Origin of the sequence: Ruegeria sp. HKCCD4315, from assembly GCF_013112245.1 — a bacterium.
Lineage (GTDB): Bacteria > Pseudomonadota > Alphaproteobacteria > Rhodobacterales > Rhodobacteraceae > Ruegeria.
The window spans coordinates 1184903-1241622 of the sequence record NZ_WVRN01000001.1 but is presented as its reverse complement, the minus strand read 5'-3'; the positions used below and the strand labels follow the sequence as shown (position 1 = coordinate 1241622).

General features: G+C 56.8%; 57 protein-coding genes (2 of these 57 running past the window's edge). 34 read left to right on the top strand and 23 right to left on the bottom strand.

Annotated elements, in window-relative coordinates:
- On the bottom strand, positions 1 to 3217 hold the 5' portion of the coding sequence (locus GS646_RS06205; protein ID WP_371732052.1) for a DUF3971 domain-containing protein. It extends 161 nt beyond the left edge of the window; the window shows 3217 of its 3378 coding nt (coding positions 1-3217); the start codon lies at positions 3215 to 3217; its stop codon lies off the left edge, out of view.
- Between the two features lie 68 nt (positions 3218 to 3285).
- On the opposite strand from GS646_RS06205, the gene GS646_RS06200 reads away from it, so the two are divergent.
- The 7 genes from GS646_RS06200 (at position 3286) to GS646_RS06170 (ending at position 9323) form a co-directional block, all read left to right on the top strand.
- The gene (locus tag GS646_RS06200; RefSeq protein ID WP_171185790.1) at positions 3286 to 3747 is read left to right on the top strand and encodes a peroxiredoxin; all 462 of its coding nucleotides are present in this window, start codon (positions 3286 to 3288) and stop codon (positions 3745 to 3747) included.
- A gap of 18 nt (positions 3748 to 3765) precedes the next feature.
- Positions 3766 to 4656 carry a ferritin-like domain-containing protein gene (locus GS646_RS06195; RefSeq protein ID WP_171185792.1) on the top strand — a complete coding sequence of 297 codons (891 nt, stop codon included), beginning with the start codon at positions 3766 to 3768 and terminating at the stop codon, positions 4654 to 4656.
- A gap of 174 nt (positions 4657 to 4830) precedes the next feature.
- A complete protein-coding gene (locus tag GS646_RS06190) occupies positions 4831 to 6162 on the top strand; it encodes a DUF5930 domain-containing protein (protein WP_171185793.1) in 1332 nt (443 codons plus the stop codon).
- On the top strand, positions 6152 to 6652 hold the full coding sequence (locus GS646_RS06185) for a polymer-forming cytoskeletal protein (RefSeq protein WP_171090660.1): 501 nt from the start codon (positions 6152 to 6154) through the stop codon (positions 6650 to 6652). Before GS646_RS06190 ends, GS646_RS06185 begins: the two co-directional genes overlap by 11 nt.
- A 119-nt stretch (positions 6653 to 6771) precedes the next feature.
- Positions 6772 to 7581, top strand: coding sequence for a zinc-dependent peptidase (locus GS646_RS06180; RefSeq protein ID WP_171185795.1), 810 nt, complete (start codon positions 6772 to 6774; stop codon positions 7579 to 7581).
- A gap of 112 nt (positions 7582 to 7693) precedes the next feature.
- Positions 7694 to 8383: an aquaporin Z gene (aqpZ, locus tag GS646_RS06175; RefSeq protein WP_171185797.1), complete on the top strand. Its 690-nt coding sequence runs from the start codon at positions 7694 to 7696 to the stop codon at positions 8381 to 8383.
- A gap of 97 nt (positions 8384 to 8480) precedes the next feature.
- Positions 8481 to 9323 (top strand): alpha/beta fold hydrolase, encoded by an 843-nt coding sequence (locus GS646_RS06170; protein WP_171185799.1) that lies wholly within the window; start codon positions 8481 to 8483, stop codon positions 9321 to 9323.
- A gap of 46 nt (positions 9324 to 9369) precedes the next feature.
- Here GS646_RS06170 and GS646_RS06165 read toward each other — a convergent pair whose 3' ends face one another.
- The gene (locus tag GS646_RS06165) at positions 9370 to 9927 is read right to left on the bottom strand and encodes a peptidylprolyl isomerase (protein WP_171185802.1); all 558 of its coding nucleotides are present in this window, start codon (positions 9925 to 9927) and stop codon (positions 9370 to 9372) included.
- The gene (locus GS646_RS06160; protein WP_171090671.1) at positions 9920 to 10426 is read right to left on the bottom strand and encodes a peptidylprolyl isomerase; all 507 of its coding nucleotides are present in this window, start codon (positions 10424 to 10426) and stop codon (positions 9920 to 9922) included. The genes GS646_RS06165 and GS646_RS06160 overlap by 8 nt, the downstream gene beginning before the upstream one ends.
- A gap of 133 nt (positions 10427 to 10559) precedes the next feature.
- Between GS646_RS06160 and pgk the strand changes: the two genes are divergently transcribed.
- The 6 genes from pgk (at position 10560) to GS646_RS06130 (ending at position 16476) form a co-directional block, all read left to right on the top strand.
- Entirely contained in the window at positions 10560 to 11750 is a 1191-nt protein-coding gene (pgk, locus tag GS646_RS06155; RefSeq protein ID WP_171647647.1) for a phosphoglycerate kinase, read from the top strand.
- A 163-nt stretch (positions 11751 to 11913) separates the two neighbouring features.
- On the top strand, positions 11914 to 12213 hold the full coding sequence (locus tag GS646_RS06150) for a septum formation initiator family protein (protein WP_171185806.1): 300 nt from the start codon (positions 11914 to 11916) through the stop codon (positions 12211 to 12213).
- A gap of 176 nt (positions 12214 to 12389) precedes the next feature.
- On the top strand, positions 12390 to 13379 hold the full coding sequence (pdhA, locus tag GS646_RS06145; RefSeq protein ID WP_171090677.1) for a pyruvate dehydrogenase (acetyl-transferring) E1 component subunit alpha: 990 nt from the start codon (positions 12390 to 12392) through the stop codon (positions 13377 to 13379).
- 15 nt (positions 13380 to 13394) lie between these two features.
- Complete coding sequence (locus GS646_RS06140) at positions 13395 to 14765, top strand: pyruvate dehydrogenase complex E1 component subunit beta (RefSeq protein ID WP_171090679.1); 1371 nt, start codon at positions 13395 to 13397, stop codon at positions 14763 to 14765.
- Positions 14766 to 14779: 14 nt separating this feature from the next.
- The gene (locus GS646_RS06135; RefSeq protein WP_171185808.1) at positions 14780 to 16078 is read left to right on the top strand and encodes a pyruvate dehydrogenase complex dihydrolipoamide acetyltransferase; all 1299 of its coding nucleotides are present in this window, start codon (positions 14780 to 14782) and stop codon (positions 16076 to 16078) included.
- A gap of 155 nt (positions 16079 to 16233) precedes the next feature.
- Entirely contained in the window at positions 16234 to 16476 is a 243-nt protein-coding gene (locus GS646_RS06130; RefSeq protein ID WP_171185810.1) for a hypothetical protein, read from the top strand.
- A gap of 7 nt (positions 16477 to 16483) precedes the next feature.
- Here GS646_RS06130 and cysE read toward each other — a convergent pair whose 3' ends face one another.
- Entirely contained in the window at positions 16484 to 17293 is an 810-nt protein-coding gene (gene cysE / locus GS646_RS06125; RefSeq protein WP_171185811.1) for a serine O-acetyltransferase, read from the bottom strand.
- Between the two features lie 84 nt (positions 17294 to 17377).
- On the opposite strand from cysE, the gene GS646_RS06120 reads away from it, so the two are divergent.
- The gene (locus tag GS646_RS06120) at positions 17378 to 17716 is read left to right on the top strand and encodes a TraR/DksA C4-type zinc finger protein (RefSeq protein ID WP_171185813.1); all 339 of its coding nucleotides are present in this window, start codon (positions 17378 to 17380) and stop codon (positions 17714 to 17716) included.
- 276 nt (positions 17717 to 17992) lie between these two features.
- Here the strand turns inward: GS646_RS06120 and GS646_RS06115 are convergent, their stop codons facing one another.
- Positions 17993 to 20509 (bottom strand): glycoside hydrolase TIM-barrel-like domain-containing protein, encoded by a 2517-nt coding sequence (locus GS646_RS06115; RefSeq protein ID WP_253746590.1) that lies wholly within the window; start codon positions 20507 to 20509, stop codon positions 17993 to 17995.
- 799 nt (positions 20510 to 21308) lie between these two features.
- Here GS646_RS06115 and GS646_RS06110 point away from each other — a divergent pair.
- Positions 21309 to 22574 carry a DEAD/DEAH box helicase gene (locus tag GS646_RS06110; RefSeq protein ID WP_171185815.1) on the top strand — a complete coding sequence of 422 codons (1266 nt, stop codon included), beginning with the start codon at positions 21309 to 21311 and terminating at the stop codon, positions 22572 to 22574.
- 85 nt (positions 22575 to 22659) lie between these two features.
- Here GS646_RS06110 and mltG read toward each other — a convergent pair whose 3' ends face one another.
- The 7 genes from mltG to fabD all read right to left on the bottom strand — a co-directional run bounded on the left by mltG (position 22660) and on the right by fabD (position 28981).
- On the bottom strand, positions 22660 to 23817 hold the full coding sequence (gene mltG, locus GS646_RS06105) for an endolytic transglycosylase MltG (protein ID WP_171185817.1): 1158 nt from the start codon (positions 23815 to 23817) through the stop codon (positions 22660 to 22662).
- Complete coding sequence (gene fabF, locus GS646_RS06100; RefSeq protein WP_171185820.1) at positions 23818 to 25083, bottom strand: beta-ketoacyl-ACP synthase II; 1266 nt, start codon at positions 25081 to 25083, stop codon at positions 23818 to 23820.
- A 194-nt stretch (positions 25084 to 25277) separates the two neighbouring features.
- The gene (locus GS646_RS06095; protein ID WP_171185822.1) at positions 25278 to 26021 is read right to left on the bottom strand and encodes a HisA/HisF-related TIM barrel protein; all 744 of its coding nucleotides are present in this window, start codon (positions 26019 to 26021) and stop codon (positions 25278 to 25280) included.
- A 123-nt stretch (positions 26022 to 26144) separates the two neighbouring features.
- A complete protein-coding gene (locus tag GS646_RS06090) occupies positions 26145 to 26684 on the bottom strand; it encodes a GNAT family N-acetyltransferase (protein WP_171185824.1) in 540 nt (179 codons plus the stop codon).
- A gap of 137 nt (positions 26685 to 26821) precedes the next feature.
- A complete protein-coding gene (locus tag GS646_RS06085) occupies positions 26822 to 27055 on the bottom strand; it encodes an acyl carrier protein (RefSeq protein ID WP_050602116.1) in 234 nt (77 codons plus the stop codon).
- Positions 27056 to 27263: 208 nt separating this feature from the next.
- A complete protein-coding gene (fabG, locus tag GS646_RS06080; RefSeq protein ID WP_171185826.1) occupies positions 27264 to 28001 on the bottom strand; it encodes a 3-oxoacyl-[acyl-carrier-protein] reductase in 738 nt (245 codons plus the stop codon).
- Between the two features lie 41 nt (positions 28002 to 28042).
- A complete protein-coding gene (gene fabD, locus GS646_RS06075; protein ID WP_171185828.1) occupies positions 28043 to 28981 on the bottom strand; it encodes an ACP S-malonyltransferase in 939 nt (312 codons plus the stop codon).
- A 174-nt stretch (positions 28982 to 29155) separates the two neighbouring features.
- Between fabD and GS646_RS06070 the strand changes: the two genes are divergently transcribed.
- Complete coding sequence (locus GS646_RS06070) at positions 29156 to 30376, top strand: cytochrome b/b6 domain-containing protein (protein WP_171185830.1); 1221 nt, start codon at positions 29156 to 29158, stop codon at positions 30374 to 30376.
- 61 nt (positions 30377 to 30437) lie between these two features.
- Here GS646_RS06070 and GS646_RS06065 read toward each other — a convergent pair whose 3' ends face one another.
- Both GS646_RS06065 and GS646_RS06060 read right to left on the bottom strand, forming a co-directional pair.
- Complete coding sequence (locus GS646_RS06065; RefSeq protein WP_171185833.1) at positions 30438 to 31010, bottom strand: YceI family protein; 573 nt, start codon at positions 31008 to 31010, stop codon at positions 30438 to 30440.
- 127 nt (positions 31011 to 31137) lie between these two features.
- The gene (locus GS646_RS06060) at positions 31138 to 31656 is read right to left on the bottom strand and encodes a hypothetical protein (protein WP_171185835.1); all 519 of its coding nucleotides are present in this window, start codon (positions 31654 to 31656) and stop codon (positions 31138 to 31140) included.
- A 283-nt stretch (positions 31657 to 31939) separates the two neighbouring features.
- On the opposite strand from GS646_RS06060, the gene rpsF reads away from it, so the two are divergent.
- The 6 genes from rpsF (at position 31940) to GS646_RS06030 (ending at position 35723) form a co-directional block, all read left to right on the top strand.
- Positions 31940 to 32293: a 30S ribosomal protein S6 gene (gene rpsF, locus GS646_RS06055; protein ID WP_171090718.1), complete on the top strand. Its 354-nt coding sequence runs from the start codon at positions 31940 to 31942 to the stop codon at positions 32291 to 32293.
- Between the two features lie 28 nt (positions 32294 to 32321).
- Positions 32322 to 32549: a 30S ribosomal protein S18 gene (gene rpsR / locus GS646_RS06050; protein WP_005608650.1), complete on the top strand. Its 228-nt coding sequence runs from the start codon at positions 32322 to 32324 to the stop codon at positions 32547 to 32549.
- Positions 32550 to 32561: 12 nt separating this feature from the next.
- Positions 32562 to 33182: a 50S ribosomal protein L9 gene (gene rplI, locus GS646_RS06045; RefSeq protein ID WP_171185836.1), complete on the top strand. Its 621-nt coding sequence runs from the start codon at positions 32562 to 32564 to the stop codon at positions 33180 to 33182.
- Positions 33183 to 33333: 151 nt separating this feature from the next.
- Positions 33334 to 33822: a lytic transglycosylase domain-containing protein gene (locus GS646_RS06040; RefSeq protein WP_171185838.1), complete on the top strand. Its 489-nt coding sequence runs from the start codon at positions 33334 to 33336 to the stop codon at positions 33820 to 33822.
- Positions 33823 to 34059: 237 nt separating this feature from the next.
- On the top strand, positions 34060 to 34761 hold the full coding sequence (locus tag GS646_RS06035; protein WP_171185840.1) for an autoinducer binding domain-containing protein: 702 nt from the start codon (positions 34060 to 34062) through the stop codon (positions 34759 to 34761).
- A 107-nt stretch (positions 34762 to 34868) separates the two neighbouring features.
- Positions 34869 to 35723: an acyl-homoserine-lactone synthase gene (locus GS646_RS06030; protein WP_171185842.1), complete on the top strand. Its 855-nt coding sequence runs from the start codon at positions 34869 to 34871 to the stop codon at positions 35721 to 35723.
- A 101-nt stretch (positions 35724 to 35824) separates the two neighbouring features.
- On the opposite strand, the gene tig is transcribed toward GS646_RS06030, so the two are convergent.
- The 3 genes from tig to GS646_RS06015 form a co-directional block, all read right to left on the bottom strand.
- Complete coding sequence (tig, locus tag GS646_RS06025; protein WP_171091203.1) at positions 35825 to 37156, bottom strand: trigger factor; 1332 nt, start codon at positions 37154 to 37156, stop codon at positions 35825 to 35827.
- A gap of 186 nt (positions 37157 to 37342) precedes the next feature.
- Entirely contained in the window at positions 37343 to 38467 is a 1125-nt protein-coding gene (locus tag GS646_RS06020; RefSeq protein WP_171185844.1) for a porin, read from the bottom strand.
- A 308-nt stretch (positions 38468 to 38775) separates the two neighbouring features.
- Entirely contained in the window at positions 38776 to 40380 is a 1605-nt protein-coding gene (locus GS646_RS06015; protein ID WP_171185846.1) for an NAD(P)H-hydrate dehydratase, read from the bottom strand.
- 169 nt (positions 40381 to 40549) lie between these two features.
- Between GS646_RS06015 and GS646_RS06010 the strand changes: the two genes are divergently transcribed.
- The 5 genes from GS646_RS06010 (at position 40550) to GS646_RS05990 (ending at position 45079) form a co-directional block, all read left to right on the top strand.
- Positions 40550 to 40888 carry a P-II family nitrogen regulator gene (locus GS646_RS06010; protein WP_050602105.1) on the top strand — a complete coding sequence of 113 codons (339 nt, stop codon included), beginning with the start codon at positions 40550 to 40552 and terminating at the stop codon, positions 40886 to 40888.
- A 43-nt stretch (positions 40889 to 40931) separates the two neighbouring features.
- On the top strand, positions 40932 to 42338 hold the full coding sequence (gene glnA / locus GS646_RS06005) for a type I glutamate--ammonia ligase (protein ID WP_171185848.1): 1407 nt from the start codon (positions 40932 to 40934) through the stop codon (positions 42336 to 42338).
- Between the two features lie 127 nt (positions 42339 to 42465).
- Positions 42466 to 43113, top strand: coding sequence for an MSMEG_1061 family FMN-dependent PPOX-type flavoprotein (locus GS646_RS06000; RefSeq protein ID WP_171185850.1), 648 nt, complete (start codon positions 42466 to 42468; stop codon positions 43111 to 43113).
- Between the two features lie 66 nt (positions 43114 to 43179).
- The gene (locus GS646_RS05995) at positions 43180 to 43968 is read left to right on the top strand and encodes a lytic transglycosylase domain-containing protein (protein ID WP_171185852.1); all 789 of its coding nucleotides are present in this window, start codon (positions 43180 to 43182) and stop codon (positions 43966 to 43968) included.
- 199 nt (positions 43969 to 44167) lie between these two features.
- Positions 44168 to 45079: a hypothetical protein gene (locus GS646_RS05990; protein ID WP_371732045.1), complete on the top strand. Its 912-nt coding sequence runs from the start codon at positions 44168 to 44170 to the stop codon at positions 45077 to 45079.
- 35 nt (positions 45080 to 45114) lie between these two features.
- Here the strand turns inward: GS646_RS05990 and GS646_RS05985 are convergent, their stop codons facing one another.
- On the bottom strand, positions 45115 to 45858 hold the full coding sequence (locus tag GS646_RS05985) for a DUF3445 domain-containing protein (protein WP_171647649.1): 744 nt from the start codon (positions 45856 to 45858) through the stop codon (positions 45115 to 45117).
- Between the two features lie 122 nt (positions 45859 to 45980).
- Here GS646_RS05985 and dddP point away from each other — a divergent pair, with 122 nt between their 5' ends.
- Positions 45981 to 47324: a dimethylsulfonioproprionate lyase DddP gene (gene dddP, locus GS646_RS05980; RefSeq protein ID WP_171185858.1), complete on the top strand. Its 1344-nt coding sequence runs from the start codon at positions 45981 to 45983 to the stop codon at positions 47322 to 47324.
- Between the two features lie 10 nt (positions 47325 to 47334).
- Here dddP and GS646_RS05975 read toward each other — a convergent pair whose 3' ends face one another.
- Complete coding sequence (locus tag GS646_RS05975; protein ID WP_171185860.1) at positions 47335 to 47529, bottom strand: hypothetical protein; 195 nt, start codon at positions 47527 to 47529, stop codon at positions 47335 to 47337.
- Between the two features lie 281 nt (positions 47530 to 47810).
- Between GS646_RS05975 and GS646_RS05970 the strand changes: the two genes are divergently transcribed.
- Positions 47811 to 49025: a bifunctional alpha/beta hydrolase/OsmC family protein gene (locus GS646_RS05970; RefSeq protein WP_171185862.1), complete on the top strand. Its 1215-nt coding sequence runs from the start codon at positions 47811 to 47813 to the stop codon at positions 49023 to 49025.
- A gap of 32 nt (positions 49026 to 49057) precedes the next feature.
- On the opposite strand, the gene GS646_RS05965 is transcribed toward GS646_RS05970, so the two are convergent.
- The 3 genes from GS646_RS05965 to GS646_RS05955 all read right to left on the bottom strand — a co-directional run bounded on the left by GS646_RS05965 (position 49058) and on the right by GS646_RS05955 (position 50459).
- On the bottom strand, positions 49058 to 49387 hold the full coding sequence (locus GS646_RS05965) for a hypothetical protein (RefSeq protein ID WP_171185864.1): 330 nt from the start codon (positions 49385 to 49387) through the stop codon (positions 49058 to 49060).
- A 12-nt stretch (positions 49388 to 49399) separates the two neighbouring features.
- Positions 49400 to 49960 (bottom strand): hypothetical protein, encoded by a 561-nt coding sequence (locus GS646_RS05960; protein ID WP_253746596.1) that lies wholly within the window; start codon positions 49958 to 49960, stop codon positions 49400 to 49402.
- Between the two features lie 166 nt (positions 49961 to 50126).
- Positions 50127 to 50459, bottom strand: coding sequence for a hypothetical protein (locus GS646_RS05955; RefSeq protein ID WP_171185866.1), 333 nt, complete (start codon positions 50457 to 50459; stop codon positions 50127 to 50129).
- 88 nt (positions 50460 to 50547) lie between these two features.
- Between GS646_RS05955 and purB the strand changes: the two genes are divergently transcribed.
- The 4 genes from purB (at position 50548) to GS646_RS05935 (ending at position 54993) form a co-directional block, all read left to right on the top strand.
- Positions 50548 to 51852 (top strand): adenylosuccinate lyase, encoded by a 1305-nt coding sequence (gene purB / locus GS646_RS05950; RefSeq protein ID WP_171090749.1) that lies wholly within the window; start codon positions 50548 to 50550, stop codon positions 51850 to 51852.
- A gap of 378 nt (positions 51853 to 52230) precedes the next feature.
- Positions 52231 to 52779 (top strand): hypothetical protein, encoded by a 549-nt coding sequence (locus tag GS646_RS05945; protein ID WP_171090751.1) that lies wholly within the window; start codon positions 52231 to 52233, stop codon positions 52777 to 52779.
- A gap of 69 nt (positions 52780 to 52848) precedes the next feature.
- Positions 52849 to 53943, top strand: coding sequence for a flagellar motor switch protein FliG (locus GS646_RS05940; protein ID WP_171185867.1), 1095 nt, complete (start codon positions 52849 to 52851; stop codon positions 53941 to 53943).
- A 126-nt stretch (positions 53944 to 54069) separates the two neighbouring features.
- Positions 54070 to 54993, top strand: a complete 924-nt coding sequence (locus GS646_RS05935) for a lysophospholipid acyltransferase family protein (RefSeq protein ID WP_171185869.1) — start codon at positions 54070 to 54072, stop codon at positions 54991 to 54993.
- Here the strand turns inward: GS646_RS05935 and GS646_RS05930 are convergent, their stop codons facing one another.
- A complete protein-coding gene (locus tag GS646_RS05930) occupies positions 54994 to 55695 on the bottom strand; it encodes a thioredoxin family protein (RefSeq protein ID WP_171185871.1) in 702 nt (233 codons plus the stop codon).
- A gap of 225 nt (positions 55696 to 55920) precedes the next feature.
- Here GS646_RS05930 and acnA point away from each other — a divergent pair, with 225 nt between their 5' ends.
- On the top strand, positions 55921 to 56720 hold the beginning of the coding sequence (gene acnA, locus GS646_RS05925) for an aconitate hydratase AcnA (RefSeq protein WP_171185873.1). Its footprint extends 1891 nt past the window's final position; only the first 800 of its 2691 coding nucleotides appear in the window; the start codon lies at positions 55921 to 55923; its stop codon lies off the right edge, out of view.

Here is a 56720-nt window from a genome sequence, read left to right as displayed (position 1 = left end):
ACGCGAGCGGTCCTTTGAGGGTATAGTTAAAACCAAACACCCCCTCTCCCTTGCGGGTAAAGACGCTGCCGACGGCATTCAGCAAATAGATCGGCGAAATGGCCCCGCGCAGGTTTAGCATCTCGTTCACTGTGTCGATGGTGCCATCGAAGGACAGGCCCATGGATGGTCCGACTGCACTGCCGCTGAGCACTTTGATCTCGGTGGGCGTGACCCTCATGCGGCTGTCTATGGCCGAGAAAAAGATGCCCTGTCCAGCCATCTCGTCCAGCAGGCCAACAAGGCTGATCGCGTTCAGCAATGCCGCCATGGCAGGAGCATCGGTGATGCGTGTGTTCACAATCCTCAGAATAACGTCGTAGTTGCCGGGCGCTGTGACCGGCTCGAGGTTCAGGTTCATATCTCCGCCACGTGCTTGGGTCAGCACCCCGGCAGAACGCAGCACGGCCCCCGCGTCTTTCGATGTCAGCGTCACAGCGCTGCGGTTTCCACGTGGGGTCACCTGCCCTGAAACCGCTGCCCCACCATTGACCTGCGCCGTAAATCCCCCGTTCACCCCCCCGGTTGTTTGAAATGAGCCCCGAAAACCCGTCAGCGCCACAGCTTCGGTGATTTGCAGGCGGTCCAGTGCAACATCCAGCTTGGGACCAGCCCCGCCACCACCGCTGCTTTCGCCAAACGTCGCTTTTCCCATATCCAGCACACCGCCCAGCACGCGTATGTCCGGGACGGTATCACCACGTCCGATCATCTCGGCGGGAACCGCCAACCAATTACCAATATCGAATGAGCTGAATTGGATGCGATCAAAATCGCCGTTGTCCCGAAACGTGATGGAGGCGCTGGTCCGCAGGCCAGCGCCCTCAATGCGCAGGCTGTCCACTTTCAGCTGTTTACCCAAGGTTGCTTCGGCGGTCAGAGATCCCGAAGCGGACGTCGCTTTGCGCCAACCAAGTTCCGGGATCGCAAGCGCAACGCCCTGCAAGTCCGACGAAACGGACAGCTTCGGTGGCTCGTCCGCGCCAAGCCCCAAGGAGATGTCCGCAATCCCGGACCCGGTCAACATCCCCGGCGGAAGCCCTGCGCCGATTTCATCCATTAGGCGTGGCGACAATTCGATCTGGCCTGTCAATGTACTGCGCTGTGCGGTTTTTCCATCAATCGGCTGCTGCCAAAGCGCCTCAAGCGGGACATCTCCGAATTGTCCCTGCCCTTTGATCTGAACACCGGACTGGTTTCCGGACAGATCCAGCAAAGCGGCGCTGACAGTAAATCCGGGTACCAGACGATCGCTCAACAGGTTGGCCAGATGGCCGTCGAAGTGAAACTCGGTGTCCTGAAACTTGAGCCCCTTTTTCAGCGGCAACGATAACGTACCAGCCAAAGATGCCGTTCCGTCGGCAAGGTCGACAGGCAGCCCGGCCTTAGTCAACAATTCAAGAGGCGGACGATCCAACAGCGACAAGGCCGCCGTCACACTGCCTTTGGCTTGGATACGCGCGATTGCAGGGGCTGATTTCTTGATATCCGTATCAGGTATGATGAACGACGTGCCCGAAGCATCCACGGCACCACCTTCATCGGCAATCACCACCCCCTGCTGTGCGGTAACGGTAAAGCGCTGATTGAGCAGACTTGCCTGACCCTGCGCGTTTTCGATTGGCGGCAGCGTTTTAACGAACTGGATTTTGGCCTTCTCGAATCCGAAATCCAAATACAGATCGGGTTTCGATCCAGGTTCAAGCCGAAGGGCAAAGTCCATATCCGACAGAACCCCTTCGTACAGATTATCGGTGACCCACTCACGCGGCTTGGGCGCCAAGCGCTCAGGCCAGTAACTGAGCACCTTGTCCGAGGTCATCTGATCCAGATGGGCATCCAGCTTGACCGCCCAACCGTCAGGACGACCGCTCAGCACCCCAAACGCGCGTATGATGTGCCCCGGGTCTTCGATGGTAACCTGCCCTAGCTGCAACTCGAACGGGTCCAAGACCATTTTGAAATCCACGCTGGCGCGCGACAGTTGGATTGGTTCGGGAAACAGATTGGCGGGGTTCACGTTGATGCCGGACAAACGCATCTGCGCGGTCAGGCTGTCCAGAACGCCCTCTTCCACGCCCTGCAGAAATGCCGTGCCGTCCGCCTGTACTTTACCCCAGGCAGAAACCACCGAAACCTCGTTGAAGTTCAGCGCCTGGGATTTCGGATCATAAGTGAAATAGGTGCGGGCAGATTCAAACGGCACCGGACGTGTTTCGGGATTGGGTTGCACGGCCCCCGCACCAAGGTTGAGAGTTGCAAAACCTGTCCCGATAGCACCGCTTTCGTCGATACTGCCCCGCAAAGCCCCCGAGATTGGGGCCCTCAGAACCTGCAACCACGCAAGCACGGGGCTTTGGCCGGCGATGTCTTCTGCGGGCAGGTCCGAGACCGAGATGCCAAACTGCGCAGCTGGACTGCCAAGCGTACTGGAATAGTTGGCCTCGATCGCGCTGACGTAGTCCCGCCCGGCCAGAACCGAGAACCCGGTGGCCAGTCGCACCTCATTATCGCTGCGGTTTGCCTGAATATGCCCGCCATCCAGCACCCAGGACCGCCCCTGCCGCAAATCCAGGTAATCCAGCGTGATTGCATCAAGTTCGACCGAAGTCAGTGCAGACAGTGCCGGAGACAGGAACACCTGATCAGACGCCTCGATCAACTCCGCCAGATTCGGTGCCTCTTGCACCGGTGCGCTGCCTGATCCGACGGTCAGGATCAAAGCCCCATCCGTGTCGCGGGTCAGCGCGATCTGCGCACCGCTCAGGATAATGCGTTTCGGGCGGACATGCCCACGCAGCAAAGGCCGCATAGCAAGGCTGGCGCGCATATCCGAGACCTGTGCAATCTGTTGGCCCGCCGCGTCGCTGATGGACACATCGGTCAGGCGCAGCCGGGGCCGCCAGCCCTCATGGATGATAAAACTGACGTCACCAAACCGGATTTGCAGCCCGCCCAGAGCCTGTTCCAACCGCGTCTCGACCCTGTCCCTGAGCCAGGCGGGCGCGTGCATCCTTTGGCCCACAATCATGAAACCGGTGAACATCGCCAGCAGCACCAGCATGATCGCCCCGCGCATGGCCCAAATCCCGGCAGCGCGACGACGCGACCGGCGGCGTACCGGTTTGTTCGGTGCCTCCCCTTCGTCGTCCTCGCGTTGCTTCAATTTGCTATTCACGCCTTCCAACCCGCACGTGTCGCCCTATGATATCAGGCAGCCTTTAAAAACCTTTAGCGGAGTTTCCAATGCCCGATATTTCTGACATGGCCCCCGACTTCACTTTGCCGCGCGACGGCGGTGGCGAGGTGACGCTTTCGGCGTTGCGCGGTGGCACCGTGGTTTTGTTCTTCTATCCCCGTGATGATACGCCGGGCTGCACGAAGGAATCCATCGGTTTTTCAGAACAGCTTCAGGCCTTTGCGGATGCGGGTGCTCACGTTTTCGGCATCTCACGCGACAGCGTCGCAAAGCATGAGAAGTTCGTGGCCAAGCATGGGCTGACCACGCCGCTTCTGTCGGATGAAAACTCGACCGTTTGCGAGGACTATGGCGTCTGGGTGGAAAAGAACATGTATGGGCGCAAGTCGATGGGCATCGAACGTTCGACCTTTGTAATTGATGCTGAAGGTCGCATTGCCAAGGTCTGGCGCAAAGTCAAAGTGCCCGGTCATGTGGACGAGGTGCTTGAGGCGGTGAAGGCGCTGTAAGCCCCCCCTCGACCTGTCATGCCATCCGGTTTAAGACCCGCCTCGACACGACCGAGGCGGAGCGACCCCGTGACCAAGACACTGACACAGATGGCGACAGAGGTTCTGACAACAGCGGACGGGCGGGCCAAGACCGCCCTGTCCAAAGCGCACGCCGCCGCTTGGTTTGCTGCTCGCAAGGGCGAAACTGACCCAATCGAGATTGGCACGGCAACACCCCCCTTGAACCCCGCCCGCCCAGACAAGCCCGAGCTTTTGTCGCCCCGCGAAGTGCCAAAGCGGAAACCCGGGACCGAGGCCGGGCGTATCGCGCTGTTGCACGCCGTGGCCCATATCGAATTGAACGCCGTCGATCTGCACTGGGACATCATTGCCAGGTTCGGTCACGTTTCCATGCCCATCGGGTTCTACGACGACTGGGTGAAATGCGCCGAAGAAGAATCGCGCCATTTCGAGATGGTTTGCGATTGCCTGGAAAGCATGGGCAGCCATTACGGCGCCCTGCCCGCCCATGCAGGCATGTGGCGCGCTGCCGAGGACACTGCCGAAGATCTGATGGGGCGGCTGGCCGTTGTTCCCATGGTGCTTGAGGCACGCGGTCTGGATGTCACCCCCGGCATGATCGAGATCTTTCGCAAGGCCACGTTGGACCAAGCCATTGCGGCTCTTGAGGTGATCTATGCCGAAGAAGTCGGCCATGTTGCTTATGGCTCGAAATGGTTTCATTTCCTGTGCGGTCGCGAAAATGCCGACCCAAAGGATGTGTTTCACGCGCTGGTCCGACGCTATTTTCACGGCGTATTGAAACCACCCTTTAACGAGGAAAAGCGCGCTGAAGCTGGCTTGCCACCCGATTTCTATTGGCCCCTGACCGAGGATCTGCCTGCGCCCGGAGAAGTCACAAACTGACACTTCTTCGTTATTTTCGGCAAGTTCTCGCCGATCTCAGGGGGATTTTTGCGCCGTTTGACGCAGATTGGTCAACAAACTTGCCCGTTCACGACGAGCCGTTTATGCAATCGGCCCAAGGGACGGCTATTGCACCACGACCGGTCCCGATCTTGGGGATGAGAGGTAAGACGCGTGCGAACACGTCTGACAATAAAGTTACATTCGCTGCTGGAGCGGCATTTCCCGGAACGCCGGGTTTTTCTGAAATCTGACAAGGACACACGCTTTATCCGGCTTAGCTCGGAAACGCAGGTGATTGCGGTGGCTGGCGTTGCTGTCATGGTCGGCTGGACAGCGGTCGCGACGGCCATTCTGCTGATGGACAGCATCGGGTCTGGCAACTTCAGAGAACAAGCCAAACGCGATCAGGCGACCTATCAGGAACGCCTGAACATCCTGTCCGCAGAACGGGACGCCCGCGCGCAAGAGGCCCTTGCGGCCCAAGACCGATTTAATGCAGCGCTTGAGCAGATTTCCGCTATGCAGTCCGAGCTGCTGGCGTCGGAAAACCGCCGCCGCGAGCTTGAGACCGGCATCGAGGTCATCCAAACCACCCTGCGCAGCACCATGAAGCAACGGGAAGAGGCACGGACTGAGCTGGCGACCCTGAAGCAGGAAACCAGTGACACCGACATGTATATGACGGCCTCTACCGCCCCGGTGCAGATGGCCTTCATGACGGATGCGTTGGCACGCACTGCCGAAGAACGCGACCAGATCGCTTCGGACGCGCAAGATGCATTGGTTCAGAGGGACGAACTGGAACTGGAAATTCGTCTGATGCAAGAGCGCAGCGACGCGATCTTCCGCCAGTTGGAAGACGCCATGGTGATCTCGGTCGAACCGCTGGACAAGATGTTCCGCCAGGCGGGGATGCCCACCGATCGTATCATCGAAGAGGTCCGGCGCGGATATAGCGGTATGGGCGGTCCGCTGACCCCTTTATCCCTTAGCACGCGTGGCGAGGAGGACGAGCTGTCTGCCGACGAGGCCCGCGCGAACATTTTGCTTCAACAGATGGATCAGTTGAACCTGTACCGGATTGCTGCGGAAAAGGCCCCCTTCGCCAGCCCGGTCAACAGTGCAGTGCGTTTCACCAGCGGATTTGGCACACGCCGCGACCCCAAAACCGGAGGTCGTCGGATGCATAACGGTGCGGATTTCGCTGGTGCGCACGGCACTGATATCTTCGCGACAGCAGACGGTGTGGTCACCCACGCAGGTTGGCAGTCGGGTTTCGGACGGCTTGTGAAAATCAAGCACGCGTTTGGAATTGAGACACTTTACGCTCATAACACCAAGATCAACGTCAAGGTTGGTCAAAGGGTCTCGCGCGGGGATCATATTGCTGATATGGGTAGCACCGGACGGTCCACCGGCACGCATTTGCACTATGAGGTGCGCGTGAACGGAAAGCCCGTGAACCCAATGACTTACATCAAGGCTGCGAGAAATGTTTTCTAAAAGCAAAATCAACGAGCCCGCATCCAAGGCACCTGAGGCGGCCAAACCTGCCGCTCCGGCGACCCCAGCGGCCCCTGCTCCAACCGAGTCGAAACCTGCCACTGCGCCCAAGCCAAAGCCGCCTGCGTCGGTTCTGTCCTCGGATCTGCACATCACCGGCAACATCAAGACCTCCGGTGACATTCAGGTGGAAGGCACTGTCGAAGGCGACATCCGTGCTCATCTTCTGACCATTGGTGAATCTGCAACCATCAAAGGTGAAGTCACCGCCGATGACGTCGTGATCAACGGCCGCATCGTTGGCCGGGTACGTGGCCTGAAGGTGCGCCTGACCTCGACCGCGCGTGTCGAAGGCGACATCATCCACAAGACCATCGCCATCGAAAGCGGTGCGCATTTCGAAGGTTCGGTGCAGCGTCAGGACGATCCGCTGAACCCTGGCCGCAGCGCCAAGGGGGGGTCGAACCCGGCGGCTGACGTCAAACAATAATTCGACCTTTCAGGTCAGACCCGAGACGCCGCAGAAACACCTGCGGCGTCTTTTTTTATAACAACTGCTTGCCTGTGAAACTGGTTTTGATCCCGCTGACATCGCGTTAGGGTCGGACCATGTTGGTTTTTTTGTTACTTGTCGCCCTGATCGCTGGTGGTGTGGCGTATTACTTTTGGTCAAAGCAACAGGCCCGCCGGGCCCTGCTGGCCGCGCCGCTGAGCGATCAGCAACGACGGCTTATCGACGCTCAGGTCCCGATCCTGCAGAAAGTGCCGCAAGACCTGCGCGCAAAGCTGGAAGGCAAAATCAACCTGTTTCTCGATCAGGTCGAGTTTATAGGTTGCGACGGTCTGGATGTCACAGAAGACATGCAGATGTCCATCGCCGCGCAAGCCTGTCTGTTGGTTGTGAATACTGAGCTTTGGTATGACAACCTCACCACCATCCTAATCTATCCCAGTGCTTTCAAATCCAGACAGAGCCGACACAGCGGTTATGTCGTCACCGAAAAAGAAATCGTGCGAACTGGCGAAAGCTGGAATCGCGGCCCGGTGATCCTGTCCTGGGCGCACAGCCAACGTGGTGCGATGAACGATCATGACGGACAAAACGTTGTCTTTCACGAATTCGCACATCAGATCGACGATCTGACAGGGTCGGCCAATGGTGTGCCCGTTCTCAGCGCCAACCAGAGCTTTTCGGAGTGGGAGGCCGCGTTTCTGACGGCTTATGACGCCCATGTACAGGCCGTTGAAATGGGACGCCCAACCGTAATTGACCCCTACGGCGCGGAAGGGCACGAAGAGTTTTTCGCCGTTTCAGTTGAAGTGTTCTTTGAGCGACCAAAGGCACTCCGCAACTCTGACCCAGAGGTCTACAAACAGCTGTCGAAACTTTTTCACCTGGATCCTGCACAATGGCATTAGTCGGTTGTCGCCTGGGGTGAGAGGGCATCCGGGAAATTCCCCGTTCGCCTCAATTTAACAAAAGTTAATTTTTGAATTACAGTTAACCTCATCGCATTGTGGAGGAAATTTCATGTCGTCAAAATTACTTGCCGAGTTCTTCGGTACCTTTTGGCTGGTTCTCGGAGGCTGCGGCAGTGCCGTTTTGGCCGCAGGAGTTGCAGATGTCGGCATCGGATGGCTTGGCGTGTCCTTCGCCTTCGGCCTGACGGTTCTGACAATGGCCTACACGGTTGGTCCGATATCTGGCGGTCACTTCAACCCGGCGGTCAGCTTGGGGCTGATGATTGGCGGAAGGTTTCCAGCCAAAGATCTGCTGCCCTATTGGGTCGCTCAGGTTGTCGGAGCGATTGCAGCCGCCATTGTGTTGTACCTGATCGTTAGCGGAGCACCCGGTTTCGAAGGGGTCGGAGGGTTCGCATCAAACGGATACGGAGACGCGTCCCCGCAAGGCTATTCGATGATGTCCGTTCTGGTGATCGAAATTGTGATGACGGCCTTTTTCATCTTCATCATTCTGGGCGCAACTTCAGATAAGGCACCGGCTGGTTTCGCACCGATTGCCATTGGCCTGGCACTGACACTGATCCATCTGGTGTCAATTCCGGTCAGCAACACATCGGTCAATCCCGCCCGGTCCACCGGAGTCGCCCTGTTCGCAGACGGCCCCGCGCTGGCACAGCTTTGGATGTTCTGGGTGGCACCCCTGATCGGCGGCGCGGTCGGTGCGTTGATCTGGAAAGTGACTTCATCTGAAGACTAACGTGAACTGACTCGGTTTTTTCCCTGTCAGTAAAAAACAAGCGTATCCTTCCGTAACGCCCGGCTGAACCAAGGCTCGGGATCAACGGGAGGATATTATGAAGATTACAGCGACTACATTTGTACTGGGATGCCTGGCCACCGCCAGTTGGGCTGCCGACCCGCGGCTGAGCATCCCAGCAGCCCCAGAGATGCCCCCAGCCAACACGTCCGGAACTGCTGAAATCAATGGGATCAATATGTACTACGCCACCTATGGAGACGGAGAGGGCACACCGATCTTAATGATCCATGGTGGCTTGGCGCATGGTGACATCTGGGCAGCGCAGGTTGCGGATCTTGCCGCAGATCACACCGTGATCGTTGCCGACACTCGCGGGCACGGGCGATCAACCAATGATGGCAGCACATATTCCTACGGATTGCTGTCGCAGGATTACCTGGCTTTGTTGGATCATCTGGAGATCGATCAAGTGCATCTGGTTGGCTGGTCCGACGGGGCCAACATCGGCTATTCGATTTCGAGCACCAACCCGGAACGGTTGGCCAGTCATTTTGCTCATGCGGGTAATGTGACGCTGGATGGCATCGATCCGTCAGTAGAAACCAACGAAGTGTTTGGCGCCTATGTCGGCATGATGGCCGAAGATTATGCAGCAATGTCCCCCACGCCAGATGGATTCGAAGCGTTCCTGGGCGGGGTTGCTGCTATGTGGAGCACCGAAAAACCCGGTGGTTTGGAGGCGCTGTCGTCGATCACTGTCCCGACACTGGTCGTTCAAAGCGCGCATGACGAAGCTATCCTAATGGCACATTCGCAGGCAATTTCCGAGGCTATTCCGGGGGCAGACTTGCTTGTTCTGAAAGATGTCAGTCACTTTGCTTCGTTTCAGAAGCCGGATGCCTATACGCAAGCTATCCGCGACTTTATCGATCAATAAACCATAGAAAAACCCGGCGCTTTGGGCCGCGCCGGGCTTTCACTGCTTATTCAGTGACGGTGACTTTTTTCATCACGTCGGGCTGGCCCGTGACCGCTCCGGTCTGGGAATGCCCGCGTTTGATCGCATCCACCACGTTCATGCCATCGGTCACCTGACCGACCACAGTGTACTGCCCGTCCAGGAACGGGCCGGGTTCGAACATGATGAAAAACTGCGAATTGGCCGAATCCGGATCGTTCGAACGCGCCATGCCGACCACGCCCCGGTCAAAGGTGACCTCGGAGAATTCGGCCGGCAAATCAGGACGGTCGGATCCGCCGCGTCCAGCGTAACGCATGTCAAACCCGTCCGCACCGGAATTGCCGTATTGCACGTCGCCGGTTTGTGCCATGAAGCCGTCAATCACGCGGTGAAACACGACGCCATCATACTGACCGTCGGTGGCCAGCGCAGTGATCTGTTCCACATGCTTGGGAGCGACGTCCTCGAACAAGTCGATCGAGATGGTGCCATTGGCCCCTTCCCCTTCGACCTCAATCTGCAGACCGCTGGCCAGTGCCGGGCTGGTCACCAGTGCAAAAACCGCAGCCAGCTTATACATCGGCGGCCACTTTGACGCTGATCATGCGATCCGGGTTCGCTGGCGGCTCGCCCCGAACGATGGCATCCACATGCTCCATGCCATCGATCACGCGGCCATAAACGGTGTATTGACCGTTCAGGAAGTGGTTGTCCTTGAAGTTGATGAAGAACTGAGAGTTGGCCGAATCCGGGTTTTGCGACCGTGCCGCGCCCAGCGTGCCGCGATCATGGGGCAGTTTGGAGAACTCGGCAGGAACGTTCGGCAGTGACGACCCACCGGTGCCCGCCATGCGCAGGTTGAAGCCGTCTTCCATATCGCCGTGCTGAACGTCGCCGGTTTGCGCCATGAAACCGTCGATCACACGGTGAAAGGCTACGTTGTCATATTCTCCGCCACGGGCCAGTTCCTTCATCCGCGCGCTGTGCTGGGGGGCCACGTCGGGCAACAGCTCGATGACGACGTTACCGCCTTTCAGCTCGATGATGATTGTGTTTTCGGGATCTTTGATCTCGGCCATGTGGCCCTCCTGTCGTTTGTCTTGCGCAAATACCTATGCGCCAAGCGCGTGAATGCCAAGTGACGCATTGACCTGAGGGCAAAATGCAGGAAAAGAACCGCCTAAATCGGTTGCCACTGGGAAGGATTGCACGATGGGCTGGAAAACACTGGACGATATGGATCTGAACGGCAAACGCGTGCTGGTGCGCGTGGACATCAATGTCCCTGTCGTTGACGGTGTTGTGACCGACGCCACCCGTATCCAGCGGATCGCACCGACAGTGCGCGATATTCTGGCCGCCGGTGGTAAGCCGATCCTACTGGCCCATTTCGGTCGCCCGGGTGGCGAGCGACGCGAAAACTTGTCACTCAAGCAACTGGTGCCGACACTGGAAAGCACCTTTGGCGCCCCTGTCCTGTTTGCAGCCGATTGCGTGGGCACCGAGGCTGAACTGGCCGCCGATGCGTTGCAACCGGGTCAGGTATTGCTGCTGGAAAACACGCGCTTTCACGCAGCCGAGACCAAGAACGACGCTGATCTGGCCGCAGGCATGGCCAAGCTGGGGGACGTTTATTGCAACGATGCGTTTTCAGCCGCGCACCGCGCCCACAGTTCGACCGAGGCTTTGGCGCGCCTTCTGCCCGCATGTGCAGGTCGCCTGATGCAAGCCGAATTGCAAGCGCTGCAAGGCGCACTGGGTGCCCCTAAACGGCCCGTAACTGCTGTCGTAGGCGGTGCAAAAGTATCCACCAAACTGGAGTTGTTGGGCAATCTGATCGACAAGGTGGACTATCTTGTCATTGGCGGTGGCATGGCCAATACCTTTCTGGTCTCAAAAGGTCTGAACGTCGGCAAATCGCTGGCTGAGCGGAACATGAAGGATACCGCTGCCGAAATCCTGACCAAAGCCGAAAGCTCAGGCTGCATCATTGTTCTGCCCACGGATATTGTGGTTGCAGACAAATTCGAAGCCCATGCTCCGCATCAGGTCCTGCCCGCAAATCAATGCCCCGAAGACAGCATGATCCTGGATGCAGGTCCTGAAAGCGTCGCCGCGATCACCGAGATCTTTGCAAAAAGCAAAACGCTGATCTGGAACGGCCCGCTTGGCGCGTTCGAATTGGAACCCTTTGATGCAGCGACCAATGCGGCCGCATTGAAAGCGGCGGCTTTGACCCGTTCGGGCCAGTTGGTCTCAGTTGCCGGTGGCGGCGATACCGTTGCCGCATTGAACGCATCGGGCGCGGCGCATGATTTCTCGTACATCTCCACTGCGGGCGGCGCGTTCTTGGAATGGATGGAGGGTAAGACTCTGCCCGGTGTAGCCGCATTGGAACAGTAGTCCTGTCGCGGCGCGCTTTCGCTTACCTTGCGAGACATTCTGACTCATCCCCTGATTTTTGGGAATCAGGGGATTCACAAGCCGAATCACCTGTGACATAGTGCTGAAAGAGGTTCGAAAAGGACCCGTTATTGAGGCAAGTTTTCATACGGCGGTAAACAGAGTGTCCCGTTCCCATCGGCCCGGTTTGGGCGCAGTTGCTTTCTTCTCGGTGGCTTTCATGCTGGGTGTCTATTTCACCTTTGCCGCCGTACAAGGAGATTATGGCCTGTTCCGGCGGGTCGAGATTGCAGCGGAACGGGACGCTCTGTCGCGCGATTTGGCGAAGCTGAATACCGAGATCGCCGAGATGGAGAACCTGACGCTACGGTTATCTGACACTTATCTTGACCTGGACCTTCTGGACCAGCAGGCACGCTCGGTTCTGGGTATGATCCGCGCGGACGAGATCGTCATTCGCTAAGCGGACTTGGTTTTTTCGTCGAGCAGCCCTTCTCTACCAACAATTCATTTTGCTTTGATAAGCGCAGCTTAGCGTAAACCGACGCTGCGTCACATTAACACTCGCCAGATCGCCCGAAATGCTTTAGAAGATAGTTTAACGCTAAACTATCTGTCCGAAAGGGGGAGATCGCCACAATGGCTGCGCGAAAAACCACAAAGAAACCAAATGTTTCTGCGGAAGAGCTCAAAACCTACTACCGCGAGATGCTGCTGATCCGCCGATTCGAGGAAAAGGCCGGTCAACTTTACGGTATGGGTCTGATTGGCGGCTTCTGCCACCTTTACATCGGACAGGAAGCGGTTGTTGTCGGCCTCGAAGCCGCCGCACAGGAAGGTGACAAACGCATCACCTCGTATCGCGATCACGGCCATATGCTGGCCTGCGGTATGGATCCGGGCGGCGTTATGGCCGAACTGACCGGGCGCGAAGGCGGCCTTTCCAAAGGCAAGGGCGGCTCGATGCACATGTTCTCGAAAGAGAAGCATTTCTATGGCGGTCACGGCATCGTTGGTGCACAGGTTCCGCTGGGCGCAGGTCTGGCCTTTGCTGACAAATATAAAGAGAACGGTGGCGTGACATTCACCTATTTCGGTGATGGCGCGGCCAACCAAGGTCAGGTCTATGAGACGTTCAACATGGCTGCTCTCTGGGATCTGCCAGTGGTCTTTGTGATCGAAAACAACCAATACGCTATGGGTACAGCGCAGGCGCGATCAACATCGTCGCCAGACATCTACGTGCGCGGCGAGGCGTTTGGCATTCCCGGCGAGATCGTCAACGGTATGGATGTGTTGGCGGTTAAGGCCGCAGGTGAGAAAGCCGTGGCCCACTGCCGTGCGGGCAAAGGCCCTTACATCCTTGAGGTTAAAACCTACCGGTATCGCGGCCACTCGATGTCTGACCCGGCCAAGTACCGCACCCGCGAAGAAGTTCAGAAGGTCCGCGAACAAAGCGATCCGATCGAACATGTGCGCGAGCTGCTGCTGACCGGCAAACACGCAACCGAGGATGATCTGAAGGCGATCGATAAAGAAATCAAAGAGGTCGTCAATCAAGCCGCCGAATTCTCGAAAGAAAGCCCCGAGCCTTCCGTCGAAGAGCTCTGGACTGACATTTACGCCTGAGAGGACGAATAAGACATGGCAACCGAAATTCTCATGCCCGCCCTTTCGCCCACAATGGAAGAGGGCACCCTGGCCAAATGGCTGGTCAAGGAAGGCGACACTGTAAGCTCTGGCGATATCATGGCCGAGATCGAAACCGACAAGGCGACGATGGAATTTGAAGCCGTTGATGAAGGCATCATTGGCAAGATCCTGATCGCTGAAGGTACCGAAGGGGTCAAGGTGAACACCCCTATCGCGGTTCTGGTGGAAGAAGGCGAAGACGCCTCTGCCCTGCCAGCGGCTGCCCCCGCAGCCGCAGCGGTGACCGAGGCCGCCCCTGCGGCGGTTGAGGCCCCCGCTTCTGCCGCTGCCCCCGCTGCTCCGGTCGTTGACCTGTCGCCCGATTGGCCCGCAGATGCAGAGATGAAGTCCGAAACCGTCCGTGAAGCGCTGCGTGACGCGATGGCCGAGGAAATGCGTGGTGACGAAGACGTCTACCTGATGGGTGAAGAAGTCGCCGAATATCAGGGCGCGTATAAAATCAGCCAAGGTCTGCTGGACGAGTTTGGACCCAAGCGCGTGATCGATACGCCGATCACCGAACACGGTTTTGCAGGCATCGCCGTTGGTTCAGCCTTTGGAGGTCTGAAACCGATTGTCGAGTTCATGACCTTCAACTTCGCCATGCAGGCGATTGACCAGATCATCAACTCTGCTGCCAAGACGCTTTACATGTCAGGCGGTCAGATGGGCTGCCCCATCGTGTTCCGCGGTCCTAACGGTGCCGCCGCCCGAGTGGCTGCGCAGCACTCTCAGGACTATGCAGCGTGGTACATGCAGATACCCGGCCTGAAGGTGGTGATGCCCTACTCGGCAGCCGATGCTAAAGGTCTGCTGAAATCGGCGATCCGCGACCCCAACCCGGTTGTCTTCCTGGAAAACGAAATCCTCTACGGGCGTTCTTTCGACGTGCCGCAGGTGGATGACCTGACCATCCCGCTGGGCAAGGCGCGTATTTGGCGTGAAGGTTCGGATGTGACCATCGTTAGCTTCGGCATTGGCATGCAATACGCACTCGAAGCCGCCGACAAACTGGCGGAAGAAGGCATCAGTGCCGAAGTTATCGACCTGCGCACAATCCGCCCGATGGACACTGGCGCAATCATCAACTCGGTGATGAAGACGAACCGTCTGGTGACTGTGGAAGAAGGTTGGCCGCAAGGCTCGGTCGGCAGCTACATCAGCTCGGTCGTGATGCAGGAAGCGTTCGACTATCTCGACGCCCCGGTCATCAACTGCACCGGCAAAGATGTACCGATGCCCTACGCCGCGAACCTCGAAAAGCTGGCCCTGATCACCACCGATGAGGTGATCGCCGCCGTCAAACAAGTGACCTACCGGTAAGGAGCGACAGACAGATGCCCACCGAAATTCTGATGCCCGCCCTTTCACCCACCATGGAGGAAGGCACGCTTGCCAAATGGCTGGTCAAGGAAGGCGACACTGTTTCCTCTGGCGACCTGCTGGCCGAGATCGAAACCGACAAGGCCACGATGGAGTTCGAAGCCGTTGATGAAGGCACCATCGGTAAGATCCTGATCGCCGAGGGAACCGAAGGCGTTAAGGTCAACACCGCCATTGCTGTTCTGCTGGAAGACGGCGAAAGCGCAGATGACATTGGTGCGACGCCTGCCGCCGCGCCTGCGGCTGCGCCCGCAGCAGAAACTGCAGCGCCAGCGGCGTCCGAGACGCCAGCCTCTGCCCCTGCCCCGGCTGCTCCGGTCAAGGCTGATGGCGGTCGTGTTTTCGCCTCACCACTGGCCCGTCGCATTGCGGCGCAAAAAGGTCTTGATCTATCGCAGATCGCCGGCTCTGGCCCGCATGGTCGCATCGTCAAGGCGGATGTGGAAAGCGCCACAGCCGCACCGGCTGCAGCTGCTCCAGCGCCTGCTACCGCTGCTCCATCTGCGCCTGCGGCACCAACCGGGCCGTCGGCAGACATGGTCGCTCGGATGTATGAAGGGCGCGAGTACGAGGAAATCCAGCTGGACGGTATGCGCAAAACCATCGCCGCGCGCCTGTCCGAAGCCAAACAGACCATCCCGCATTTCTATCTGCGTCGTGACATCAAGCTGGACGCGTTGCTCAAGTTCCGCAGCCAGTTGAACAAGCAGTTGGAAGGCCGTGGCGTCAAGCTGAGCGTCAACGATTTCATCATCAAAGCTGTCGCAAACGCACTGCAACAGGTTCCGGCCTGTAACGCAGTCTGGGCGGGTGACCGCGTGCTGCAACTGAAGCCTTCGGACGTCGCCGTTGCTGTTGCGATTGAGGGCGGCCTGTTCACCCCGGTTCTGCAAGATGCTGACACGAAGTCCTTGTCCGCCCTGTCGACCGAGATGAAAGACCTTGCAGCCCGCGCCCGCGAACGCAAGCTGGCACCGCATGAGTATCAGGGCGGCACCTTTGCCGTCTCAAATCTGGGTATGTTTGGCATCGACAACTTCGATGCAATCGTAAACCCGCCACATGCCGGAATTCTGGCTGTAGGGACCGGTGTGAAAAAGCCTGTTGTCGGAGATGATGGCGAGCTGACCGTGGCAACCGTTATGTCTGTCACAATGTCCGTGGATCACCGCGTCATCGACGGAGCGCTGGGGGCAGAACTGCTCAAGGCCATTGTCGACAATCTGGAAAATCCGATGGTCATGCTGGCCTGAGGCACTGAAACATACCCTCGCCCAAGCTCGTGTTGGGCGGGGGTCATCTGATCATTTGGCGCTGAATTGAACCCGTGTGATTGGCGTATCAATTGCCTAAAGCGCATTGACCTCCCACCTTCTTCTACAAGATTAAGTCAGAAGGAGGGTGCTCTGTGGTCCGCAAGAACCTTGTAAAAAGCCTGGTAGTTTTGGTCCTTTTGGCTGGGACGACACCAAGCGAGGTCTCTGCGAAACCGAACAGTTATCCGGGCGAGCACTCGAAATTCAAAAACAACGACCCTGAGGCGATTGCCGAACAGAAAGCTGAACAAAAACGGCGCAAAGAACTGCGTCAGCAGAGACGAGAGGAACGCAAGCGCAAGCGGCTGGAGAAACGCACCAACCGCTTGAAGTGATTTTTACCTACTGGTCTTTGCCCAGCATGTGGTCCATCGAGATCGCAGGCTGATCGCATCCCGCCTCGCCCACGATCTTCGCTGGAATACCGGCAACTGTTTTGCAAGCCGGTACAGGTTGCAGAACCACTGAACCCGCAGCGATACGGCTGCAATGGCCAACTTCGATATTGCCCAGAACTTTCGCTCCGGCCCCAATCAGAACCCCGTTGCCGATCTTGGGGTGGCGCTGTTCCTCTTCCTTGCCGGTTCCGCCCAGCGTTACCGAATGCAACATTGAAACGTTATCGCCGACAACCGCTGTTTCTCCAATAACGATGGAATGGGCATGGTCAATCATGATGCCCTTACCGATCTTTGCAGCCGGGTGAATATCGATCCCGAAAATCTCGGACGAGCGCATCTGGAAAAAATAGGCCAGATCATAGCGACCCTTTGTCCACAGCCAATGCGCAACCCGATAGGCCTGCATCGCCTGATACCCTTTGAAGTAAAGGATCGGCTGCAACAGGCGGTGACATGCGGGGTCACGCTCGTAAACGGCCATCAGATCGGCCCGCGCCGCTTCGATCAGATGTGGATCATCGGCATATGCTTCGTCGACAATCTCTCGCAAGACCATCATCGACATCTCGTTCGAGCACAGCTTGGCCGAAATCCGATAGGAAAGCGCGCGTTCAAGGCTGCGGTGATGCAGGATACAGGCGTGCACAAGACCACCCATGAGTGGTTCTTTTTCTACGGCCGCGTGGGCCTCGGATGTGATGCGGGTCCAAACCGGATCAACCGGTGTTACGTGACTGCGCTTTTCAAACATGGCTTTTCATCCTTTGCTGCGCCTAGAATGCCATTTAGTGGTAAAAAGACCAAACGCAAACCCGTGATCTGCAATGCAACAAAAATGAATGAGTTCGAAAGCTCATATTTTGAAACAAAAATTCGCGAGCGACTGGCCGAGTTGGAACAGCTTTCAGCGTCAGGTCAAAAGGCGCAGGCTGTCGTTGAACTGGATCAACAAGCGGTTGGCCGACTGAGTCGCATGGATGCCTTGCAAAACCAGGCCATGGCAAAGGCGCAACAAACCAATCGCGATATTGAAAAAAGCCGTCTTCAAGCCGCCTTGGTACGCATTGAAGAGGAGGAATACGGGTATTGCGAGGATTGCGGCGACCGAATTCCGGATGCACGGCTGACGCTGGACTTGGCCGCCATCAGATGTGTCAACTGCGCTGCCGGGTGACTAAAAATTTGGAAAGATGGTGCAAAACCGTCTCAAAACATTGGCAATATTGCAAGTCGTCGAACCCCGGCTCATGCGCCAGGGTTCTGTTTCGAGCAACGGCCATCAGCGAGCCGTTGCCGTAAACGGGATGAAGTCGCCCCGTGCGTTCAAGATGCCTGTCAGCCAGTTCTGCTTCATGAATCATCCGAACGCATAGACGGGTCCGGTCTGCCTGAGGCGCTGCCAATAAAGCACGCGCTGCGGCACTGACATCTCCATGCAGAACCGGCCGCATCAGGCTGCCTGCCCCACCAAAAGACGGGTTGACGGACCGGGGCCGTAGACGGCTGACACCTGCGCCACTTCGACCTCATACGCGCCGGTCAAACCGTCCGCCCCCTTTATTGTTGCGGAATAGGTCCAGCGTGGTTCCGCGATCAGATCTTCGCGCAGCAATGTTCCATCTGCACGGATGCGCACCAGATAGGATTCGGTTTCTTCGCCCAGAGGTATCTCCAGCCCCGACCAATCATCCGCGTCCAGACGCGCGCGTCTGATCCATGAAAATGCATCGCCGGACAGACCGGATTGAACTTTCAGGTGCACCGGTGCGTAAGGACGCAATCCGTTACCATCGAAAGACGCTATCAGATGTTGGAAAGACGGATCATCGTAACTGCGATCCACAGGCCCGATGCGGTAGTGTTTGGCCATCCGACGCTCATTGCGCAACAAACTTGTCTGCTGGATCTGAGAATTCAGAAGAACAAAAACTGAGCCATCCGGCCAGACATCCGGCATCAACGCGTCAGTGCCCAACTGCCCCCTGAGACGCCCGGACGAGGCGTAGAGTCCGGGCGCTTCGAGAACCGCATCGGAAAACTGAAAAACCTCCCAGTTGCCCGGCGACCCATCGCCGATAGCGGCCAGATTCAAGCCATTCAGAACGGAACCACGGGGGCGGGATTCCAACTGACCCGTCACCAACTTGATCCGCAACGCCGGACCCTCGTCCCACACACCTGCGCTGGCACGATACAGCGGGGTTTCGGTGACACCAACAATCGCTTGGCCCTGGATTATGTCGCCCAGCGCGTAAGCTTCGTCACTTGACGAGGTATAGACCGCAGCCGCGCCGGGCCACGGATCGCCCGTGACAGCCAGATAAGGGGCATGCGGAATTTCTGCGCCAGTGAACAACGGCAGGTCCAGAAAAACCGGCAGCAAAGGGGTCGGCGCAGCATAGGGTTTCACTGTCGGAGCATCTTCGCGCAGGTCCGAAGCCTTGTAGACACCTTGTTCGACCCGAACCGCCTCGGCCAGTTGCAGGTCCGATGTTTCCAGTCGGTCAATGCGGTAAATCGGGCTGTTTTCGACCTCTGATAATCGCACCAGATCCCCGGCACCCAGATGTATCTGCGACGGCGGCAGCGCAAAGCGCACGGTATCACGCGAGGCCCTTGCCTCACTCAGCCAGCGTTCCGCGGTTTGACGACCCTCTGCCCGGGTCATCGACAACGGCATTTCATTCACCGAAACGGAATGGGTTTTGTCCTGAGGGAGTACGGCCTCTTCTACGACAAGATCATGGTCCGCATCCGACTGCACAAAGCGCAGGCGAACCCGACCAGTCATCTCGGCCTCAGCCTCACGCCGATGTTCAACCGCGCCTTCCAGATCGCTGCTGATGGCCAGATGATCAGGGTTGAGTGCGACCGCACCGTAACCGTCTCGCATCTGAAACCGCAACTGACCGTCCCGTTCAATTGCATCAAACCCGTAACGCAGCATCAAAGGTTGCAAAGCGGACCGTGCGTTTGTCACATCTTCGATCACATAGCCCCGAACCACGCCGTGAAGCCGCGAAACATCGATGTCTGTCACCCCTGCCCCATGGCAGATTTCGGTCACTACAGATGCAAGTGTCCGCGACCCGGACCGCCCGTTCAGCCAATGCCCTCTGGCATAGTTTTCTCCATCGTCCCATTGGCTCTGCAGATTTGGAAATGTTGGAAACGGACGGGTATCCCACGCCCAAACGTACGCGTTCGCCAAATCCAGCATCCGAGCGCCATAGATATGTGACACTGGATTAACTGCGGGATCGCTCCAGTATCCTAGTGTCGCGGTCAAATACTGCGCCTGAATGTAATCATCCCTCAATCCGTTCGAAAAAGCTGGCAACAGCGATTCCGAGGACTTGGGGTCGAGGAACTTGTTTGGCTGGTTTGTGCCCTTGTCGATTGCCGCACAGCCCAGCTCATCCACCCACGCCGCATCAAACTGCGGCCCCCGCAATCCCTCAGGATCATGCGCCGAAAACGCCTGCGCCTCGGCCCCGTTGGGCCAGATCAACTTGCGCTCGGATGCCTTCCAAACAGGCCGTCGATCCGGCGGCGAACATTGCAAAATCCCGCTATCGCCAAAGATCATCACATCGCGCACCTGATCAAAGGTCTCACCGACCAACGCCACACGACGCGCCTCACCACGATTCAACGGCTTGGACCCTTCAACCATCGACCGCACCCATTCAGATCCGGCCCGCGTTTTGCCAGCCTCGCGCCCGCCCATAATCACCCAGGACCGCCAATTTCCTTCGGGAGGCAACTGATGCGGCAGCGCCCAAAACTCAAACAGGAAAGGGAGGGCACACAGCCCCCCCTCCCCGATCTCACTCAGAAATCTCTCTCGCACCGCAGCATCGGCGGAGGCGAGCCAACCTGCACCCGATTTCAAATCGAGCGCGCTCAAGGTCGAGCGCATAGCCCCCTTGGGCGATTCCGGCTTGTCTGTGATGTTGTTCGACAAAGCTTGTCTCCACTTTCTGACAACTTCGGATCAGCCCCTCTAACTGCCCGAGTTGCCTGGCTGAACCAGCAAGATCTGCATCCTCCCCGGCACCGATCTGTTTGCGCAGGTCTTCCGCCGCTTGCCGCAGATCGCGAATGGACCTCTCAAGCGACTGCAACAAGTCAGCCGTCTGGGAAATCCGCTCTTCCGGGGTAATCGAAGTCATGTTTGCCTGAGATCTCATGCGTGAGTTTTCTCCGCACGAGAGAAACGAAAAACGGCCGCCGGGTTTCCCCGCCTCCGTTGCCCACTTCTTCTAGCATGACACAACTCATACGGATTTAAGTACGCAATGTCAATTTGTTACGCAACACGAACGCAACGGGGAGCGTACGCAGAAGTAAGATTTTAGCCCCCGACATAGCTGCTTCGCGAATACTGCTCTCGTTGAAAAACCATTAAAACCACCCTCTTGCTTCAGGGCGTCACTCGAAACCGGGCTAAGAATCGCGTTAATTTTGACACCCTCACTTCCAACGCATGGCTCCATTTACAAATGCCAGCTTGACAATCCTTCCATCAACCCCCATTTGCCGCCAATCAAAGCGCTGCTGCGTGAGCTTGCGCGGACCTCTTCCGCCCTACAGCGCCCGATCCACATTACAGTTCCCCATCACGCAGGGTTCTTGACGCGACGACCGGATAGCGCAGGGTGCGCCTGCCTGTCCCGAGGTCTCGCACAACCCCTGCAGGTCGCCGCGCGCGACCCGTCACGACCTGTCCGTGGGCAATAGCTCCGGACATAAAGGATAGTTTTTTGTTCGACTTCGACATGCTGGGCCTTGCCCCCGCACTCAACAAAGCGCTGAAAAGCGCCAATTTCACACAGCCTACCCCGATTCAGAACCAAGCCATCCCGCTTGCGCTGAACGGCCACGACATTCTGGGTCTTGCCCAAACAGGTACCGGCAAGACACTGGCCTTCGGCCTGCCTCTGATTGATCACCTGCTGGCTCAGCCTGGAAAACCTGATCCCAAGACAGCCAAGGCGTTGATCCTTGCGCCGACCCGCGAATTGGTGAACCAGATCGCCGAAAGCCTGCGCGTCTTGACCAAAGGCACCAAGCTGCGCGTTGGGACAGTTGTGGGCGGACAATCGATCAACAAGCAGATCATGTTCCTGGCGCGTGGCACAGATATTCTAGTCGCCACTCCGGGTCGCCTGATTGACCTGATGGACCGTGGCGCCGTCGATCTCAGCTCGGTTCGCCATCTGGTTTTGGACGAAGCTGACCAGATGCTGGATTTGGGGTTTATCCACGCCCTGCGCAAAATTGCACCAGCGCTGGGTACTCCACGCCAAACCATGTTGTTTTCGGCTACCATGCCAAAACAGATGGAAGAGCTTAGCCGCGCGTACCTGACCAACCCCCAACGAGTTCAGGTATCGCCTCCAGGCAAGGCCGCTGACAAGATCACACAGTCGCTGCACTTTGTGTCGAAACCCGGAAAACCAGCAAAGCTGCGAGAAATACTCTCACGAGACAGCGATGCGCTGACATTGGTGTTCACCCGCACCAAACACGGGGCCGAACGGTTGATGAAGGGTCTGGTTGCCGATGGGTACAACGCGGCTTCGATCCACGGCAACAAAAGCCAGGGGCAAAGGGACCGCGCGATCAAGGCGTTTCGCGAAGGTGAGGTAACCATTCTGGTGGCCACCGACGTTGCCGCGCGTGGCATCGATATCCCTGGCGTTGCTTATGTTTTCAATTTCGATCTACCCGAAGTGCCTGACAACTATGTCCACCGGATCGGCCGCACGGCGCGTGCCGGGCGTGAAGGTGAGGCCATTGCATTTTGTGCACCTGAAGAAGTCGATCTGCTGCGTCAGATTCAGAAACTGATGAAGATCGAAATTCCCGTCGCAAGCGGCACAATGCCTGAAGGTGTTGAACCCCAAAAACCAGCGCGCCGCCAAAATAATCGCCGTCGTGGGTTCAAACCCAAACCAGCCAATGGCGATGGAAAGCCTTCGGCTGGAAAGGGTCGCCGACCCCGCCGCAGACGCCCTGCCGCTTAACACCAAAAGCCAATACAAAAAGAAACGCCGACGTCGGATATTCCTCTGACGTCGGCGTTTCTTTTCGTAGTTTTGAAATTTGGGTCTAGTTTCCCGAGTTCCGTTCAGCTTCAATCTCGCGCCACTTGGCTACGTTACGATTGTGCTCCTGCAATGTCTCTGCAAAGGCATGACCGCCCGTGCCATCGGCCACAAAGAACACAAAGCTGGTGTCATCCGGCGCAACGGCGGCCTCAAGACTTGCTAAACCGGGGTTCGCAATCGGGGTCGGCGGCAACCCATCGATCTGATACGTGTTCCACGGCGTTGGGCGGTTCAACTCACTGCGCCGCAGACCCCGACCCAAAGTGCCTTGCCCCTTGGTCACGCCATAGATGACTGTCGGGTCCGTCTGCAACCGCATCCCTTGATTCAGGCGGTTCACGAACACGCTGGCTACTTGTCCGCGCTCTTCGGGAACTCCGGTTTCCTTTTCGATGATCGAAGCAAGGATCAGCATCTCTTCGGGGCTTTCCAACGGCAAGCCATCCTGACGGTTTTCCCAGGCCGCGTTGATTCGAAGCTGCTGTTTGTCTTGCATAGCCTTCAGGACATCATTGCGGTCCTGACCAGCCACAACATCATAGCTGTCCGGGGCCAACATACCCTCAGCCGGGATCTCAGTCACTTCTCCGGTCAGCGCCTCAAAGGACTTCAACGCTTCAACCACCTGCCATGAGGTCACGCCTTCGGCCAAGGATACGCGATACCGAGTGTCCGCTTCACTACGCTTTTCGGTATAGGCTGCTGGGGCCTCTTCCTCCAAAGCATCAAAAGACGCGATTTCATCAAAATCCAACGTCGCCGGGTTCAACTCGCGTACCCGTGTCTGGGCACGGGTCACGCCGATGCGGTATTCGATCTCGGATCCACACGTGCTGGCCCCGCTGCTGGTGATCTCGGCAATGATCTGCTCCATCGACGCACCTTCGCGTACCAGAAAGCTACCGGCTTTCAGCTGCTGTGCGCGGTCCGTATAATCCGCAGCCATACGGAACAATGTTGCATTGCGGATCGCGCCCTGATCTTCCAGTTCCTGACTAACACGCGTCATATTCGACCCGCTTCTGACTTGTAGGCAGATAGCGGTTTCAAGCGGGCCTTCCGCTTTGTACTGAGATTGCCCCCAAAGGATCAGTCCGCCCATCAGGAACAGGCCGACCACCAACATGGTCAGCGCATTCGAAGCAATGGCCCGCCACATTTAGCTGACCTTTCCAAAGATCACGCTGGCATTGGTACCGCCAAACCCAAACGAGTTTGACAGAGCCACGTTGATCTCGCGCTCGCGCTTGGCATTCGGTGCCAGATCAATCGGTGTTTCGACAGCCGGGTTGTCCAAGTTGATCGTCGGCGGCGCCACCTGATCCCGGATCGCCAGGATCGAGAAGATCGCTTCAATCGCGCCCGCAGCCCCCAGCAAGTGCCCGGTGGCCGACTTCGTCGAGGTCATTGTGGCGTTTGACGCATGATCGCCCAGCAGGCGTTCCACAGCACCCAACTCAATCGTATCCGCCATGGTCGAGGTGCCATGCGCGTTGATGTAGTCCAGATCTTTCGGCTCCAGCCCGGCACTGCGCAGCGCGGCCTTCATCGAACGTTCGGCCCCATCGCCATCCTCTGACGGCGCGGTGATGTGATAGGCATCACCCGACATGCCATAGCCCAGAACCTCGGCATAAATCTTCGCTCCACGCGCCTTGGCGTGTTCGTAGTCTTCCAGAACCACGATGCCCGCGCCCTCACCCATGACGAACCCGTCACGGTCGACATCATAGGGACGGCTGGCTTTCTTCGGGTCGTCTGCATATTTCGTCGACAAAGCCTTACAGGCGTTGAAACCTGCAATCCCGATCTCGCAGATGCAGCCTTCGCCGCCACCTGCAACCATGACATCCGCATCACCAGCGCGGATAATCCGGCTGGCATCGCCAATTGCATGGGCACCAGTCGAACATGCCGTCACAACAGAGTGGTTCGGTCCCTTGAACCCGTGGCGGATAGACACCTGACCCGAGGCCAGATTGATCAGAGCACCCGGAATAAAGAACGGCGACACCCGACGCGGACCCTTGTCGCGGATCAGATTGGCTGTATTGGCAATCGAGCCCAGCCCCCCGATACCCGAACCAATCAGAACACCTGTCCGCAGACGGTCTTCCTCATCCTCCGGCAACCAGTTCGCGTCCTTGCAGGCCATTTCCGCAGCCGCAATCGAATACAGGATGAAGTCTTCGATCTTGCGCTGTTCTTTCGGCGGCATCCAATCATCGGGATTGAACGTTCCGTCGGTTCCATCCCCGCGCGGCACCTCGCAGGCATAGGTCGTTGTGACCCCGCTGCCGACCGCATCAAAGTGCGTGATGGGGCCTGCGCCGGATTCCCCGTCCAGCAACCGCGACCATGTTTCCTCGACCCCGCTGGCCAAAGGAGTGACCAATCCAAGACCGGTTACAACGACTCTGCGCATGAAGTGCCTCTTGCCTGCTTCCTGTTATGAGAACCGCTCATACCCCGGCCCGGGGTGCGGGGGCAAGAGCAAGGGCGATTTCCGCGCCGGCATCCTGCCGCCGATCACCCAGAGAAACGCGTATTTTGGGAAAAACTCAGTACCCGCCCTTTCACGCGCGCAGCAGAAAGGGCGGAATGGTTTGTTTATTCGGCTTACTGGAACTGCGCCACTGGCTCGTGTGCGGCCTTAGCCATCTCCAGAGCATCTGACAACTCAAGCGACTTACGGAACAGCGCCCGCCCGACAATTGCGCCCGAGATATTCGGAATATAAGCCAGACGGGAAATATCGTCCGCCGTGCGCACAACACCGCTCGCAATCACCGGGGTCCTCGAATGCCCGGCGATTCCGGAAATCAGACCAAGCTGAGCGTCTACATCTTTCATGTCACTGTCGATATCTGTCACGACAATCGCAGCAAATGGTACGCCTTCGAATGCGTCAATGAATGCTTCGGGTGTGAACGCGCTCTGGTTGCGCCAACCATCGGTCATGACATACCCCTGCCAGACATCGACAGACAGCACGATTTGGTCTGGGTACAGCTTGGCAAGTTCCTTGACCAGATTCGGCTCCAGCGCGGCCAAAGTGCCGATGACAACGCGCCCTACGCCTTTGTCGATCCAATGCTCCACCTGTTCCCGCGTGCGCATACCACCGGCCAGTTGCACAGGAATCTCTGCTCCGCGAATGATTTCCTCGACCAGTTCGACGTTGGTATCTTTGCCTTCAATCGCGTCGAAATCGGTCAGATGCATCCATTCGGCACCCGCCTCAGCCCAGCTCCGCGCGGTTTCAACCGGATTCACGTGCCAGATCATCGCGTTATCCAGACGGCCTTTGTCCAGCGTGACACACCGGCCATTCTGCAGTTCCATCGTGGGGTAAATCCTCATGAGCTTGTTCCTCCGCTCAATCGCTCTGAAAATCCCCGGTAGCATAGGTCGAACGTTCCAAACCCGATTTACCGGGATCGGCACAGTTTGGCCATTTTGCGGCATATAAGCGAACTGGCGGAATTACGCGCGGGCGGGTGGTCCGTTGCGCCGCAACAAATGAACCGGGGTTTCATTATACACCCCTTCGCGCATCAAAACATAGCCCAGCTTTTTGGCCAGCTTCTGGGACGACAAATTGGATGCGTTTACCATCGCCACCAAAGGCCCCGGAATCACACGGTCGAACCAGTCATGAGCCGCCTTGGCCGCCTCATACCCCAACCCTTGACCCTGTGCCTCGGGGGCCAAAATCCAACCTGCTTCGGGGAAGCCATCAAAATCCTCGCCCAAACGTCGGTTGCCATAAAAGAACCCCGCCTGCCCAATCAGCGTGCGCGTCGATTGCTGCATCACGCCCCATTGGCCAAATCCGGCCATTTGCCAGTGCCCGGCATTGCGCAGAAAAGAGTCCCAAGCTTCGCCTCGCGATCGGGGCGTACCGCCAATGTGCTGCACGACACACGGGTCACGCCATATTTCAGCGAACCGTTCAAAATCCTCCGGGCGCATGGCGCAGAGCGTCAAACGCGCGGTATTTATCATTGGAGTGGATCTTATCATGCCCTGTCCACTTTGAGTTTTGCCTCAATGGAAACAGTGCGCAGTGGAAAATGGCCACGCAAGTGCGAATTTTGCGCGGACATAAAAAACGGCGCCTCCGTTGCTCGGAAGCGCCGCTTTTGATCAGAAAGAAACGTTTAGGACGCTTCGCTGATGAACTTGACCGCGTCGCCGAAGGTCTGGATGGTTTCGGCTGCGTCATCGGGAATCTCGATGCCGAACTCTTCTTCGAACGCCATAACCAGCTCAACGGTGTCCAGGCTGTCTGCGCCCAGATCGTCGATGAAAGACGCGTTTTCCACGACTTTGTCTTCTTCAACACCCAGGTGCTCAACAACGATCTTCTTAACGCGATCTGCGACGTCGCTCATGTCTATTCCTCATTCCTTTACAGGGCGGTCTGCCCGATTCTGCCCTTGCCCGCACGGGTTGGCCTTGATTTGCCCGTTTCGGGCGGTTTGGGTCCCGGGAAACCGGGAAAGTAGAAGGCCGACCTGAAAGACCGGCCCCGCATAGATGCGCCGCCTATAGCATAGTCGACGCGAGAGGCAAACGCTTTCGCGTTCGCCCCTGTCGCGATCACAACATGGCCATACCGCCGTTCACATGCAAGGTACTTCCAGTGACATAACCCGCCTCGGGGCTTGCAAGGTACAAAACAGCCGCAGCAATTTCTTTAGGATCGCCCATGCGACCCGCAGGAACTTTGACCAACAGACCCTTTTTCTGTTCCTCGGTCAGTTTCTCGGTCATAGCCGTCGTGATGAATCCCGGTGCCACAGCGTTCACTGTGATCCCACGCGTTGCAACTTCGTGGGCCAAGGCCTTGGAAAAGCCGATCATTCCGGCTTTTGATGCCGCATAGTTCGCCTGCCCAGGGTTGCCGATTGCAGCCACCACGGACGAGACATTCACGATCCGGCCCCAGCGCGATTTCATCATGCCCCGGATCACGCCTTTGCACAGTTTCATGGTCGAGGTCATGTTCACGTCAATAACGTTCTGCCATTCTTCGTCGGACATGCGCATGAACAGGTTGTCGCGTGTGATTCCGGCGTTGTTGACCAGAATGTCCACCGATCCCATCGCCGCGGCCGCCTGCTTTGGCAACGCCTCCACGGCTTCCGGATCGCTCAGATTGCAGGGCAGCACATGCGCGCGCTCGCCCAGATCATCTGCCAGGGCTTGCAGTGGTTCGACTCGCGTACCGGACAATCCAACCGTTGCACCCGCCCCGTGCAGTGCACGCGCAATGTCGCCACCGATACCACCCGATGCACCGGTGATCAGCGCATTCTTACCTGTCAAATCAAACATACAGTTTCCCTCTTGGTGCGTCGGCAAAGACGCGCATTAGCTTACGATTCGGCCTGAAGGGCCTTTTGAACATCTTCCGGCGTGCCCACAGCTTTGCCTGCAATGGCACGGTCGATCTTGCGGATCATACCAGACAGCGCTTTGCCTGCGCCGATCTCCCATGTCTCAGTCACACCCTGCGCCGCCATGAACTGCACACTCTCGCGCCAGCGGACCGACCCAGTCACCTGTTCGACAAGCAACTGCCGGATCAAATCCGGATCACTGACCGCCTCGGCGCGTACGTTCGCCACCAGGGGCACAGCGGGTGCCTTGATTTCGACCGCAGCAAGGGCTTCCGCCATTACATCTGCAGCAGGTTGCATCAGCGCACAGTGAAATGGAGCACTTACGGGCAACATAACAGCCCGTTTTGCACCTTTTTCCTTGGCAATCTCGGCAGCGCGCTCGACAGCGGCTTTTGAACCGGACACGACAACTTGGGTTGGATCGTTGTCATTTGCCGCCTGACACACTTCGCCCTGCGCGGCCTCTTCAGCAACAGAGCGCACGGCGTCAAGATCCAAGCCAAGAATGGCAGCCATCGCGCCCTCGCCCACAGGCACAGCGCTTTGCATGGCTTGCCCGCGCGTGCGCAACAGGCGCGCGGTGTCAGCGACAGACAACGTTCCAGCAGCGGCCAAAGCGGAATACTCACCAAGCGAGTGCCCCGCCACAAATGCGGCTTTGCTGATCGAAACACCCTCGGCCTCCAAGGCGCGCATTGCGGCCATTGACGTCGCCATCAATGCGGGCTGCGCATTTTGTGTCAGCGTCAACTCAGCAATGTCGCCTTCCCAGATAAGGCTGCTCAGTTTCTCACCCAGAGCGTCGTCCACCTCATCAAAGATGGCTTGCGCCGCCGGATAAGCCTCGGCCAAAGCTTTGCCCATACCGATTGTCTGGGCGCCCTGCCCTGGAAAAACGAACGCGAGTGTCATTGCAACCTCATGCATACTGTTAGGTTGCGGCGGGGTGTAAACTGACTGCTCGTCTGGCACAAGCGCTGCCTGCATTCTGCATTCTGGCACCGTTGCTGTGCGTCCGCGCTTACTTGTGTCAGTTTCACGCGTCTTTACGTTGGACGCGACAGAGAATCCCGGAGTCTTATTTTCATGGCCGCGACCAATTCATTTTCCAGTTACGGAAGCGTTGCAAAGACGTTTCACTGGCTCACAGCCCTTCTGATCCTGACAGCCCTGCCGCTTGGCTGGATCGCAGATAACTTGGCATACGCGGTTCTTCACGCAGACACCGCCCCAACCGAGGCCCAGATCGCCCGCGCCGCGCGCGTCTTTTCGCTGCATAAAACTGTAGGGATCGCTGTCTTCTTCGTGGCATTGGCGCGCATTTTGTGGGCTTTCACACAAACAAAACCCGGCTTGTTAAATGCAGACAACAAGCCCGAGGCCTTTGCAGCTGAAACCGTTCATTGGCTTCTATACGGTTCGCTGGTCCTTGTTCCACTCAGCGGTTGGATCCACCACGCCGCGACAGAAGGGTTCGCACCGATCCTCTGGCCTTTTGGGCAAAACCTGCCGTTTGTTCCCAAGTCCGAAGCCGTGGCCGAGATGACCGGAGTCCTTCACTGGCTGTTCATGTGGGTTCTGGTGGGTTCATTGGCGCTGCACATTGTTGGCGCGCTGAAACATCACGTCATCGACAAGGACAGTACATTGCGAAGAATGCTGCCTGGTCATTCGGACGCACCAGAACCGCCGCATCAACACCATTCACTTGTCCCTGCGCTTGCTGCCGTGGCGGTTTGGGGCATGGTTCTGACTGGCGGCTGGGTCACAGGTGAATTCGCACGCGAGGCCGACGATGCCGACATCGAACTCGCCGAAGTTCAATCTGACTGGCAAGTGCAGACCGGGGCCTTGTCGATAACAATCTCTCAGTTGGGCAGCCCGGTCACCGGATCTTTTGCCGACTGGACCGCTGCCATCACCTTCGACGAACCTGCACAAGTCGGCCCTGCGGGATCTGTGGACGTTAACATAGCCATTGGCTCTCTGAGCCTTGGTTCGGTCACCGATCAGGCCATGGGTTCCGATTTCTTTGACACATCACAATTCCCTACGGCGCAGTTCACCGCAGATTTGTTCAAGACCGAAACCGGGTACGAAGCCCGTGGCCCGCTGACCATCCGCGACAAAACAATGGATATCGTTCTGCCGTTTTCCCTGGAGCTTCAGGGCGATACGGCCACCATGTTGGGTTCTGTTGAACTCAACCGGTTGGATTTCAACGTCGGCACGTCACAGCCGACCGAAGAGTCCCTGGGCTTTGCCGTCTCTGTTTCTGTCGACCTGACCGCCAGCCGCAGTCATTAATGCCAACAAAAAACCGCCGGTGAGATACTCACCGGCGGTTTAATCTTTCAAGTCCTTCGACTTACTCAGCCTTTTGAGCCTCAACCGAGATCTGAATCTGCACTTCGTCGCTTACGAACGGTGCAAATTGTCCCAGGTCAAATTCACTGCGAACCAGCGTTGTGGTCGCGTTGAAACCTGCCCAAGGCTTGTTGGCCATCGGGTGATTGTCCACTTTGTTCAACTTGGCATCCAGAACAACCGATTTGGTTACGCCATTCATGGTCAGGTCGCCGGTGATATTGGCGGTATCATCACCCGTCACCTCGATCCCGGTCGAGACGAAAGTGATCAGATCACCCTCGGCAGCGCCAAAGAAGTCTTCGGTCATGAAGTGGTCTTCCCGAGGCTTCCATCCTGTGAACATCTCCATAACCGGCATTGAAACCGTAACGCTGGATGCCGCCGGGTTTTCCTGATCGAACATGATCTCGCCCTCAAAGCCCGAGAACATGCCGTAAGTGGTCGAAAAGCCAAGGTGATCATAGTTGAAGATGACCTGGCTGTGGCTGGGGTCCAGTACATATTTCTCGGCACTGGCAAATGCAGCAGTTGCCGAAACGGCCAAAGCCGCAGCAAGAAGGATGGATTTCATAACAATCTCCGCGTTTTTTTTGTGTGCAAGCCGATGGGGGTTGCTCACAAACAAGATGTGCCGCCCTAGGGCGGCACACAACCTCCTTTGGCTAACAATCTCTGTTCCTTTATGAACAGAATAAAAATCAGCCGAAAATTGTTACGCTTTTGCTCAATTGCCCTTTGAGGGCTCGGCTGACATCCGCCGATTCAAGCGGCAGTTTCATCAACAGGCTGCCGTCCACGTCGAACAAGTGCACTTCGTTCTCTTCAAAGCGTGCACCACCCAAGGAGTCGTAGCTGCGACGCAAAACAGTCTGTGGGCGCCCATCTTCGTTCTTTTGCAATACCCGCACCTCGCGACGAATAGGATCGAAATACGCATCGGGACGCGGATCCAGAACCTCAATCGTCAGCAAGCTGACCCCAACGATCAGAAACAGCATCGAAGCAACCATCTTGATCGGCCAGACATCCGCACCGATGACCGACCCCGGCATCAGCCACATTGAAAACGCTGACACGATCAGGAATGCGCCAACCATCCGCGCCAGGATCAAGCGCGCCTTCCAATTCGGTGCAAATGCGATCATTACCGGAACCGAGTGTTCAAAGCGCGATCCAGCCGCTTCTTCCCGGTATGTGTTTGTGTTCGTCGCGGTCATAACGTTTCACCCTTTATAAGGTTACTGTCGGTTTTCAGTTGGTTCCGGGTAATGTCCGGTATGTAAAACAACTTTGAGCCGAAAAGCGTCAGCAATTGGGCACCCCAAAGGAAATTGGGCGACTTCACCAAGGCATATGTGGCGGGTCTTGCCCCTGCGGTTCAAACGTGTATACGGGGCCATCCTTCGCAGTCATATGAATCGCGCAGCCTCTCGTGGCAGGGTCGCGAAGGACCAAATGGCCCCGCCTATGAAATGCGCCTTGATATAAACAGGAGTGCACATGCCACTGTATGAGCATGTAATGATCGCGCGTCAGGACCTGTCCAACGCGCAGGCGGAAAGCCTCGTTGAACACTTTGGCACCGTACTGGCGGACAACGGCGGCAGCCTTGTCGACAGCGAGTACTGGGGCGTCAAGACGATGGCCTATAAGATCAACAAGAACCGCAAAGGCCACTATGCCTTCCTGAAGACCGATGCCCCCTCGGGTGCGGTTCAGGAAATGGAACGCCTGATGCGCCTGCATGACGATGTCATGCGCGTTTTGACCATCAAGGTCGACGGTCACGAAGATGGCCCGTCGGTTCAGATGCAGAAGCGTGACGAGCGTGGCGACCGCCGCGAGCGCCGTTGATCACCGCCTGAGGAAAGGACACTAAACCATGGCCGCAAAACCATTTTTCCGCCGTCGTAAGGTCTGCCCGTTCTCGGGTGAGAACGCGCCGAAAATCGACTACAAGGACACCCGTCTGCTGCAGCGCTACATCTCTGAGCGCGGCAAGATTGTTCCTTCGCGCATCACCGCCGTTTCGGCGAAAAAGCAGCGTGAACTGGCTCGTGCTATCAAGCGCGCCCGCTTCCTCGCCCTGCTGCCCTACGCCGTGAAGTAAGGAGAGACTGAGATGCAAGTTATCCTTCTGGAACGCGTTGCGAAACTGGGTCAGATGGGCGACGTCGTTGACGTCAAGCCCGGCTACGCCCGCAACTTCCTGCTGCCCCAAGGCAAAGCCCTGAGTGCATCCGAGTCGAACATTGCCTCGTTCGAAGCTCAGAAAGCGCAGCTGGAAGCCCGCAACCTGGAAACCAAGAAAGAAGCTGAAGCACTGGCTGAAAAGCTGGACGGTCAGCAGTTCATCGTGATTCGCTCGGCATCGGATGCTGGCGCTCTGTACGGCTCGGTCACCCCGCGTGACGCCGCGGACGCTGCAACCGAAGCAGGCTTCACAGTCGACAAGAAACAGGTCGTTCTGGTCGCTCCGATCAAAGAACTGGGTCTGCACTCTGTTGCTGTCCGCCTGCACCCCGAGGTCGAAGTTGAGATCAAGATGAATGTTGCCCGTTCGGAAGAAGAAGCCGAATTGCAGGCATCTGGCAAATCGATTCAGGAACTGGCTGCTGAAGAAGAAGCCGCCGCTGAATTCGAAATCGCCGAACTGTTCGACGACATCGGCTCGGCCGCATCGGAAGACGATGACCTGGCTGCCGAAGCTGCTCCGGTTGAGGAAGACGAAGCCAAAGCCTGATCTGGCTACGCTTTGAACAAGACAAAGGCCGCACGTTTTGTGCGGCCTTTTTTATGCCGCAGCCAAACCAGCAAATTTAGGCCCAAATTGATCGCTAGAGTTGCGACCGAACAGACGTTCCATATCATACCGCCTTATTGACCGGAGATTCATGATGCCCGTTTTCCCCCGCCGCAGCTTCCTTGCCCTGTTGCTCACAACTCCGCTGCTTGCATGCGGTGGAGGTGAAGTCTCCAAAGCCGACACCACTCAATTCAATCCGCCCCTCTATCCAAATGAGACGCCGGAACTCAGAGCCTCGATCAACAAATGGGCTGATCACTACGAGCTTCCGCGCGAGCTTGTCCACAAGCTGGCTATTCGCGAAAGCACACACCGCCCTTGGGCCGTGAACCGCCCCTACTATGGGCTGCTACAGATCCTTCCAGCCACCGCACGATCGATGGGGTACAAAGGTAACGCCGAGGGACTATTAAATGCGGACACCAACCTGGAATTCGCGGGCAAGTACTTGCGCGGAGCATGGCTGCTGTCCGACGGAGACCAGCAACGCGCGATCTTTTTGTATGCGAAAGGGTATTGGCCCGAAGCCAAAGCACGGGGATTGTTGGTAGAAACCGGGCTCAAACCCGCACCTTGACGGTAGTTAGCGTCAGTTTTCGCCTGAAAATTAGCACTTGAGGCGGGATAGTGACAAAAATGCTCTATTGAATGTCACAATATCCTGAATAGCGCAGACAATTGATGCCTCTGCTTGTCAGGATTAAGAAAATATGATGTTCTGGTTGAGTGAGGTAACCGGGTTCCACTCTGTTGAATACGTATGCTCGACGACACCATCGGGCAGTTAAGATGGGCCGCAGCTGGTAGGCGCCGCATGGAAATTGTCGATCTGAGCACTCTGCCGGATTCAGAAGTTCGCTACACCGAATTTCTAAGGCAAATCTGTGACAAGCATGAAATGGACCATGCTGCTTATGCAGGCATGAACCCTGCCGCTGGATCTGTGGCTGGCTTTGTCACGTATGACGATGAGTGGACAGAGCATTACCAGAACCAGGGTCTGATCATGATCGACCCAACCATCCACATGGCACGCCGCAGCATTGCTCCGGTGGATTGGAGCCGCCTTGAACGCAGCCCCGATTTCCAGCGTGTTTTCCGAGACGCTCATGATTTTGGCCTGCCCAGTCAAGGTGTTACGATTCCTGTGCGCGGTCCTTACGGCGATATCGGGCTGCTCAGTGCAACCCGCGACTGCAGTAAGGAAGAGTGGCGCAAGCTCTACACCCACGTGATAAGCGACCTGCAATCCATGGCAGTACACATTCACGACAACGTCGTTTCGTCGGATCAGCTGACCAGCGCGCTCTACCATCCAACCCTGTCGACCCGAGAAGCAGAGATCCTGCAATGGGTCGCAGCTGGCAAATCTCAGCAGGACATCGGCGATATTTTGTCGATTTCGCACCGGACCGTCGAAGTACACTTGCGTTCGAGTCGGGAAAAGCTTAGTGCCCTGACCACCCCGCAGGCTGTTGGACGCGCGATTGCGATTGGGCTAATTACCCCAGGTTAATCAAAAAAAGCGCTTAATTTCGCCAAAATACGGGAAACCCCCAATAGAAAAATCCCCTGGGACCGGTAACGTCGTATTTACCGAACAACCACTCGAAGGGGGAAGAAATGATCATCGTGGTAGATGGCCTGAACAGACATATGTTCAGCGAAGTTCTTGACGAAATGTTCGAGTTGAGAGCACGTGTATTTGGCGAACGTCTTGGATGGGACGTCAAAATAGAAGACGGAAAAGAAATCGACGAGTTCGATCATCTGGACCCGGCATATGTAATCGGACTCGACGATGAGGGGAATGTCGTCGCAGCCGTGCGTGCCCTCCAGACCACCGGCCCTCACATGTTGTCGGATGTCTTCTCGGCGATCCTTTGCGGCGAAGCACCACTGCGCAGCGCAACCATGTGGGAATCGACCCGCTTTTGCGTAGATACCCAGCGTCTCACACGCGGCAAAGAAAAGAACTCGGTTTCATACGCAACCTGCGAATTGATGATCGGTTCTTTGGAATATGCCAAGAACGCAGGCATTCAGGACATCATCACCGTGATCGATCCGGTCATGGATCGGGTCCTGAAACGCTCGAATTGCGCCCCGTATGACTATGTCGGCCAAACTGTCCCAATGGGGAAAGTTCATGCGCTGGCTGCTCTGCTGGATTGCACAGACGAACGCATCGCGGGTCTGCGTGAGTTTGCGGACATTCACAACGATGTCTTCATCGACGACGAAGAGGCACTGGCCCTCTTTGCAGCCAAGAAAGCCGCAGCACAAAGCCCTGCCAATCAGGATCACAAACCACTGACTGATCTTGAAAAGTATTTTGTGGAACAGATGAGCGCCGCGAAGACAGAAGCTGAACGGCAAGATGTGCTGAGGCTGATCGAAACGCTCTCGAACACGTTCACACCAGAGCAGAAGACTGCTCTGCTACAAACCCCCCGTGCTTTTGCTCATGAGGCCTGACCCCCTCACCTCATAGGTACAAAAGCCACCCATGCGGAGCCGTCTGATTAGCAGGCGGCTCCGTTTTTTTGTGCCCATTCGTAAGAATGGGCGGAAGAGGATTACTCCTCTTCCAGTGCCTCAACGGCTTTTTGCAGATCGTCTTTGCTCACGTCTTTTTCGTTGACCTGAGCCAGTTCGAACACATAGTCGACGACTTTGTCTTCGAAGATGGGTGCGCGCATCTGCTGCTGCATTTGAGCGTTCTGTTGAACAAATTCAAAGAACTGACGCTCTTGACCCGGGTACTGACGCGCCTGGTTCATGATCGCCTGGGTCATTTCTGCGTCGGTCACTTCGACCTCGGCCTTCTGACCCAACTCGGCCAGCAACAGACCCAGACGCACGCGGCGTTCGGCCAGTTTGGTGTGCTCTTCAGTCGGCTCAATCTCGCCGTGATCGTGGCCTTCCACGTCCGGGTTTTCCTCGTGGAACAGCTGATGTGCGATCTGCTTGGCTTCAGCGTCCACCAGCGACGGTGGCAGGTCGAACGACACTTTCTCGTCCAGCACGTCCAGCAGAGCACGCTTCATCACAGCACGCGATGCACCTGCGTATTCTGCTTCCAGACGTTCCGAAATCTGCCCCTTCAAGGCATCCAGATCTTCAGCACCGAACTTCATGGCCAGATCGTCGTTGACCTCTGCGGCCACCGGTTCTTTCACCTCTTTGATGGTGCAGGTGAAAACAGCGTCTTTGCCGGCCAGGTGCTCGGCACCGTACTCTGCAGGGAAGGTCACGTTGACGTCTTTGACTTCCTCGGCCTTCACACCAACCAGCTGCTCTTCGAAACCGGGGATGAAGCTGTTCGAGCCCAGTACCAGAGGGTACTCTTCAGCCGAACCGCCGTCGAATTCTTCGCCGTCAACCTTGCCAACGAAATCAAAAACGATCTGGTCGCCGTCTTTCGCCTTCGAGCCCTTGCGGCGCGCTTTGAAATCCTGCGCGGTTTCAGCCAGGTTGTTCAGCGCTTCTTCCACAGCCGCGTCGTCAGCTTTGACCACCAGCTTCTCCAGCTCGACGGATTTCAGGTCAACTTCGGGGATCGCTGGCAGTGCCTCGTAAGACATGGCCACTTCAACGTCGTCGCCTTCTTTCCAATCTTCATTGGTCATCTTGACTTCGGGCTGCAGCGCAGGGCGGTCACCGCTGTCTTCAAAGTGCTTGTTCATCGCGCCATCGATGCTTTCCTGCATCGCTTCGCCCAGCAGGCGTTGACCAAACTGCTTTTTCAGCAGTGCCATCGGCACCTTACCTTTGCGGAAACCTTTCATTTCGATTTCCGGCTGCGCTTCGGTCAGCTTTTCATTGACCTTGTCGTCCAGCTCGGCTGCGGTCACAACGATGTTGTAGCCGCGTTTCAGACCTTCGTTCAGCGTCTCTGTAACCTGCATTATGGTAGTCCCCATAGGATTCGGGGCGCGCAAAAAGGGCGCGCCGGGCAAATTTGACGCCTTCTATTTGCCCAGCAGCGTACGTGCAAGGGGCAAAGGCAGAATCCACCTGTATTTGATCGCCTATTCCCCCAAAAAAGAACGCCCCGGAAACCGGGGCGCTCGTTTTTAATCCAGTTACAGCGATCAGAACTTCCAGCGTGCGCCTAGAACCCATGCTTCGTTGTTGTCAAAGGATGAACCATCATCGAAGTCGTGGTTGCGGTACTTCAGATAAACATCTGTCTTGATTGCATCAACCTTCTGAACAACTGCGATACCCCAGGCTTTGGTGTCCGACCCGTTGCTGTCGAAGTCTGAACCGTCATAGTAGTCTATGCCGACACCGGTCTTACCCCAGGCGATCCAATTTCCTTCGTATGAGATTTTGCCATACCAGTAATTCGGATCCGTCGCCCCGGCCTGATCGTCGTCACGCGTACCGCCAGCAATCGTAAATCCCAGCCCGCTTGGCAGAAGGACAGACGCCGAACCAATCGTGTCCTTGCGATCGCCGGAATTGTCGTCCCGGTCGCGCACCGAATATGCAACAGCTGCCGCGAATTCCACGCCACCGGCGAAGGTGTTTTCATAGAAAAGACCAACGTCGTAGTAGTCATCGTCGTCGCTGCTGGACAGAATGTTTTGCCCATAGGCGAAGCCCGCCGAGAACCCGTTGAATGCTGGGGTGTCATACCGGATGCGCCCACGGCGCGAGCCGTCAAAGTTGCTGGAACTATCGCCAACCGTGATACCGCTCAGCATTCCAGCGGTGTCGCGATAGAAGAAGCCGGCGTTTTCATCGTTGGTGAACGAATACAGCGCGGTTCCGACATATGACAGATCCACCTCAGCGGCACCGTCAGCGACCATACTGCCCTGCCCCGCCGAAAACTTGCCGTACCCACCTTTCAGCGAGAAATCCACGTGACGAATATCTTCGCGATTCCAGCCATCAGCGTTGGTTCCAAACTGATCAGCAGACGCCGAACCAGGCAGGCCAAGCCCTGTTTCAAACCAAAACTGGAACTCATTGCTACCGTAAGGCTGCATCAGGCGCAGGCCCACCCGGCTGTTCGACAGGTCGTTGTCGAGGACCCGCGTCTCGGTGTCCTGCCCGTCATCGACCGAAATCAGGGCTGGGTGCAACTGCCCATAAAGCAACACATAACCGCCTGTGTTGTTTTCGTATTTCAGCTCAGCTGCAGCCGGAATTGCCGCCGTTGCAGTTAGCGCAGCGGCAGCGGAAAGGGTTTTGAATTTAGAAGTCATTTCACTCACCATGAATGGTTCGGGTGTTACGCCCCGTCCAATTGATCATCGAGCACCGACGTTCCAGATGCCCGCGCGCTGTCTCGTAAAGGAATGGCAAATTCGCAACACAGAACGCAGAGGCCAAGAGAATTTTATAATGTATTTCATTTGCTTAAATACATCACCACCAGTCCGTTTCGGAGGTGCTCAAAACAACTTTGCCTCCGGTCTGTGCGTCTGGCAAACACTCACTCTGCACCCCCGCAGCCCTGATCGGCGAAAATTCGCCGATCTGACGTAGATTGGGCCATTCCCCGCCAACACACTCAAATATTCATCTTTCTAAACACGTCAGGCAGCTGTTCCGGCAAGTCCTCGGCAATCAGGCCGGGCCCAAATTGCAGTGCGCATTCCACATGCAGCCACGCGGCAGTCTCTGCAGCTTGCAACGGTTGATACCCACGTGCCAGCAACCCGGTGATGAATCCCGCCAGCACATCGCCAGATCCAGCGGTCGCCAACCAAGGAGCCGCCCTTTCGTACGAGGCCGAGTTGACCGAACATCGCCCGTCAGGTGCGGCAATCACGGTATCCGACCCCTTGAACAGAACCACGCACCCAGCGCGCTTTGCAGCCGCCCGCGTTGCGTCAACCTTGGAATAGGCAGGGCCTTGTGTCGGCGCAGCTTTCAAATTGTCCGCAATGTCGGGGAAAAGCCGCGCAAACTCTCCTCCGTGCGGGGTGAGCACGCAGTTTTCGTGTAACTGCGCAAACAAAGCATCCCGGTCGTCCGCAAAGGCCGACAACGCATCCGCATCCAACACCGTTGCCCGGCGCGCTGCCAAAGCCACCGGAACCAACTCACGCGCGCGTTCCACTCCCAGCCCGGGGCCGAGACAAAGCGCATTGAGGCGCGGGTCACTCAGAACCTCGACCAGGCCATCTTTTCCCTCAACGCGCTGCAACATGAGCGCCGTGATCTGACTAGCCACTTCCAAGACCGCCGCAGGCGGTACACCCAACGTCACCAATCCCGCACCAATCCGCAACGCCCCGCGCGCGGCCAATCGCGCCGCGCCTGTTTTTCCGCCCCCTCCGGACAAGATCAGAGCGTGTCCATGAGAGTACTTGTGGCCTTCTGTCTTCTTCCGCAGCCTCGCCCCATCGACGGAAGCCATTTGGACAATCTGGCTGCTTTTAGCTGTTTCGAGCCCAATCGATTTTGTTTGCACCTTCCCGCAGGACGTTGGACCATCGCCTAAAACATGCCCGACCTTTTTACTGTGAAACGTGACCGTCAAGTCGGCGACAATGACGTTGCCTAAAACGCGGCCACTATCGGCGCACAAGCCACTTGGCGTATCAACTGCGACGACCTTTACACCTCGATCCCACAGCAATGCCCTTGTCTCAGTATTCGCCAATAAAGAGAACACACCTGTAAACGGTCGGGTAAGACCGGTTCCGAACGCTCCATCGACAATCAGATCAGTGTCCTTCGGAAGCTGAAGATATTCCGCGTCACTTGGGCTGGCATCGACGGCGAACACATTAACGTCGCCTTCATCCAGCCACCGCTCATAATTCACACGCGCATCCGGCGGCAGCTTCTCCGGATCCCCGTACAGAAAGACCTCAACCTCCCATCCCAACTCCCGCAACAACCTGGCGACAACAAAGCCATCGCCACCATTGTTCCCCGGCCCGCACAGCACCACCGCACGCAGCGGATCCCCTTCATCTGGCCCCAAATACCTCGGGGAGCGCGAGGGGCTGGCCCCTCGCCTGTCCCACTCTGGCCACTCCTCGAAAATTGCCTCAACAACGCCCTGCCCGGCCCGCTCCATCAGCTCAAGACCTGTCACCTCACCGGATTCGATGGCAGCCTGCTCAATGGCCCGCATCTGCGCCGCTGTCAGCAATTCCGTCATCCCACACCCTCATTCGATTCAATTTTGATTAGTTTTTGTGCAACACGCCCATAAATTAGCACGTCGCCAGATTTCGATGCATCCCAACCTGCCCAAATCCGCAATCACATTGCCGCCCGATCTTAGACGTGATCACTGCCCCTGAGACAACCATTCAAGGTGAGCCGGGATGAAAAAGATCGAAGCGATCATCAAGCCGTTCAAACTGGACGAAGTGAAAGAGGCATTGCAGGACGTGGGCGTCCAGGGCCTCAGCGTGATCGAGGTCAAAGGCTTCGGTCGTCAGAAAGGCCATACCGAACTGTATCGCGGCGCGGAATATGTCGTCGATTTTCTGCCCAAAGTGAAGGTCGAAGTCGTTCTGGACGATGATCAGGTCGATGCCGCCATCGAAGCCATCGTTTCGGCCGCCAAAACCGACAAGATCGGCGATGGCAAGATTTTCGTCTCGCCCGTCGAACAAGCTATCCGTATCCGCACCGGCGAGACCGGTTCGGACGCACTATAACCCTCCAAAACCCTCCAATCTTCAAGTCAGAGGAATCTAGAGAATGAGCAAGGACGCAGTTCTTAAGCTGATCAAGGACGAAGACGCAGAATACGTCGACATCCGTTTCACCGACCCGCGCGGCAAGCTTCAGCACGTGACCATCATGGCCGATCAGGTCGACGAAGGCTTTCTGGAAGAAGGCTTCATGTTCGATGGTTCTTCCATTGCCGGTTGGAAGTCGATCGAAGCATCCGACATGAAACTGATGCCCGACACCGAAAGCGCCTATGTCGATCCGTTCTACGCAGAAAAAACCATCTGTGTTCACTGCTCGGTTGTTGAGCCCGACACCGGCGAGGCGTACGAGCGTGACCCGCGCGGCACCGCTCAGAAAGCCGAAGCTTACCTGAAATCATCGGGTATCGGTGACGTCGCCTACATGGGTCCGGAAGCCGAATTCTTCCTGTTTGACGACGTCCGTTTCTCTAACAGTATCAACAAGGTATCTTACGAAGTTGATGCAACTGATGCGTCGTGGAACACCGACACCGAGTATGAGATGGGCAACATGGGCCACCGTCCGGGCGTCAAGGGTGGCTACTTCCCGGTGAACCCCGTTGACGAGGCGCAGGATCTGCGTTCGGAAATGCTATCGACCATGAAGCGTCTGGGCATGAAGGTCGACAAGCACCACCACGAGGTTGCCTCGTGCCAGCACGAACTGGGCCTGATCTTCGACAGCCTGACCAAGCAGGCTGACGAACTGCAGAAGTACAAATACGTCATTCACAACGTTGCCCACGCCTATGGTAAATCGGCCACCTTCATGCCGAAGCCGATCGCAGGCGACAACGGAACCGGCATGCACGTGAACATGTCGATCTGGAAAGACGGCAAGCCTCTGTTCGCAGGTGACAAGTATGCTGATCTGTCGGACGAAGCGCTGTACTTCATTGGCGGCATCCTGAAGCACGCCAAGACCCTGAACGCCTTCACCAACCCGGCGACCAACAGCTACAAGCGCCTGATCCCGGGCTTCGAAGCACCCGTTCTGCGCGCCTACTCGGCCCGTAACCGTTCGGGTTGTGTGCGTATTCCGTGGACCGAAAGCCCGAAAGCAAAGCGCGTCGAGGCCCGCTTCCCCGATCCGGCTGCGAACCCCTATCTGGCGTTTGCTGCGCTGCTGATGGCTGGTCTGGACGGCATCAAGAACAAGATCGATCCGGGCGAAGCCATGGACAAGAACCTGTACGATCTGCCTGCCGAAGAACTGGCTGACATCCCAACCGTTTGCGGCAGCCTGCGCGAAGCTCTGGAAGCTCTGGCATCGGATCACGACTTCCTGCTGCAGGGCGACGTGTTCACCAAAGACCAGATCGACGGCTACATCGCACTGAAGATGGAAGAGGTCGAAACCTACGAGCACACCCCGCATCCGGTTGAATACGGCATGTATTACAGCTGCTAAACCGGATTTGGGTTTACATCTGCAAGGGCGTCCAATCGGGCGCCCTTGTCTTTTCTACCGGTATGATTTGACGCGTCGCCTGAGTTTCAACAAACTCAAGAGGACACTCCCAACCGGAGACAACAGTATGGCCTTCAGCACTTCACCTTTTTCGAAATACTCAAATTTCGTGACATCCGAAAAAGAACTGCTTCAGATTTCCGGCACCCCTCTCCCGCAGATCATTGCCAAAGAACTCTCTGAACTGGACCAGATGTGCCGCGACTTCATCGCTACTTCGCCCTTCTGCCTGATCGCCTCGGCCAACCCCGACGGATATCTGGATATCTCCCCTCGTGGGGATCCTGCAGGTTTTGTTCAGGCCTTGTCCGATACACTGATCGCTATCCCGGACCGTCCGGGCAACAAACGGGTGGATACCTTCCACAACGTTCTCAAAGACCCGCGTGTGAGTGTGATTTTCTTTGTTCCCGGCAAGATGGAGACCCTCAGACTTCGGGGCGAGGCCCGGATCTGCGCGGACCCGCAGCTACTGGAGCAAATGGCCATTGCTGGCCATGCGCCGAAACTGGCGCTGCTGATCCACGTTCATACGGTGTTTGCGCATTGCCCCAAATGCGTCATTCGCTCAAACCTGTGGCAGCCCGACGCGTGGCCGGATTCCTCGAACCTGCCGAACATGAACGCCATGATGGTGAAACATGCCCGCATAAAGGCCACCCCGGACGAATGGTTCGAAACACTTAAAGAGAAAGGAGAGCTGGACCTCTACTAACTTCTTTCCCGAACCCAAGGCCCCAGCTACGCTGACTTCAGACTTCATCTCAAACGGATTGTGCCCATGTTTCGCCTTGCAGCTATCCTCGCTTTGTCACTGACCTCGCCTGTTTTGGCCGCGCCCTGCGGGAACACCAGCGCCGGGTTTGAAGCGTGGAAAGCCGATTTTGCGAAACAGGCACGTAAGGCCGGGGTCAAGAAAAAGGGGCTGCAAGCGCTGTCGCAGACACAGTACGCAACGCGCACCATTGCAGCAGATCGCAACCAGAAAAGCTTCAAATACTCGCTGGACAAGTTCATGCGGGTCCGCGGGGCAGACACAATCGTGGCGCAAGGACGTAAACGCAAAGCCGCTAACCCCAATTATTATGCAGCCTTCGAGCGCCAGTACGGTGTGCCAGCTGGTGTGCTGATCGCCATTCATGGCATGGAAACCGGCTTTGGCAATTTCATGGGTGATAGCCAGATTGTTTCCGCAATAACCACTCTGGCTTATGATTGTCGCCGATCCGAGTTCTTTATTCCCCATGCAATTGGGGCACTGAAACTGGTGGATATGGGCAGTATCACAATGGCGACAAAAGGGGCAAAACATGGCGAATTGGGCCATACCCAATTCCTGCCCGGCAACGCGTTGACCTATGGCGTCGATGCCACTGGTGACCGGCGTGTGGATTTCTACAATATGACGGACGCTCTGGCCTCAACCGCGAATTTTCTTCGCAAGAAAGGGTGGAAACCCGGTCGCGGTTACCAGCCCGGAGAACCAAATTTTCGTGTTTTGCAGCAGTGGAACGCGGCCTCTGTGTATCAGCAATCCATTGCCATCATGGCCGCCCGAATCGATCAATAGCGTCGCCGCACGGAAAACACGCGCCACGCTCGTTTTCGCCACATTTCCGCCACAGTGACAAACAAAAGCCTTTAGTTTCTTGGTTTCCAAAGCGTAATCAATCGCGGGAAAATTTCGTTTTTTTGCATTTTTTGCCAAATTCTCCCCCAGAACGGTTGCTAGAGTGTCTTTCGAACAATGCTTGAATAAGGACAAAGCAGTGGCTCGGAAGCATAGCTACCATGGCGGTCTGCAATTTGATGGTGACGCAACTGGCGCGCTCGAGCGCTTTGGAACCATCGTTGCGACAACGCTTGAGGACTACGGCCATCTGGTCGAGCGCAAAGCACTGCTCAGCTATTCCGAGGCCAGCATCGTCTCGAGCCAATATCTGGTTCGGCTGACGCTGGATACAGGCACACCCGAGCAGGAAGACCGATACGAGCGCATGGATCGCGCCGCGGGGCTAAAAACCATAACAAAGCCCCGCGTCTCGCATCCTCAGAACCGGCTTGTACTGTCAGTCACCCCCGTGTCGCCGATACTGGATGATACCGAAATCTCGGAACTGATGCTGGTGGTCGTCTTGTATCGCATGGTCGACATCTGCTCGACCCGGCGTGTTGAATGGCTGTCACCGCACACGGTGCTGACGGTCGAACAATTCATGAGCGCTTTCGATACCTTGACCCCAAGTCGCGAAACGCGAGACAGGAAACAGATCTTTCAGTCCCTGACCGGTCAGTTCGCCGACGTCAAAATGCCTGAACTGGATGACAACATCACTGCCCTGCACGCTCCGACGGCTCGGCCGATCCAGCTTACGGATGAACAATTGCTCAGCATTGCGTTCCGCAGTGATGACGTCGCTCCATCTGATCAGGCAGCGCCTAGTGCTGATGTGGCGACAGATGAGGAACGACCAAGCGACATTCTGCGCCTCAGCAGTTGGTGTATGACAGGCGTTCTGGCCAGCGTATCTGGACCGATCGCCCTGTCGATGGCTGCAGTCAACTTGGTCCGGGGCGAAGATTTCCGCCTCAACACTCAAGTGCTCGTGTTCACGTTTGCCATTGTCGCACTGAACGCCAGCAATGCGTTTGCCGACGTTGCCAACGCCTTGGGCATGTAACCAAATTACCAAGACCCTCCTTGGAGGCCCCGCCGTCAGGCGGGGTTTTCCATTTCTGAAACCGCGTGCGCAGCCAGAACATACGTATGGATGGAAAACACGACCGCTTTCGTCTTGGGCAGCCGCAACATGGTTTGACGTTCACTCCGAAGATAAGAGTCCTGTTGCCGGTCCCGAATTTCCCGCGGTGCGTGCTCACTGCGGGGCTGGAATAGCTCGGGATCTTCATACCAGAGGGCATTGAAACGCCACAATGGGCGCCCGGGCTGAATGCCATCGAACAACCGCTGAACCCTCATCGCAATACTGTCGTCATAGCTTTCGACGGGCACGTGAATGTCGATCAGTGGCCGCATGAATTTTTCCGCCAAACGCCAGCTGGCTGGAAAGCACAGGATCGCGCCGGTCAGAACATGCTCATCCCCGCGCTTTTGAAGAATACAGAAATCTTCCTGCACCAACTTGCACAGCGTATCCAACGGTCGATTGTAGTCGATAGAAACCATTGCACCATCGGGCCTGACAACCGTCTCCCCGGCTGAAGGGTAGACTTGGGCCAAAACAAGATCCAACAGCTCGCGGGCGGCAGGTTCCGCCTGTGGATCAAGGGCCAGAACATCGTCTCGATGGTCAAAAAGCAGCTCTTCACGGCGTTGCATCTGACCAGAAAATGCATCGTCCTGATGCAGCCAGTTTTCCAATGTCGTCGGTTGTATCCCCGGCAAGGCACGCGGATTTCGGACATCGTACGGAATTGTGTTTTGCAGAATCTGCCTCATGACAAAGGCTTAGCATGCCCCAGACGACGTGTCGGTCGAAAACGACTACCTCGCGGTCGCATTTTTTTCAGACGCTGTAGATCGGCACACTAGTTTCACCAAAACACATGACGAGGCCAGCCATGAATCATCACTACAGAGACACGCGCAAGATCGATCCCACCAAAGGCGCAACTTTGGGCGACGGCACTCCGAACGACAATGACCGGATTGAGATCGGACCGACGCAGCTGGCGTTTGATGAATGGGCCGCAGCCGGACTGGAATTGCCCAACCTGACCCGTATGCGGGAACATCGCTGGAAGCGGCTGACGCAGGCTGTAGTGGATCGCGGGTATGGCGGCGTGCTGATGTTCGATCCGTTGAACATTCGCTATGCGACCGACAGCACAAATATGCAGCTGTGGAACACGCATAACCCGTTCCGTGCCGTTTTGTTGTGTGCCGACGGGTACATGGTGATTTGGGATTACAAGAACTCGCCCTTCCTCAGCACGTTCAACCCACTGGTGCGTGAACAACGCTCAGGCGCGGACCTGTTTTATTTCGACCGGGGCGACAAGGTCGACGTGGCGGCGGATGTGTTCTCGAATGAAGTGCGGGTGCTGATCGAAGAGCACAGCGGCGGCAACAAACGCCTTGCCGTGGACAAGATCATGCTGCACGGCCTGCGCGCGCTTGAGGCGCAAGGTTTCGAGATCATGGAAGGCGAAGAGCTGACCGAAAAGACCCGAGCCATCAAAGGACCGGACGAAATCCTTGCTATGCGCTGCGCCAGCCATGCGTGCGAGACAGCGGTAGCTGAAATGGAGAAGTTTGCCCGTGCCAATGTGGGCAATGGGAAGACCTCAGAAGATGACATATGGGCTGTTCTGCATGCGGAAAACATCAAACGCGGCGGGGAATGGATCGAAACCCGCCTCCTGGCCTCGGGCCAGCGAACCAACCCGTGGTTTCAGGAATGCGGCCCTCGGATAACGCAGCAGAACGAGATCATCTCGTTCGACACCGATTTGATCGGATCCTACGGAATTTGCATCGACATTTCGCGCAGCTGGTGGATTGGCGATCAAAAACCACGGGCGGACATGATCTATGCCATGCAGCACGCACATGAACACATCATGACCAATATGGAGATGCTCAAACCCGGTGTGATGATCCCGGAACTGACGGCAAATTCCCACAGGTTGGACGACAAGTTTCAGGCGCAGAAATACGGCTGCCTGATGCATGGCGTGGGCCTGTGTGACGAGTGGCCGCTTGTGGCCTATCCGGATAAGGCCGTCGAAGGATCCTATGACTATGCGCTGGAACCCGGAATGGTCCTGTGTGTCGAAGCTTGCGTTGGCGAGGTTGGCGGTGATTTCAGCATCAAGCTTGAAGATCAGGTTCTCATTACCGAGGACGGCTATGAGAACCTTACAAAGTACCCGTTCGATGCCCGCTTAATGGGGGCAGAGTGAGGCCAACGCCTCACTTTGACCAATGCGACCGGCGGACATTGCCGTGCCAGTCTTCCAGGATCGGTTCGTCTTGAACCTGTGGCCTGCTCAAGTTTGCGGGCCAGGACTGTCCAGCGACAAAGCCTGTGACACCGGCCAGTAGCAACGCGATGATCCACAGAGGGTGCATCACAGGGCTGCGGGCGGTGATTTCTGCGTGTGACATGGGTATCTCCTTGGTCGACAACTGCGATCCATAGATGTGTCCCAATAGAATATAAGTAAAATGAATGTTTGATTTGCCTAACTTCACAATACATGATGCTATAAGTGCAAGTTTGTAAGACCGCCCTCTCAATCACTACGCTTAGCTACATGATGGTTCACAGGTGAGAAAACGCGCACAAAGTTCTCACCTTCACGTGACGCGACTGACATAAGGGTTGAGACCGGACCAACATAAACCCACTATTGTCGGTGTTCCCCCAACCCATTCAAGGAGCCGACATGCCCACGGAACGCATTACCTTTGCCGGACATGACGGCAGCCAACTGGCCGCGCGTCTTGACCTTCCGGACGGTCCGGTGCTGGCGACAGCGCTCTTTGCCCATTGCTTTACATGTTCCAAGGACATCCCAGCGGCCCGACGTATATCTGCCCGACTGGCCGCCATGGGGATCGCAGTTCTGCGCTTTGACTTTACCGGGCTGGGCCATTCCGAAGGAGAGTTCGCGAACACGACCTTTACCTCGAATGTCGAAGACCTGATTGCCGCCGCGCAATACCTGGCTGGTCGGAGCATGGCACCTGCCCTGTTGATCGGACATTCGCTGGGCGGCGCAGCCGTTCTGCGTGCACGGGCGGGCATTCCGTCGATAAAAGCCGTGGTGACCATCGGGGCTCCGGCAGACCCAAGTCATGTCTCGCATCATTTCGAAGCCGCTTTACCGCAGATTGAGCAGGACGGCAGTGCCGAAGTCACGTTAGGCGGGCGTCCTTTCCGCATTGGCAAAGCCTTTGTAGATGACATCGCGCAATCTGCCTTGTCGGTGTCGATTGCCGAACTCAAAGCTGCGTTGTTGATCCTTCACGCACCGCGGGATGAAACCGTCAGCATCGATAACGCCAGCACGATTTTTCTGGCGGCAAAACATCCCAAAAGCTTTGTGACTCTCGACGATGCCGATCACCTGATCACACGTGCTGAGGATGCCGAATATGCGGCTGATGTGATAACCGCATGGGTTTCGCGTTACGTAAAGCTTTGCCCACCCGCCCCGCCACCCGGTGCCCCGGAAGGTGTTGTGCGTATCACCGAGGCTGACCCAAACGGCTTTATGCAAGATATTCAGGCCGGACCCCATCACCACGCGGTCGCGGATGAGCCGGTCTCGTACGGCGGTACAGACAAAGGCATGTCCCCCTACGGGTTTGTATCCGCTGGTCTGGGCGCTTGCACATCCATGACGATCCGAATGTACGCCCGCCGCAAACGCTGGCCCCTGACAAATGTCAGTGTTGATGTCTGTCATGACAAAGTGCATGCGCAGGATGCAGGTCTGGCCAATGAGGGCAAAGTGGATCAGTTTCGTCGGAAAATCCGGCTGACCGGTCCGCTGGATCAGGCGCAAAAACAGCGCCTGCTTGAGATAGCTGACAAATGCCCGGTACACCGAACGCTGGAAGGTTCCGCCCATATCACAACCGAGCTTCTGCCGTAAAAAAAGGCCGCCTGTCTGGCGGCCTTTAATTTTTAGCGGCGCGGTGATGGCCGATGAATGGGTGGCCGTGCGGCAGGTGGACGCGCCGTCGGCGGCCTTGGCCGTGCAGGCGGTTTGGCAACCGGCGGTTTCGGACGTTCAGGACGAACCGGGCGGTCAGGCCGGTTTGGTCGATCGGGGCGGTCGATGTCGATATTTACGTCTCGGCGGTAATAGTCGTTCCAAAGCATCGAGTCGTAGAACGGGTCGTACCCATATCCATACCCAACGCCAACCGAGACGCCTTCACAGGCCGACAAGCCAAAGCTTGCAGCGCCCAGCCCAAGTGCAAGAGAAATCCGTCTGATCATTTGAAAATTCATCGCACCCTCTCCTTACTGAAGCGACCGGAACGACGCGAAGACTGCGTTCAGATCGTCAGCATAGTCCGGATTCGCACCATCGCGCAGAATGGCCACGGCAACTGCAACGCGGCCCCGCGGCAGGTCAATAAGCGTTGCTGTAAAGCTGACCCCCCTGCCTTCGCGGCGTCCGGTGCCCCGGAACACCTTCGCAGGCAATCCTCCGATACGTGTGTCGCTTGTGCTTGTAACGGTTGGATCGTTGACCAGAAACTTGTCGATATCCTGCAAGTAGCGGACACCATCCTGAATGGATGCAACGCCGTCGGGCGAAACAAACCCCATCCAGACTGTATCGTCTGTCACAGGGCGCATCCCCATGACACGTGACACTCCGCGCGTGTCACCTAGCTCGGAATCCTCGATCTCTCGCGGGCCGCCAGTGCGCAGCACCCAGAAATCAGGGACACTGAAACGAAACAACGCACGACCATCTTCCGTGTACGTCACCGGAGTATCGGCCGTCACTAACCCTGCCGCGCTCAGCCACACGGCAGCGCACGCGGCCAGCAATGATCCTGAAAATAAACGCATATCTTAATAACCTGATGATTTCCGCAAACGCAGCTTGACCCTTCCAGACGCAGTTTGTCCAGTACCGGCACGCAAAGACCGGGCGGATTACGATCCCGCATGTGAGCTTTCAAAGTGCAGTCGCCGTCGCCGAATGGGTTTGAAATCACTTAACAAGTCCGCGCCTCTATTGCGCGTAAACGCCATCTGTCTCGCCGCCCGCATCGTCGACGAACCGAATTGTATCCTCATTGCGGAAGACATCGTAACAGGCCCACAAGTCTGAAGGCGGCCAGATCGAACAATACTGATCCTCGCGCACGGCCCAGCGCCCGGCGCTTGGCCCACCCGAGAAGTACTGCGTGCTCATGCTGGCCTCGAAGGTTTGCCAAACCCCTGCACCATATTCGAGCTTCTTATCTGTCAGCGCGGCCAGAATTTCGTCACCTAACAATTTCTGAAAGCCATCTGCGGCCAAAACACCCGGCCAAAGGGCCAAAATCAGGGCAAACCGTCTCATAGGCGCTCTCTCTTCTTGTTCCCTGCTGCACACAGGGCTAAACCCCGCGCCAACGCCTCATCCCAATCACAAAAAGGTGCTGCCGCCAATGATTCCTCGTTATTCCCGCCCTGACATGGTCACCATCTGGTCGCCCGAGAGCAAGTTCCGCATCTGGTACGAGATCGAGGCACATGCTTGCGATGCCATGGCCGATCTGGGCGTCATCCCGCGCGAAAATGCTGAGGCCGTGTGGAAAGCCAAAGACGTGGAGTTCGACGTAGCCCGTATTGATGAGATTGAGGCCGTCACCAAACACGATGTCATCGCCTTCCTGACCCATCTGGCCGAGCATGTGGGCAGCGAAGAAGCCCGTTTTGTGCATCAGGGCATGACCAGTTCCGACGTGCTGGACACCTGCCTGAACGTACAACTGACCCGCGCCGCTGACATCCTGATCGCCGATCTTGAAGGCCTTCTGGCCGCGCTCAAGCGCCGCGCGATTGAACATAAGGACACTGTACGCATCGGTCGTAGCCACGGCATCCATGCCGAGCCGACCACGATGGGCCTGACCTTTGCCCGCTTCTACGCCGAGATGGACCGCAACCTGTCGCGGATGCGGGACGCTCGCGCGGAAATCGCCACCGGCGCGATCAGCGGCGCAGTTGGCACCTTCGCCAATATCGATCCACGCGTTGAGGAACATGTCTGCGACCAGATGGGATTGGTGCCTGAGCCGATCAGCACGCAGGTCATTCCGCGTGACCGCCACGCCGCGTTCTTTGCGACTCTGGGCGTCATCGCCAGCAGCATCGAAAACATCGCCATCGAAATCCGCCACATGCAGCGGACCGAGGTGTTGGAAGGGGCCGAGTTCTTCTCGATGGGTCAAAAAGGTTCCTCGGCTATGCCACACAAGAAAAACCCTGTTCTGACCGAGAACCTGACAGGTCTGGCGCGCATGGTCCGCGCGGCCGTGATCCCAGCGATGGAGAACGTTGCGCTCTGGCATGAGCGTGATATTTCGCATTCGTCGGTTGAACGTATGATCGGGCCGGACGCCACGATCACGCTCGATTTCGCGCTGGCGCGGCTGACTGGCGTGGTCGACAAGATGCTGATCTTCCCAGAAAACATGATGGAGAACATGAACAAGTTCCCTGGCCTTGTTATGAGCCAGCGGGTTTTGTTGGCGCTGACCCAAGCCGGGGTCAGCCGTGAAGACGCATACGCCATGGTCCAACGCAACGCGCTGAAGGTCTGGGAACATCGCACCGACTTCAAAGAAGAGTTGCTGGCAGATGCGGATGTCACCGCTGCGCTCAGCCCTGAAGAAATCGAAGAAAAATTCGACCTCGGCTATCACACCAAGCATGTCGATACGATCTTTGCCCGAGTGTTCGGCGAATAATTCTTAAGCGATCAAGCAGTTCAGGGGCCCGGTTCGCACGCAGCGATCCGGGCCTTGTTCTTTTGCCAGATCATCAAAAATCGGTTATCTTGTCCGCGCATTCCTGAACAGGAGAAGCTTGATGATCCGGACTTTGATTTGCGCATTGGCCCTTGGCTGCTCAGCCTCTGTCGCTTTGGCCTGCAGCGCCCATACTGAACGAACGCAGTCCTGCGCGCCGGGAACACAATGGGACGCCGAGGCCCATAGTTGCGTAAAAACCGTCAATAGCTGAGGTTTTTCTTTCCTACTTGTGAATAAAAGCGACAGCGCAATTGTTAGCCTTTTATCAAATCGCGCTATGCTTGATCAGAGCAGCCCAAAGAACGGAGTAGGAAAATGCGCCTTGTTTTAGTTTCAGCTATTGCCCTTCAGGCTTTCGCCTTCGCACCGGCTTTGTATGCAGCCGGCGATGGTGGCAGCACCACGACCCCACCAAAACCAACGAACACGACCAAGAGGTGCCTTTTTGGCCGCGTCTACGACAAGGACGCGGGGCGTTGTGTCAAACCGAACAAGACCAATTTCACCGATGATGAGCTGTATGACGCCGTGCGCGAGCTGGCTTATGACGGGCAATTCGAGAACGCTCAGAACATTCTGCGCATCATGGATCAGGACGATGATCGCGTCCTGACGTATTGGGGTTTTACGTACCGCAAAATGGGTGAGCTTGAGCTAGCAAACGTCTTCTACACCAATGCCATCAACTCTAACCCCGACAACATCCTCGCCCGCAGTTACATGGGACAGGGCTTTGTCGCCGAAGGCAGAACCGATCTTGCGATCGAGCAATGGCGCGAGATCAAAGCACGTGGTGGCGAAGGAACCTGGGCCGAGGCATCGTTGCGTGAAGCCATCCGCACCGGGCTGACCTATAACTACTAAACTTCAAGGTTATTTAACCCGATTCTCCGTAATCTGCCTGTGGTTCAGAAATTTTGGCACCACAGGCAGATGCAGGACACAAACGCATTGATACAAGCGGCACCCGGGGCATCCGCTCCGCTTGCCACAGGGAATGACGACACACCGCGACTTGTTCCCAGGACATTGACCAGCCGCCAGAAGGCCGCGGTTGTTGTGCGCCTTTTGCTCAACGAAGGCGCGGATCTTCCTTTGGAAGAACTGCCAGATGATCTGCAAGAAAGGCTGACACATCAACTTGGCGAGATGGGGCTGGTGGATCGTGTAACTCTGGATGCCGTGGCGCAGGAATTCAGCGAGGCTTTGAATAACCTTGGGCTGGCGTTTCCGCACGGGCTGGCAGGAGCACTGGATGCAGTAACCGGAAAAATCGCCCCCAAAACGGCCGCCCGTCTGCGCAAAGTGGCGGGTGTACGTCAGGTTGGCGATCCGTGGCAAAGACTGCGCGACATCCCTGCCGAGGATCTTGCCGCCATGGCTCAGGCGGAAAGCACCGAAGTGGCTGCTGTGATGCTGTCCAAAATGGACACCGCACAGGCGGCTCAGATGCTGGGTCATATGCCCGGCCCGGTGGCCCGTCGGATCACTTACGCGGTTTCAAAGACGGCTAACGTCACCCCCGAATCGGTCGAACGAATTGGCTGGTCTTTGGCTGCGCAATTGGATCAGCGTCCGGCTCAGGCGTTCGATGACGGCCCCGGCGCGCGTGTTGGCGCGATCCTGAACCAGTCTGCGGCTGCAACGCGTGACGATTTGCTGAATGCACTGGATGAGGATGACGCCGCTTTTGCCGATCTCGTGCGTCAATCAATCTTTACCTTCGCCCATATCTCCAGCCGTATCGCAGCCCGCGATGTTCCCGCCATACTGCGCGAAGTGGACCAACCCGTTCTGGTCACGGCCCTAACCGGAGCAGCCGCCGATGATGACAAAGCATCGGTCGAGTTTCTTTTGTCCAACATCTCGTCCCGCATGGCGGATAATCTGCGCGAAGAGATGGGCGAACGTGGACGCGTCAAGCAATCTGAAGCTGAAGACGCGATGACACAGGTGGTTGGTGCCATTCGGACATTGGCTGATGCAGGAACAATCGCTTTGGTCGATCCCGAAGAAGAGGCCGAATAGCACTTAAGTCAAGATTATGCGCCGCGATCCGTCCACTTTGATTGGCACCTTGCTGAACGCTTGAGCTTACCAACATCGGCCTGTATGTCTGGCACAGAACTTCGCAACACGCGGTGAGATGCCTCCATGCCCGTCGAAAAGTCGGAGCTCAGCAAGTTTGAGCTTGGAAAATACTATGTCACCAATCTGGTCCTTCAGGGGATTATCGGGGCAATGCGCCTGCTTCCTTATGAACGGCGCATCGCGACCATGGGCGCGATCATGCGATCACTGGCCCCGGTGGTTGGTTTTCGCACACGTATCCGTCGCAATCTGAAGCTCACCTGCCCTGACCTGTCCGATGCCGAGGTTAAAAAGATTTGTCGTGATGTGCCGGACAATGCAGGTCGGGCGATCATGGAGCATTTTTCGCCAGAGGGCTTCACCGAGCGTCAGAGTACAGCAAAGATTTCAGGCCCAGGCATTGCCGCCTTTGATGCAGCAGTCGCCGAAGGGCGCCCGGTCATGATGATTACTGCGCATTTTGGCCACTATCTGGCCGCGCGCATTGCCCTGCAAAAATACAGCGGTCAGCCGATAGGCTGCCTGTATCGCAGGATGGCAAACCCTTATTTCAACGACGCTTACGTAGAAGCCTTCTACAAGACCGGCGCCCCCATGTTCGAGCAAGGACGTCGGGGGATGGTTGAAATGGTGCGCACGCTGAAAAAGGGTGGCATCATTGCCATCGTGTCTGACCTTCACGCCATGGGGGGCGAAGAACTGATGTTTTTCGACAAACCCGCCGTGACCTCTGTGTTGAACGCTGAACTCGCGATGAAATACAAGGCGGAACTCATCCCTTGCTACGCTGTGCGTCAACCCAACGGAATAGATTTTGAGATCATTCTGCACGATCCGGTTCCACATACGGACCCGAAAACCATGACCCAGTTCACCAATGATGACCTAGAGAAGATGGTCCGCCAGCATATGGGGCAATGGTTCTGGATTCACCGCCGCTGGAAGCACTGGAACGGGCTTGGCATTGCCCCGGACGAGATGCCTTGATCACTTCACACGCGTTGCCGCAACAATAGGGCCGTGGCCTGCGCGTTGAACCAAAACAACCGCCGGAAGATCCGATCCAAGTTGAGCTGAGAAGGTTTGTGGTGCGACGCCATCCCATTGCCCGGCGATCTGCCAGGTTTCCACCACATTGGCATAGTCCAAGTCGTGCCCGGCCAGCTCTCCACGACGGATCGAGGCATGGCGCATGGGCGAATACTGGACGACACGAATGTCATAGGTCTCGCCCTCCGGCAATTCTACCGGCATGACTTCCACAGTCACTTCATCCGCTGTCCGGGTTGCGCTCACCGACGCCTCGGGCACCGCCTTAAGATGCGCATTGATCAGGCGGTCGAGCTCACGAGATTGCGCACCGACAATGTCATGCTGCCCGTTGATCACCATCTGCGGCGTATAGATCATCGAGCGCCCGCCTTCCCGGGCATAGGCGCGCTGCCGTGTGGTGTGGTCCGGGTCAGCGTATTCATCCTTCCACCCAATGTAGTCCCAATAGTCCACGTGCAGCGCCAAGCCGATGACGTCGTCTCGCTTGGCCAGTTCATGCATCAGCCGGTCCGCCGGGGGACAAGACGAACAGCCTTGTGACGTAAACAATTCAACCACCACAGGATCATCCTCGGCCGCGACAGATGCAGCCAGAAAACAGGACATCAGGGCAGTCAAAATGGCGGGTCTGAACATAAGAACTCTCGATTTCGGCGGTTGGGATTCAGCAATAGCTGCTTCGCTGTTCAACGACCAATCAAGGTTTCTTGAGGCGCAGGTGCACATTTGCCTCATCAATGTGTGCGATGGTATACAAAATTGCTCCCTTTGTTCTTGTTCTTCCTTGAACGAAGGGGTTTGGTGATACAGATAACAGACAGCGAATCCCATTGCCCAAGTCATTTGAGAGGGAGGCCACTGATGCCCATCAGAGTCGGACAGGACACTGCCAAGACACGCCGCAGCCTAAGCGTGAACGGCAAATCCATTTCATATTATTCCATCCCCGCCGCCCAAGAGGCCGGTCTGGGTGATTTCTCGAAACTTCCAGCGGCACTGAAAGTCGTGCTGGAAAACATGCTGCGGTTCGAAGATGACGGCTTTTCCGTCTCTGTCGAAGACATCAAAGCATTCGCCGAATGGGGCGTGAACGGTGGGAAGAACCCGCGTGAGATAGCGTACCGCCCTGCCCGCGTGCTAATGCAGGATTTCACCGGCGTTCCGGCGGTTGTGGATCTTGCGGCGATGCGCGACGGCATCAAAGGACTGGGCGGCGATGCACAGAAAATCAATCCGCTGAACCCGGTTGATCTGGTCATCGACCACTCGGTCATGATTGACGAATTCGGCAATCCGCGCGCATTTCAGATGAACGTGGACCGCGAATACGAACGCAATATGGAACGATACCAGTTCCTGAAATGGGGCCAGTCGGCGTTCAACAATTTCCGTGTCGTGCCCCCCGGAACCGGTATCTGCCATCAGGTGAATCTGGAATATCTTGCGCAGACTGTCTGGTCGGACACAGACCAAAACGGGGATGAGGTCGCTTATCCTGATACGTTGGTCGGCACCGACAGCCACACCACCATGGTCAACGGCATGGCCGTTCTGGGCTGGGGCGTTGGCGGCATCGAAGCCGAGGCCGCGATGCTGGGTCAGCCGATCTCGATGCTGATACCCGAAGTCGTTGGTTTTGAACTGACGGGTTCGATGGTCGA

Bases quoted from the DNA above. Each gene is read 5' to 3' on its own strand.
- GS646_RS05945 (WP_171090751.1), top strand. From the start codon at position 52,231: ATGCGCCTTGTTTTAGTTTCAGCTATTGCCCTTCAGGCTTTCGCCTTC.
- GS646_RS06160 (WP_171090671.1), bottom strand. From the start codon at position 10,426: ATGGCCGAGATCAAAGATCCCGAAAACACAATCATCATCGAGCTGAAA.
- GS646_RS06030 (WP_171185842.1), top strand. From the start codon at position 34,869: ATGATCATCGTGGTAGATGGCCTGAACAGACATATGTTCAGCGAAGTT.
- GS646_RS06185 (WP_171090660.1), top strand. From the start codon at position 6,152: ATGTTTTCTAAAAGCAAAATCAACGAGCCCGCATCCAAGGCACCTGAG.
- GS646_RS05960 (WP_253746596.1), bottom strand. From the start codon at position 49,960: ATGCGTTTATTTTCAGGATCATTGCTGGCCGCGTGCGCTGCCGTGTGG.
- GS646_RS05955 (WP_171185866.1), bottom strand. From the start codon at position 50,459: ATGAGACGGTTTGCCCTGATTTTGGCCCTTTGGCCGGGTGTTTTGGCC.
- GS646_RS05940 (WP_171185867.1), top strand. From the start codon at position 52,849: ATGCAGGACACAAACGCATTGATACAAGCGGCACCCGGGGCATCCGCT.
- GS646_RS06095 (WP_171185822.1), bottom strand. From the start codon at position 26,021: ATGAGGATTTACCCCACGATGGAACTGCAGAATGGCCGGTGTGTCACG.
- GS646_RS05975 (WP_171185860.1), bottom strand. From the start codon at position 47,529: ATGTCACACGCAGAAATCACCGCCCGCAGCCCTGTGATGCACCCTCTG.
- fabD (WP_171185828.1), bottom strand. From the start codon at position 28,981: ATGACACTCGCGTTCGTTTTTCCAGGGCAGGGCGCCCAGACAATCGGT.
- rpsR (WP_005608650.1), top strand. From the start codon at position 32,322: ATGGCCGCAAAACCATTTTTCCGCCGTCGTAAGGTCTGCCCGTTCTCG.
- GS646_RS05985 (WP_171647649.1), bottom strand. From the start codon at position 45,858: ATGAGGCAGATTCTGCAAAACACAATTCCGTACGATGTCCGAAATCCG.
- GS646_RS06020 (WP_171185844.1), bottom strand. From the start codon at position 38,467: ATGACTTCTAAATTCAAAACCCTTTCCGCTGCCGCTGCGCTAACTGCA.
- GS646_RS06090 (WP_171185824.1), bottom strand. From the start codon at position 26,684: ATGATAAGATCCACTCCAATGATAAATACCGCGCGTTTGACGCTCTGC.
- pdhA (WP_171090677.1), top strand. From the start codon at position 12,390: ATGGCTGCGCGAAAAACCACAAAGAAACCAAATGTTTCTGCGGAAGAG.
- GS646_RS06120 (WP_171185813.1), top strand. From the start codon at position 17,378: ATGAATGAGTTCGAAAGCTCATATTTTGAAACAAAAATTCGCGAGCGA.
- GS646_RS05970 (WP_171185862.1), top strand. From the start codon at position 47,811: ATGCCCACGGAACGCATTACCTTTGCCGGACATGACGGCAGCCAACTG.
- GS646_RS06180 (WP_171185795.1), top strand. From the start codon at position 6,772: ATGTTGGTTTTTTTGTTACTTGTCGCCCTGATCGCTGGTGGTGTGGCG.
- tig (WP_171091203.1), bottom strand. From the start codon at position 37,156: ATGCAGGTTACAGAGACGCTGAACGAAGGTCTGAAACGCGGCTACAAC.
- rplI (WP_171185836.1), top strand. From the start codon at position 32,562: ATGCAAGTTATCCTTCTGGAACGCGTTGCGAAACTGGGTCAGATGGGC.
- cysE (WP_171185811.1), bottom strand. From the start codon at position 17,293: ATGTTTGAAAAGCGCAGTCACGTAACACCGGTTGATCCGGTTTGGACC.
- rpsF (WP_171090718.1), top strand. From the start codon at position 31,940: ATGCCACTGTATGAGCATGTAATGATCGCGCGTCAGGACCTGTCCAAC.
- GS646_RS06135 (WP_171185808.1), top strand. From the start codon at position 14,780: ATGCCCACCGAAATTCTGATGCCCGCCCTTTCACCCACCATGGAGGAA.
- GS646_RS06170 (WP_171185799.1), top strand. From the start codon at position 8,481: ATGAAGATTACAGCGACTACATTTGTACTGGGATGCCTGGCCACCGCC.
- GS646_RS05965 (WP_171185864.1), bottom strand. From the start codon at position 49,387: ATGAATTTTCAAATGATCAGACGGATTTCTCTTGCACTTGGGCTGGGC.
- GS646_RS06040 (WP_171185838.1), top strand. From the start codon at position 33,334: ATGATGCCCGTTTTCCCCCGCCGCAGCTTCCTTGCCCTGTTGCTCACA.
- GS646_RS05935 (WP_171185869.1), top strand. From the start codon at position 54,070: ATGCCCGTCGAAAAGTCGGAGCTCAGCAAGTTTGAGCTTGGAAAATAC.
- GS646_RS06000 (WP_171185850.1), top strand. From the start codon at position 42,466: ATGGCCTTCAGCACTTCACCTTTTTCGAAATACTCAAATTTCGTGACA.
- GS646_RS05930 (WP_171185871.1), bottom strand. From the start codon at position 55,695: ATGTTCAGACCCGCCATTTTGACTGCCCTGATGTCCTGTTTTCTGGCT.
- GS646_RS06015 (WP_171185846.1), bottom strand. From the start codon at position 40,380: ATGACGGAATTGCTGACAGCGGCGCAGATGCGGGCCATTGAGCAGGCT.
- mltG (WP_171185817.1), bottom strand. From the start codon at position 23,817: ATGTGGCGGGCCATTGCTTCGAATGCGCTGACCATGTTGGTGGTCGGC.
- fabF (WP_171185820.1), bottom strand. From the start codon at position 25,083: ATGCGCAGAGTCGTTGTAACCGGTCTTGGATTGGTCACTCCTTTGGCC.
- GS646_RS06200 (WP_171185790.1), top strand. From the start codon at position 3,286: ATGCCCGATATTTCTGACATGGCCCCCGACTTCACTTTGCCGCGCGAC.
- aqpZ (WP_171185797.1), top strand. From the start codon at position 7,694: ATGTCGTCAAAATTACTTGCCGAGTTCTTCGGTACCTTTTGGCTGGTT.
- GS646_RS06070 (WP_171185830.1), top strand. From the start codon at position 29,156: ATGGCCGCGACCAATTCATTTTCCAGTTACGGAAGCGTTGCAAAGACG.
- GS646_RS06060 (WP_171185835.1), bottom strand. From the start codon at position 31,656: ATGACCGCGACGAACACAAACACATACCGGGAAGAAGCGGCTGGATCG.
- GS646_RS06195 (WP_171185792.1), top strand. From the start codon at position 3,766: ATGCCATCCGGTTTAAGACCCGCCTCGACACGACCGAGGCGGAGCGAC.
- pgk (WP_171647647.1), top strand. From the start codon at position 10,560: ATGGGCTGGAAAACACTGGACGATATGGATCTGAACGGCAAACGCGTG.
- glnA (WP_171185848.1), top strand. From the start codon at position 40,932: ATGAGCAAGGACGCAGTTCTTAAGCTGATCAAGGACGAAGACGCAGAA.
- GS646_RS06085 (WP_050602116.1), bottom strand. From the start codon at position 27,055: ATGAGCGACGTCGCAGATCGCGTTAAGAAGATCGTTGTTGAGCACCTG.
- GS646_RS05995 (WP_171185852.1), top strand. From the start codon at position 43,180: ATGTTTCGCCTTGCAGCTATCCTCGCTTTGTCACTGACCTCGCCTGTT.
- fabG (WP_171185826.1), bottom strand. From the start codon at position 28,001: ATGTTTGATTTGACAGGTAAGAATGCGCTGATCACCGGTGCATCGGGT.
- GS646_RS06010 (WP_050602105.1), top strand. From the start codon at position 40,550: ATGAAAAAGATCGAAGCGATCATCAAGCCGTTCAAACTGGACGAAGTG.
- purB (WP_171090749.1), top strand. From the start codon at position 50,548: ATGATTCCTCGTTATTCCCGCCCTGACATGGTCACCATCTGGTCGCCC.
- GS646_RS06165 (WP_171185802.1), bottom strand. From the start codon at position 9,927: ATGTATAAGCTGGCTGCGGTTTTTGCACTGGTGACCAGCCCGGCACTG.
- dddP (WP_171185858.1), top strand. From the start codon at position 45,981: ATGAATCATCACTACAGAGACACGCGCAAGATCGATCCCACCAAAGGC.
- GS646_RS06065 (WP_171185833.1), bottom strand. From the start codon at position 31,010: ATGAAATCCATCCTTCTTGCTGCGGCTTTGGCCGTTTCGGCAACTGCT.
- GS646_RS06035 (WP_171185840.1), top strand. From the start codon at position 34,060: ATGGAAATTGTCGATCTGAGCACTCTGCCGGATTCAGAAGTTCGCTAC.
- GS646_RS06140 (WP_171090679.1), top strand. From the start codon at position 13,395: ATGGCAACCGAAATTCTCATGCCCGCCCTTTCGCCCACAATGGAAGAG.